This is a genomic window from Pseudomonas brassicacearum, from assembly GCF_003732175.1.
GTDB lineage: Bacteria > Pseudomonadota > Gammaproteobacteria > Pseudomonadales > Pseudomonadaceae > Aquipseudomonas > Aquipseudomonas brassicacearum_G.
In genome coordinates this window covers 171,220-228,890 of the sequence record NZ_MOBI01000017.1, presented here as the reverse complement: position 1 = coordinate 228,890, position 57,671 = coordinate 171,220, and the positions used below count along the sequence as shown (strand labels likewise).

The window sequence follows — 57,671 nt, the reverse complement described above, 5'->3', positions numbered from 1 at the left end:
TTGACCGCGTTATCGTTCATCGCGAGCAGGCTCGCTCCCACATTTAATCTCTGGTGTTCACAAAAAATGTATTCGCAGCAGGCCCAATGTGGGAGCGAGCCTGCTCGCGATGAGGTCAGATCAGGCAACGCAGGTCTTGCGGCTCAACACCGTGGTCCAACGTTCCGAAAGAATCACCCCGCCCAACGTCAGCACTCCACCCACCAGGTGATACAGCGCCAGTTGCTCATGCAGCACCACCGCGGCGATCAATGCGGTAATCAGTGGCAGCAGGTTGAAGAACAGCGTGGTTCGGCTTGGCCCCAGACGCACCACCGCTTGCATCCACGCCAGTGGCGCGAGCATCGAGGCCAGCAGGCAGGCATAAAGCACCAGCGGAATGTTCTGCAAAGTCGGGCCAACTTTGGGTGAGGCCATGAACAGCGGAAACAGCACCACGACCGCCACCAGCACCTGCAAATACAACAGCACCAGCGGCGGCAAACGCAGCTGCCATTTTTTCAGCAAGGTGCTGTAGACCGCATAGGCCAGGGTCGCGATCAGCATCATCGCATCGCCCAGGTTGACCCCGTGTTCCAGTAGCGCACCCAGGCTGCCGGACGAAACCACCACCAGCACGCCGGCAAACGACAGCACCGCACCGGCCAGCGCGCCGGCGGTCAGCCGTTGGCCGAGGCTGATAATGGCCATGGCCAGCGACATCAACGGCATCAGCGACAGGATGATGCCCATGTTGGTGGCCGAGGTCAGTGTTGCGGCGAAGTAGGCCAGGCTTTGATAGACCGCCATGCCAAGCACGCCGAGGACGAAGACCTTGCCCAGGTTCGGGCGAATGACCGCCCAATGGCGTATCACCGGTTTGAGCATGAATGGCGTGAACAGCACTCCGGCGAGCAGCCAGCGATAGAAACCGATCTCGGCGGGGAAGATCGCGCCGACCGCCAGTTTGTTGATTACGGTGTTGCCGGCCCAGATGAAAATGGCCAGCAGGGGATAAGCGTATTGCATGGGAAAAACCAGAACGTTAATGACGGGGTGATTATCGCCTGTCTGGATGCGCGCCTATACTTCAATCCAGACAACCTGCCCCTGATGACAGACAGCATGAACAGTAAACACATCGATCTGCTGGATTTCAGCGAACTGCCGGCCCCTGTGTACTTCCGCTATGCCGACTTTGATGCTCACCGCTATGCCTCGGCTCACCGTCATCCGTGGGGCACACTGGAGTATTCGGCCCTCGGCGTATTGCACATGGAAATCGGCGGCAGCCGCTTCATGTCGCCGCCGCAATACGCGGTGTGGGTGCCGCCGCAGATCGAGCACAGTTTCTACAGCAACCAGCCGATCAATTACCGCGCGGTTTGTCTCGCGCCGCCACTGTGTCGCGATCTGCCGCAACAGGCCTGCACGCTGGCGATCAGTGACATTCTCAAGGCGATCCTCAAGGACTTCGCTGCTCGCGACGTAAAGATCCCCGAGCGCTCGGCAGACAAGCGCCTGGCCGAGGTGTTGGTCGATCAGCTTCAACAAGCGCCGGTGCATAACTGTTATTTGCCTTACGCCAGCAGCGCCGGATTGCTCAGTGTGCTCGAAACCTTGCAGGCATCACCGGGCGACAATCGGCCACTGGCGCAGTGGGCCGAGCAGATCCACGTCAGCGAACGAACTCTGGCCCGGCAGTTTGTTCGGGAACTGGGCATGAGCTTCGGTGAGTGGCGCCAACGCCTGCGTTTCCTCGCTTCGATCGAAGCACTGGACAGCCAGCGCAGCATTCAGGAGATCGCCTTTGATATGGGCTACAGCACGTCGTCGGCGTTTATCGCGATGTTTTAGCGTCAGGCCGGTTGTACGCCCGAGCACTACCGTCGATACAACGTTTTTTGAACGGTTTGATGACACGTTGAACCGGCTGTTGGTTATATCGATTCATGAAACTTCAGCAAGAAATATCTTACGGTCTAATCAGACTTGCACTCCATTAATGGGTCGCCGAGCGTTGTACGCTTTTAACGATGCGGCGCCACTATTTCTTAAGGGGCTGTTCATTCAAATAATTAATTCAGGTAGTGTCAGATGGTTTCGTCGTCAACAAACAGTACGTCGCCTGCTAAAGTTACTCAGGCAAGTATTCACCACGAATTTATAGAACGTGCACTTCCTGCTTGGCTGACCCTTGCGACGCCGCAAAGGCTTCGGACGCTAAAAGTGGGCGGTGCAGGTATTCCTGGGTGGATCAGGAACGCTTCCAAAGCCGAACACCTCAGCATGCTCAACGCCCTGGAAGCAAGCTGGTCGTCGCAGAATGATGTCGACAAAATGCTGATGGATTTGCAAGACGTCTATACATTTGCCGAGCCATTGCTGCGTCAGGCGTTAAAGGAAAAATACGGTGTTGAAGATGACGTCAAGGAAACGTTCCTGAAGTTGTACTCCGAGGTAAAGTTGTCTCCATGGGCCCATAACTTTGATGGCGGTGCGACCAGTCGTACTGTTTCCTTGCTGGATGCGGCGCTGCACAACTTTTCAAGCTCCGAGGTGTTTTTGTCTGGGTCGGAGTTTATCTCCCGGCCAGATGCGCAGGGACATTTTGATATAAAGAAGATACGAAGCACTATGTCCATTGAGCAATTCACGGCACTGTGTCGCGAGTTGGATATTGGCGCCAGGTACAAACACTACTTGGAAAGCTACTTGCGCCCCACCGATGGTCTGGCCCGTGGGGTGTTGCAGCACAAAGTTATAAAAAGCCAGCAAGCCGCGCTGAAAATCGCCCTGCAAATGGCGCTCTTGAGAAAAGACATCGGGGCGCAGGCGTATCTCGTTGTGCAGGGCATGATCAAGGGGCTTAAAGGTCTGACCCTGGACGGTGTTCCTGTTCGTTATTACCACCTGACGATGCTCGACACGCTCCTGAAAGGCATTGTGCTCATCGCCGCTGATCTCGATGCGCCTTATGGCGCAAACAGGCGAATCATTGCCTATGTGCCGCACGATCCCGAGCATCCATTGAAAGAGTACGCGTCGCTCGTCGAATTCAGCCGCGAGCTGACTCGCCAATTACGTGATACCGGCCAGGCGTCGTCCCCTGCACAGCCCTTGTCCAGGCTCAGTTTTCAGCAGTTCTTCAGTCGCTTTGTCGACCATCAGCAGCGAGGGCATTTTTTTGCCGCGCTCAATGGGCAACTGGTGCGGATCACCCAGCACGATAAAGAATGGGGAGTGGACCTGCCCGTATGGCGAGAAACGCCTGAAGAACATCCTCGTCTGCGCTATGGCGTCATGCGGTTCGAGAACGACACCGAGACCCGCTTCAACGGCGACCTGTGGGTTTATCTCTATCAGCAACAGCAAAACAAAATCCTCAACGACGCTCGGGCGTTGGTCATTTCCACTGCCGATGCCGATCGTACGGAACGTTGGGCGTGGGTTGAAAATCTGCAAAAAATGCTCTCGGACATCTTCAATGTCGCGTTATTGGTGGTGACCCCCTTCGTGCCTTTTCTGGGTGAATTGATGCTGGCCTATACGGCTTATCAGTTGGTCAGTGAAGTTGTTGAAGGTGTACTCGATCTGTCTGAGGGATTGTATCTGGCGGCCGCTGAACAACTGATCGGCTTCACCGAGAGCCTGGTTCAACTGGCAGCGTTTGCCGGCGGCATCAAGATTGGCGACCTGGCGTTCTCCAGGCTGTCACCGTTTATCGAAGGGGCAAAACCGGTCACCCTGCCCACTGGCAAACAACGTCTGTGGGGGCAGAATCTTGAGCCTTACCAGCAAAAGGCACTGGTTCTGGCTGCAGATTCAAAGCCCGACGAATTGTGGCTGCATCAGCACGACGGCAAGCCGATCCTGCGCCTCGATACGTCTCACTTCGAACTCAAAAAAGACCCGCAAACCGGCAAGCACCGAGTGCAGCATCCAACCCGGCCGGATGCCTATCAACCTGTGGTCGAGAGTAACGGGGCGGGGGCATTCGTGATCGAAGGCGAACAGCCTCAGTCGTGGGATGAGCAAACGCTGATGGCGCGGATGGGGCAGCCGCTTGACGGTTTGACCGATTCGTTCGACGACATCCGCACGGTCAGCCGCACCCACGTCGACGCGATGCGCCGGATGTACATCGACAATGAGCCTCCATTGCCCTTATTGAGCGATACCGTTACGCGATTCAGGATTGATCGGGATATTCAGACGTTCATCGATCAGATCAGCAGTGAACAACCACAGCATTACTTGAAAGCCGATGTACGCACACAGCTGCAACTGCTGGATGGAGTGTGGCCCCGAGAAAAGCCACTGCAACTTGTCGCGCGCGATGGAGGCGTCATTTGGCAGACAGGTTCCAACGATTCTGCACCTGTGCGGATAAACGAGGACCGCCTGAACGATGGCGACCTGATTGCAACCTTGCTTTCGCACCTTGATGAAGGTGAAACAAAAACACTGATGGAAGTCGGGCTCGGCGCGTCGGTCACGACTGCGGGGGCTCATGCAAAAATCCTGCGGGCGGAACTCGCACGGCGTGCCAACGCCAAGCGAAACTTCATGTTCAATGCTCGTTACAAAGAGCATGAGTTGCGCTGGAGTCCTCAGGTACAAGCCGTTCAATCCGAAATGCCGGGGCTGCCTGGCACTGTTGCGCAAGAGTTGCTGGCGGTCGCCACACCCGAGGAACTGCAAATAGTCGCCCAAGGGCGCTTGCCATCGCGACTCAAGGGGCTGGCGCTCTATGCGCGTGAAGAAGTGAGGGTTGCTCGTGCTTATGAGGGGCTTTACCTGGGGTCGATCGAAAGCTTCGATACCGAAACGCTGGTGCTGCATTCGCTTGAGAACCTGCCGGGCTGGCCCTCGGATGTGTCCATTCAAGTCAGGCTGTTCGAGTACGAAGGCGGGGTGCTGGACAGTATCGGTACAGAGCACGCCAAGCTTAAACGCACGATAGTCTCGCGCGTAGATGGCAGCTTCCAGGCATACGATGATCAAGGTCATGCCTTGCACGCAGAGACTGACCTCTACTCCTCGATCTTGCAGGCACTCCCGGATGCCGAACTGAACGGTTTGAATATTCGCAGGAGTGACGTTCAGACACTGAAGCAGGCCGTACGTGACCACGCAGTAAGGCCTGACAGGTTGTCCACGATACTTGCGCAGTCCCCGGTCCCGATACCTCCGGCTTTCAATCCCACCTTGCTTCGTCTGCGTGGAGGTGCATCCAATGGGGAGGGTGTGGGGTCAGAGTCGCTGAATATCCAGGCGGTTTTTAAAGACCTTGTCGAGCGGGCCTATTCTTCTGAGCCTTTGCCGTCGCTAAAAAACGACTATTTGAATGGGTTGAAATTAATACATGAGAACCTGTCGGTACTGGACCTGAATTATCTCCAGTGGGCGTTTCACGATGCAGTCGACAGCCCTTTGGTGACTGCAACAATGCGTCAGAGTGTCGAACTGTTGCCCGAGCTGAAAAAATTGCTGTCCCCTGAGCAATTCACCGAACTATTGAACAACATGTTCATGGACGGTGAACCAACGCCCTTGTCGGATTCGCAGCGGGAGCTGGGAATGACCGCTCGTTACCTGAAGAGAACAGAACGTACGGATCAATATGAATCGCTGGCTCTCGCAGCGAAAGCAGGCAACGCTCCGTCGGGCACACTGGCTGATTTGCATAGCTACGTGGAGATGCTGGGTGAGCATATGAGCGCAGCCGAGAAGGTCATTGAAGTCTCGTCGCAGACCATGGCCGATTTGAACATGGCGCAGCGTGCGATCACCCGCGCCAAGGAGCTTCTCCCTTTGTCCGGCAACCAACTACCGAGCATCTGGGAAAAGGGCGGATCGGCTATCGCCGCACTGAAAAATCTCCGAAAAATCGACTTGGTTACCGGTTTGCCTACGGCCGAGCTCACCACTGCCGAAGCCGCACAGGCCGCTATCAACATCAAGGGCGGGAACTGTTCAGAGAATTCGAAAGTGACGTTCTCGATCCTCGCGAACCAGCCCCGGACATCTGAAATACATATTGTCAAAGCCACCAACTTTGACCATCAGTATGTTGTCATTGGTGACTTGAGCCACCCGGAGCAACTGGTCGCTGCCGATTCCTGGCCAGAGTTTCCCAGTGCCCATCTGACCAGCGAGGGCTACTTCACGTTCGATCCTGAACCGGTGCTGACCCTGAAGCCTGGCCCTGCCGTCGCCGAGTATGCATTTATCGACGATGCACCTTCCGGTCCTGCCGTTATTCCGCCTCGAGGCTCGGATGATTCCACGCTCAGGGCGATAAAAGTTGCCAAGCTGCATCAGAAAGGCGGTTATGCCCAATGGACTTCATTGAAAGAGCTAGGCGCTACCTATGTATCGCCTGATGAGCGAGCGGTTTCTTTCGAGCGACACAGCGCCTCGGTTATCGAGAATCGCATCGAGACGTTTGAGGGCTACTACAAAGCGATCTCGTCCCGTTAACGGCCATTCTTGAAGTGTTGTTCGAGCCGGGAGCGAGTCACTGATACTCGCTCTCGGCTTTTTTGCAGGTCGTCAAAGTTGAAAGATGAAGGTGTAACGGCATTTGTCTACACTCCGTTCGAGGCCGCGCCCATCGGCGCGGTAACAAGGAGAAAACTCCATGAAGATGCTGCGTATCCCTTTGTTGATGATCGGTCTGCTGCTCTGTTCCCAAGGCTTTGCCGCCACGGCTCAACAGAACAAAATGGCCACCTGCAATGCCGACGCCACCGCGAAAGCCCTCAAGGGTGATGAGCGCAAAGCCTTTATGAGTACCTGCCTGAAAGCCGCGCCGGCAGCAGAAGCAGCCAAACCGATGACCCCTCAACAAGAGAAGATGAAAACCTGCAACGTCACCGCTACCGCGCAGGCGCTTAAAGGTGATGCGCGCAAAACCTTCATGAGCGATTGCCTGAAGAAAAAATAATCCATCCGGGTAAAGCGCGGTCATGTGGGAGCGAGCTTGCTCGCGATACAGGCAACTCGGTATGACTGCTGAACGCGGTGACGCCATCGCGAGCAGGCTCGCTCCCACAGGAGAATTCCTGTTCCATCGGGAGTGTGTTTGCTCGCTTCAATGCCAGAAGGCTGGCAGACTGCCAATCCTTTAACGCCGTTTGTTTTGAGGCTGTATGCCAACGTTTTCTCAGCGTCACGTGTTGCTGTTGGTCAGTTGGGTGATCATTTTTGGTGGGCTACTGCTGGTGATACCGCTGCGACTGTTGCCCAGTCTGCTGGCCGGGTTACTGGTGTTCGAACTGGTCAACATGCTCACCCCGCAGCTGCAACGACTGATCGAAGGGCGGCGTGCACGCTGGCTGGCCGTGGCCTTGCTCGGCACGCTGGTGGTCAGCGTACTGGCGCTGATTTTTGCCGGTGCTATCAGTTTTCTGCTGCACGAAGCAGAAAATCCCGGGGCTTCCCTGGACAAATTCATGCTGGTGGTCGACAAGGCGCGTGGTCAGTTACCGCCGTTCATCGACGCTTATCTGCCCGCCAGTGCCGCTGAATTTCGCGTGGCCATCGGCGAGTGGCTGAGCAAACACCTGAGCGACCTGCAACTGGTCGGCAAAGACGCCGCGCACATGTTCGTCACGTTGCTGATCGGCATGGTGCTGGGGGCGATCATCGCCTTGCAGCGCATCCCTGACCTGACCCAACGCAAACCCCTGGCGGCGGCACTGTTCGACCGTTTGCACCTGCTGGTTCAAGCGTTTCGCAATATCGTCTTTGCGCAGATCAAGATTTCCCTGCTCAACACTTTTTTTACCGGGATCTTCCTCGCGGTGATCCTGCCGCTGTTCGGGATCAAGCTGCCGTTGACCAAAACCCTGATCGTGCTGACCTTCCTGCTGGGCTTGCTGCCGGTGATCGGCAACCTGATGTCCAACACGCTGATCACCATCGTCGGCTTGTCGTTGTCGATCTGGGTTGCGGTGGCGGCGCTGGGTTATCTGATCTTTATCCACAAGCTGGAATACTTCCTCAACGCGCGGATCGTCGGCGGGCAGATCAGTGCCAAGTCTTGGGAGTTGCTGCTGGCAATGCTGGTGTTCGAAGCCGCATTCGGCCTGCCGGGGGTGGTGGCGGGGCCGATTTATTACGCGTACTTGAAGAGCGAGTTGAAGCTGATCGGGATGGTTTGACGATGATCGTTCCCACGCAGAGCATGGGAACGATCATTTACGGGGTCAGGCCAAGGTGCCGTAACGCTTCATCGCCTCGATCGCCAATCCGCTGCCGATGCTGCCAAAGATGTTCCCTTCTACATGCTGCGCGTTAGGCAGCATCGCCGACACGCTGTTACGCAGCGCCGGAATCCCGCTCGAACCACCGGTAAAGAACACCGTATCCACTTGGTCGACGCGCACATTGGCGTCGTTGAGCAATTGGGTCACGCTGTTGCGCACCCGTTCCAGCAGGTTGTCGATGGCCGACTCGAACAGCGCCCGGCTCAGTTCGACGCTCAAACCCGGTTCGATCCGGTCCAGCGGCACGTGGCGACTGTCGGCATGGGTCAGCTGGATCTTGGTTTCTTCCACTTCCATTGCCAGCCAGTGCCCGGCACGCTGGTCGATCAGCTTGAACAGGCGATCGATACCGCCGGTGTCTTCGATGTCGTAACGCATGCTGCCCAAAGCCAGGGTCGACTTCTGCGAGTACACCGAGTTGATGGTGTGCCAGGTCGCCAGGTTCATGTGGTGGCTGGTGGGCATGTAGGCACCGCTCTTCATCCGGCTGCCATAACCGAACAGCGGCATCAGGCCCTGCAGGCTCAGTTGCTTGTCGAAATCGGTCCCGCCGATGTGCACGCCGCCGGTGGCGAGGATGTCGTCGTGACGGTTGTCGTGGCCGCGTCGCTCAGGCGACAGGCGCACCAGGGAGAAGTCCGACGTACCCCCGCCGATGTCGACGATCAGCACCAGCTCTTCCTTTTCGATGGTCGACTCATAGTCGAATGCCGCTGCAATCGGTTCGTACTGGAACGAGACGTCCTTGAAACCGATGGCGCGGGCTACGTCCACCAGGGTGTTTTCGGCTTCCTGGTCAGCCATTTCATCGTCATCGACGAAAAATACCGGACGCCCCAGCACCACTTCTTCGAATTCTCGACCGGCGGCGGTCTCGGCACGCTTCTTCAACTGGCCGATGAACAGCCCGAGCAGGTCCTTGAACGGCATTGCCGTGCCCAGGACGCTGGTGTCATGCTTGATCAGCTTGGAGCCCAGCAGGCTTTTGAGCGAGCGCATCAAGCGACCTTCGTAGCCTTCCAGATACTCGTGCAACGCCAGCCGGCCGTACACGGGGCGCCGTTCTTCCATGTTGAAGAAGACCACCGACGGCAGGGTGATTTTGTCGTCCTCCAGCGCGATCAGCGTTTCCATGCCAGGGCGCAGCCAACCGACAGTGGAGTTGGACGTGCCAAAGTCGATACCGCAGGCACGGGCCGGAGATGCGTTTTTCATGTCTTTACAGGTTCCGGTTAAAAAACGGCCGCGCAGTGTATGCCAGAGCGGCGCAGAATCGAAGGCCGACTATCCGCTAAATTCAAGGTCATCGCTCACTTGAAAGACTATCCTTGTTCCCCAAACATACGGACATGGCGTGGCAGCCACTCTGTGATCAAGTGATCCGCCCCGGCTGCCGATAAACTTCGGATGTGCTGCCCGATCAGATTCTTGAGATCGGTCAAGCCTGCGGCAGCCAATCAGTGCATGCTGTGTCTGGCTGTGCGATATCGATAACGGATGGTGATTCCCTCGATGGACTTCAAAGACTATTACAAGATTCTCGGTGTGGAGCCGACCGCTGACGATAAGGCGATCAAGGCCGCCTATCGCAAGCTGGCGCGCAAATACCACCCCGACGTCAGCAAGGAAAAAGACGCCGAGGCCAAGTTCAAGGACGCCTCGGAAGCCTATGAAGCGCTGAAAAGCGCCGACAAGCGCGCCGAATACGACGACCTGCGCAAATACGGCCAGCATGGCCAACCGTTCCAGGGCCCGCCGGGTTGGCAGGGGCGTGGTGGTGCGGGTGGCTTTGGCGGTGGTCAGGACAGTGGCGACTTTTCGGACTTCTTCAGTTCGATTTTTGGTAACCGTGGCCCGGGTTTCGGGGGTGGACAGTCTGGTCGCAGTGCCGGTCGTCGAGGGCAAGACGTGGAAATGGAATTACCGGTTTTTCTGGAAGAAACCCTGTCGACCGAATCGAAGAAGGTCAGCTTCCAGGTGCCGCAGTACAACGCGGCTGGCCAGCACGTCAGCAATACCAGCAAAAGCCTGAACGTGAAGATTCCGGCGGGTGTCACCGATGGTGAGCGCATTCGACTCAAGGGCCAGGGGGCACCGGGTGTCGGTAGCGGCGCCAATGGCGATCTGTACCTGACCATTCGTTTTGCGCCGCACCCGAAATACGACGTTGAAGGTGAAAACCTGATCATCACCTTGCCACTGGCCCCGTGGGAGCTGGCGCTGGGTGCAGAGGTCGCGGTGCCGACCCTGACCGGCAAGATCAACCTCAAGGTTCCTGCCGGAAGCCAGAACGGCCAGCGCATGCGCGCCAAAGGCCACGGCCTGCTGAACAAGGCTGGGCAGCGTGGTTACCTGTTCGTGCAGCTCAAGGCGGTAATGCCCAAACATACCGACGATGACGTCAAAGCGTTGTGGCATGAGCTGGCGAAGAAAGCCGCTTTTAATCCTCGGGAGCATTTTTGAGTCAAGAGAAGGAGTAGCCAATCATGAGCAACCCCCTGATCGTTCAACTGGACATGGCAGAATTCTGTGAGGCGACCGATTTGTCGGACGTCTACGTGATCGAAATCGTCGAACACGGAATCCTCGAACCTCAGGGCGCGCAGCCCAAGGATTGGCGTTTCAACGACTATGAACTGGCGGTCGCCAAGCGTGCCGCCAAGTTGCACCGAGACCTTGAGCTGGAATGGGAAGGCGTCGCCCTGGCGCTCGACCTGCTCGAAGAAGTGCAGCAGCTGCGCACCGAAAACCGGATGCTCAGGCAGCGGCTGGGGCGGTTGCTAGTCGAATAGCCCCTCTCGTAGCCACCTTGGTCAAGGGATGAACACCGAACCTGTGGCGAGGGGGCTTGCCCCCGCTCGAGCGCGAAGCGGTCGTAAACCCGGCAAACGCGGTGTATCTGACGAAACCCGATTACAGGTTTTAGGGCTACTTCGCAGCCCAGCGGGGGCAAGCCCCCTCGCCACATGCGGTGCTACGGAGCCGCTGACTGCGGCTAAACCACCCGCGACACCCTCGGCAATACCACGCTGAACGTCGTGCCCTCGGCCTCGCTGGAGCTGACTTCGATAGTGCCCTGGTGGGCGTCCACCACTTGTTTGACGATGAACAAACCGAGCCCAAGGCTGGTGGAAGGGCCGGCGAGTTCTTCGCTGGCGCTGCGCACCAGTGGGTCGAATATCGTTGGCAGTGCCTCGGCGGGAATCGGTTCGCCATGGTTGTGCATGGTCAGCGTCACCTGATCTTTTTCTCCCATGATGCTCAGCGTCACGGGGTGTCGATTGGCACCGTGCTGCAAGGCATTACCGACAAGGTTTTGCAGCAGTTGGCCGAGGCGCGTGCGGTCCCAGATGCCATGGGTGTCGCCTTCGACGATCAGTTGTGAGTTGCAGTCCGGCTGCCCGGCGCCGGCTTCGTCCAGCGCAGCTTTTGCGGCGGCGGCCAGGTCCATCGGTGCCGGTTCGATCGGCAGGCCGCTGCCCAAGCGGCTGCGCACCAGTTCCAGTAAATCGTTCACCATCGCCGCCATGTGCCGGGCGCTGCTCCTGATGCTTGCGACATAGGTCTGGGCGTCGCTTTCCAGTTTGGCCTTGCGTAGCAACATCTCAGTGGACATGTTCACGGCTTGCAAAGGCGTGCGCAGGTCATGGCCCAGAATGGCCAGGAAGATGTCCCGTGAACGATTGACCTGCTCGGCGTACGCTGCGGTGGACTCGGCCAGGGCTTCGTCGATGGCTTCGTTGAAACGGATCATGTCCTGCATGTACACCACGTCTGGCGACTCCAGGCTGTTGACCCACAAGCGAATCACGCTGGCCCGCAAGTGGCGGAACTCAGAGGTCATCTGCACCAGATCAAACCCCACGTTATGCCGAAGCTCGCCATGGCTGGCCGCGGCCTTGTCCAGGCTTGGTGTTTTTTCCGGGCCTTCGCCCCTGGCCTTGGCCGCTTGTTCGAGGCCCGTCTGGGCGGTCTTCATGTCGCGGGAAGCGGCCAGCAGGATCAATGTGGCGTGGTCACGCAGGAGCGTCCGGTCCATGGAATCAGGGTCGGGGGCTATGGTTCGGGCGAACAGCTCCCATTCGTCGACGATGCGGTCGACGTGAGTCACGATGAATTCGGATAGACGCATGGTCGAAGGCTCCACGCAGTAAGCGCTTGACGGTCTCGCATTTTAGCGCCTTTAAGACCGGCTCAAAACTACCGTTGACGAGCAGGATCAGTCACTGTGGTTGTCAGGGTGGTATTTAATTGTTTTTCAGGTTCTGAAGTTAAATGTTATTGGGCGTTTATGCTGGTTTTACAGCAGTTATTTAATCTTTTGTTATCTGAGGTATTGAATAAGCTGGTAGTTCTTATAAGCACACAGGGACAGTTGCGAAAATGAATGAATTACCGGAAAAGTCGATCTCGGCAATGTCTTCGGTGGCCGTTGACAATAATGCCGTTATTCATCAGGAATATTTAGCGGGCAGCCTTGCAATGCTATTGAAAGATGCATCGATTTCGACGCTTGCATCGATGACTGATCTGAAACCAGCGGTGCCCGAGTGGTACATCAACGCACGCCGTATCGATCGCCAATACCTGAAAGAACTCATTAATGAACGCTGGCGCTTGCAGGACGCGCTGGACAAGACCCTGGGTGAATTACAAAAGGACATCAATGAGTTTGCCGAGCCGTTGCTGGTCGAGGCGCTGAAACAGCAGTTGAACCTGGAACTGGATGTCAAGGCGACGTCACTGCGGCTTTATGTTCCCGCCAAACTGGGGTTTGGCACCATCGATACGAATGCCAGTCGACTCAGACACTCCACACTGCTGGAAGCCGCCCTGCATAACTTTGAAGAGCCTGAAACCCATGCGGGGGCGTTTCGCGATGGTTCTGGCGTCTTTACTACGGACGCCGAAGGCGCTCCCCAGCGTCATGAACTGACCGTCGAGAAGTTTGCAGCCCTGTGTCGGACCCTGGACATCGGAGCGCAGTATCAACAACACATCACGGCGTTGCTGAGGCCTATAGATGCCAAGGCCAGGGCGATACTTGAGCGACAGTCCATTGCCAGTGAAAGAGCAGCTTTCAACGAGTCGGCGCTCATTGCCTATTTGAAGAAGGACATAACTTTCGATGTGTATGGAAAGTTGCAGCAGGTGCGCGATGACCAGCAAAACATACAGCTGGGCAATCGCCCCTTGCACAGTCATCGACTGTCACTCATGGGGTTCAAGCTGACCGGTATCGTGCTGTTCAGTGCAGTGGCTGATCCGTCGACAATCAAAACGACCTTTGACAGTCTGGTTCCAGAACATCAGCGAACGATGATGGAGTGGTCGCATCGGCTGATGCTTCTAGCGGGGCAGGAGTTTGAGCAATTCAAGTTGCTCAAGGCGTTTTTTGCCAACGGTCCCAGCGGTATGGCCGAAGAAATGTTTCGCCGCGAGGATATTCATGAGCAAAGTCGTCTGGACGGCACGCTGATCGCTTATGTTCCCGGCGACCCCGATCATCCGCTCAAGGAATATGCCTCGTTCACTGACTTCATGAAGGAGCTGACGAGCCAACTGCGCACCTCGGACTATCAACAGTTTTTCAGTCGGTTTGTGGCGAAAAAAGACCAGGGCAGATTCTTCAGTCGGGTCCGGGAGCGGTTCACTACCTTTACATGGAAGCAGCGCGAACCGTTGGACATGGGCCCGTGGTGGCGAGAGACCGCGGTCGAGAACCCCGACGCGGAGCCCATTACCAACGTCATTTCAGGCGATCTCTGGCCGCAGCTTGGTCGGTGGCGGGGGGACAAGGCAATTGCGGATGCGCGACAGATCGCCGTGCCGACCGACGATGAAGACAGGGCCACCCGCTGGAGTCGGCTGACCAGCTACCTGGACATCGGCTGGAACGTGTTCAGCTTTGGTGCCCTGTTGGTCCCTGGTCTTGGGGAGGCGGTGCTGGCCGTCATGGTCGGGCAGATGCTGTTCGAAACCATGGAAGGGATTGAAGAGTGGAGCAAAGGGGACAAGGAAGAAGCCGCTGCCCACCTCACTGGCGTCATGATCAATTTCGCCCAGTTGGCAATCATGGCTGCCGGGCATGTGTTGCCGGGCGGTGCGCCTGCGCCTGTCAAACCATCGTCCTTTATCGACCAGTTGAAACAGGTTGAGCTCCCTGACGGCAAGACCCGCCTCTGGAAGGCGGACCTGACGCCCTACGCGCATGACATTATCTTGCCCAAAGAGGCAAAGCCGAGCGAGCAGGGCCTGTATCGACACAGCGAAAAAGACATCCTGAAGCGCGAGAACAGGTATTTCGTCGTCAGTGAGGATCCACACACTGGCCAGCCACGCCTGCGGCACCCGAATCGGCCGGAGGCTTATCAGCCGAAACTTGCGCACAACGGTGCCGGGGCCTGGAAAACCAAACTGGACCACCCCATTGAGTGGGACAAAACCACACTCATGCGTCGCATGGGCCCGTCGGTCGAGGGTTTCTCCGATGCCACGCTGGAGCAGATTCGTATTGCCAGTGGTGTGGAGGAAGACCTCCTGCGAAGGCTGCACATAATCAGCGAACCGCCACCAGCGCTGATGATCGACACGATCGAGCGCTTCAATGCGTGGGTTGATGTGCAGAAGTTGCCCGAGCAGATTTTGGTCGATGAGGTTCCGCAAGCTTTTGTCGAGCAGGTGCCACGTTTGCTGACGGAGTTGCGGGGATGGCCAACACAAAAAACTATCGAGGTATTTGAAGGGCCCGAACATCGGGGGCATTCGATCAAGTATGGCAACATCGACGCGTCACCGGCCAACACACTGAAGATAACCCACGCAGAGATCCGCGCAGGGAAGCTTCCAGAGCTCGCCGTGAAGTTCGCTGACGAGACAGACATCCGCGAGCTGCTCGGGCAGCGGATCTCCACGGATAAACAACTCCGTATCGAAGCCTTGAAAAGCAGGCTTGCCATGCACGCTGACACGCGTCGCGCAGGTCTGTTCGATACGCTAAACCGTCGGCAGCAGCATACAAGCAATCCTCAAGTGCTGGTGCTTCAAGACGCTTTTAGCGGGCTACCCACCTCAGTTGCCCAGGAGTTGCTGGCCAGTGTCGATGCCGAAGGGCTACTCAAAATAACGGAACCATCGCGCATACCCTTGCAACTCAGAGAGCGTGTGCTCGTGGCCTTGCTCGAGTTGCGTGTAGCACGCGCCTACGAAGGCCTTTTCCTCGACTCTGTGGACAATGTGGATACTGAACGGCTGGCGCTGCATTCATTGCAGGTTTTGCCGAACTGGTCCGAGAACGTTCGGATCGAAATCCGTGATGCTTCATTCGATGGGCCGTTGCGTGACAGTGTCGGTCCGGCAGATGCCTCCGTGCGCAAAGTCCTGGTCAGCGAGGACGGCCAATACCAGGCACGCGATGACGAAGATAATCACCTGCATGGGCCCGATAACCTTTATGCATCCGTGCTGCATGCCTTGCCTGATGTCGAAAGAAACGCGCTGGGGTATGAGATCAATCAAGGTACGCAGTTGAGACATGCGATTCAAAAAGCACCGTTGCCACGGGACAGCCTCAGCTCACTTCTGGCGGATAGCCCGATCCGCAAGCCGGCCTATGACCCCGCCACGATGAAACTGCGTGGTGGCATGCAGGGCATCACTCAAGGTGTCCGCCAGTTACCCGCAAGACTGACACCGCAAGAACGGGTTCGCAGCATTCGCCCCGGCTGGACAGAGGCCGAGGCCCAGGTCTATCTGGAGGGCGGCGGCAGCGAAAGTAGTGTGGAAGAGCGGGCGAGCGCGCTCGAAGCAGAATTCAATCGGCTAAACGCCAATTTTCAACGCTGGTTGAAGTCGCCTACCGAGGCCTTCGGGTTCAGCGCTGCCGGCATCGCCGAATGGCAGTCCAGAAACGCATTGTACAAAGCGATCAGGGAATCCTGGCAGCGAATCGGCCAGCGGGATGTGGATTCATACGGGAATCTGCATGGTGTGGTACTCGACCTTGAACATGTTCCGCTGGGGCGCCATCTGGGGACCATGCCGGCCCTGGAAGGCAACTTCAACCATGTCACCCGACTCAACTTGAACCGAACCGAGTTGATCGATGCACAGGTTTCTTTTCTCGATCACTTCCCGCGGCTTCGATCGTTGAACCTCGATAACAACCCACTTACACGGCTTCCTCACGTCATCGGTCGAATGCGAGGGCTGATGGAGTTGACCCTGCGCGGGAATCGAATCGTGCTGGATGGGCAATCGGTGGCCGACCTCAGAAACCTTACCCGGCTTCAGACCCTGGACTTGCAGGGAAACCCGTTGGGGCGCGTTCCCGACATTGGCCAAATGCGCAATTTACATTCGTTGTACCTGGCTGATACCGGCATTCGCACCTGGCCCGACGGTCTGTTCTCCCAGCCCCGGTTCCGGCATTTTTACCTGGATATGCAGCGCAACGTAATCACCTACATTCCTCTGGTTGCGCCAGGCTCCGTCCAGGCAGAGCTGATGGCTCGCACGCTCTTGAACCGTGAGCCGCAGTGGTTGCCGGAATTCGATCTCCAGACGCTCAGGCAGTACATCCGATCCGTCGGTCTGGACCCTGATCGTCCCTATCCGCCTCGCGGCGTGCGCGACAGTCTTGACTGGGAAGAGGGCATGACGCGACCTGAATGGGTCGCTCGGCAGTCCATCTGGAATAGCGTCGAAGACGAGTTCGACTCGGTGCCGTTTTTCAACCAGATCAGGAAACTCACCGAGTCCGTCCACTTCAAAAACGATCCGGCATTCAGAGTGGACATGACGAGCAAGCTCTGGCGAATGCTGGAGGCCATGTCCAAAGACAGCGAACTGCGGAAAAATCTTTTTGTCCTGGCGAAAGAGACCACCAATTGCGTCGATGCCGGCGCGCAGCTGTTCAATGCAATGGGCGTTGAAGTGCTGATTCATGAAGCCTATGAGCTTGCCAACCCGAGTCTGGTAGAGGCCGAACTGGTGCTGCTGGCCAGAGGCAAATCGCGGCTCGATGAGTTGAGCCGGATCGCCCATAAGAACATTGCCGAGCGACTGGAGAACAATGAGACATTCAGGGTTTTCGATCCGGAAACTGGCCATTACACAGGGTCCATTGATGAGGTCGAGACCCATCTGGCCTACATGACGGACCTGGCCGGTCGACTGGATCTACCCTGGCAGTCACGTGACCTGCAGTTTCGAACGCACTCCGGTGTCACTCCCCAGATGATCGAAAGTGCCTATCGGCGTGTGCTCAGTCTGGAGGAGGGGGATCTACTCTGCGATTCGATCATCGAGCAGCCATTCTGGGAGTCTTATGTCCAGGGTTCCAATCGGAGTACTTTCAAAGCCTTCAGGCGACGAATCGATGCGACCACGGAGTTCTACACGGCGCTGGAACGACGGGAGACTGAACCCACGCTATCAACTGAGGAAAAAGCCCGGTTGAAAGAGGACATTCGGGTGCTCGCCGCAGAGTTGGGCAAACAGGAAAGTGAGTTTGCTCCGGGGCGGATCATGACTGAAGAGGAGTATGCCGCCGAGCTGAGTTTGATAGACGCCGAGATGAAGGCGTTGCTCAAGATATTGACTCAGCAAGCAATGGATCGGGCAAAACTGCAACGGGTTGAAATCCCCTTTACTGTCGAACCCTCCAACTGATCACGCACAGGCTGTCATCCCGGCACGAAGACTGACGACCTTCGTGCCGGTTTTTTATGCGTGTATGAATCTCAAAACAGGAAATACCGCTGCGCCATCGGCAATACATCCGCGGGTTCACACCACAGTAGTACGCCGTCGGCCTTGACCTGATAGGTCTGTGGATCGACATCAATGTTGGGTAGGTAGTCGTTGTGGATCAGGTCGGTTTTCTGCACCTCGCGGCAACCTTTGACCACGGCGATTTTCTTTTTCAGCCCTAGTGCTTCGGGAAGGCCCGCGTCCTGCGCCGCCTGGCTGATGAACGTCAGGCTGGTGGCGTGCAGCGAACCACCGTAACTGGCGAACATCGGACGGTAATGCACCGGTTGCGGCGTCGGGATCGAGGCGTTGGCATCGCCCATGAGGCTCGCCGCAATGGCACCGCCCTTGAGGATCAGTGTCGGTTTGACCCCGAAAAATGCCGGGCGCCAGAGCACCAGGTCAGCCCATTTACCGACTTCGATCGAGCCCACTTCATGGCTGATGCCGTGAGTGATGGCCGGGTTGATGGTGTACTTGGCGATGTAGCGTTTGACGCGGAAGTTGTCATTGCCCTCGCCATCACCTGCCAGTGCGCCACGCTGCTTTTTCATCTTGTCGGCGGTTTGCCAGGTGCGGGTGATGACTTCACCGACGCGGCCCATGGCTTGACTGTCGGAGCTGATCATCGAGAACGCGCCGAGGTCGTGGAGGATGTCTTCGGCCGCAATCGTTTCGCGGCGGATACGGCTTTCGGCGAAGGCCACATCTTCGGCGATGCTCGGGTCCAGGTGGTGGCAGACCATCAGCATGTCGAGGTGTTCGTCGATGGTGTTGCGGGTGAACGGCCGGGTCGGGTTGGTCGAGCTCGGCAGCACGTTGGCGAAACCGCAGGCCTTGATGATGTCGGGCGCGTGGCCGCCGCCGGCACCTTCGGTGTGGTAGGTGTGGATGGTCCGACCCTTGAAAGCGGCGAGGGTGGTTTCGACAAAGCCGGATTCGTTCAGGGTGTCGGTGTGGATCGCCACCTGTACGTCGAACTGGTCGGCGACGTTCAGGCAGTTGTCGATGCTCGCCGGCGTGGTGCCCCAGTCCTCGTGCAGCTTGAGGCCGATAGCACCGGCCTTGACCTGTTCGATCAGCGGCTCCGGCAGGCTGGCGTTACCCTTGCCGGTAAGACCGATGTTCATCGGGAACGCATCCGCCGCTTGGAGCATCCGCGCCAGGTGCCAAGGGCCGGAGGTGCAGGTGGTGGCGTTGGTGCCCGTCGCCGGCCCCGTGCCGCCGCCGATCATGGTCGTGACGCCGCTCATCAATGCTTCTTCGATCTGCTGCGGACAGATGAAGTGGATGTGCGTGTCGACACCGCCCGCCGTGAGGATCATCCCTTCGCCGGCGATCACTTCGGTGCTGGCGCCGACCGCGATGGTCACGTTCGGCTGGACGTCCGGGTTGCCGGCTTTGCCGATGGCTGCAATACGCCCATCCTTGAGGCCGACATCGGCTTTGACGATGCCCCAATGGTCGATGATCAGCGCGTTGGTGATCAGCGTATCGACCACTTCCGCCGCCAGTAACTGGCTCTGACCCTGGCCATCGCGAATCACTTTGCCGCCGCCGAACTTCACTTCTTCACCGTAGGTGGTGAAGTCTTTTTCGACTTCGATCCACAGCTCGGTGTCGGCCAGGCGAACCCTGTCACCGACGGTGGGGCCGAACATGTCGGCGTAGGCTTGTCTTGAGATTTTCATGCGTGTGCCTTCAGATTGATCGTTCCCACGCTCTGCGTGGGAATGCCGCCATGGACGCTCAGCGTCCGCCGTTCAAGCGTGACGCGGAGCGTCACGGGATGCATTCCCACGGGGACCGTGGGAACGATCAGTTAGTCGAGGTCGCCCATGATCCTGCCGGCAAACCCGAACACCCGGCGATGTCCGGCCAGGTCCACCAGCTCGACCTCGCGGCTCTGCCCCGGTTCGAAGCGCACGGCGGTGCCGGCCGGGATGTTCAGGCGCATGCCACGGCTGGCGGTGCGGTCGAACGTCAGGGCGTCGTTGGTTTCGAAAAAGTGGTAGTGCGAGCCGACCTGAATCGGCCGATCGCCGCTGTTGGCCACGGTCAGGCTCAGGGTGCGACGGCCGGCGTTGAGCTCGATGTCGCCGGGATTGATCTGATATTCGCCAGGAATCATTCGGGTTGTCCCAGGGTCTTGTAGTAGATGGCGGTCGGGGTGTAACGACCGTCCGGGCTTTGGCAGTAGTTCGGCAGCTCACCGACACGGGTGTAGCCAAGGGATTGATAGAACGCTTCGGCCGCGGAGCCGGCTTCGGTGTCGAGGTACAGCAGGCCACGTTTGTGCTGGCGCGCGGCAAGCTCCAGTGCATTCATCAGTTGTTGAGCCAGGCCGCGTCGCCGCGTGTCATGGCGCACCTGCAGCTTTTGCACTTCGGCGCGATTGCGGCCATTGGCTTTTTGGCACAGGCCCAGTTGCACGCTGGCCAGGACCTTTTCATCGTGAACCACTACCCACAGCAACAGACTGCCGTCCTCAAGCCCGGCCTGGACACTGTTGATGTAGGCGCGGGCCTGGGCATCATCAAGGTCGGCCATGAAGCCGATCGAGGCACCGTGCTTCACGGCGTCAAACAGCAAATCGATCAAGCCCTGACGGTAGTGCGCAAAGCTTTCGGTATTCACGCGTCGCAATTGGGCAGTGTTCATGAGGTATCACTCCTTGTTGGCGACAGGCGGCTCCGCGCCCGGATTGAGGACCAGCTGCATGAAGGTCAGGTCGAGCCAACGGCCGAACTTGGTACCGACTTGCGGCATGTGCCCGGTGGTGATGAATCCGGTCCGTTCGTGCAGGCGAATCGAGGCGGCGTTAGCGCTTTCGATGGCGGCGACCATCACATGTTTGTTGCAGCCCCTGGCGCGTTCGATCAGCACCTCCATCAGCTGTGGGCCGAGGCCATTGCCGCGCTGACCGCTGCGCACATACACCGAATGTTCGACGGTGTGGCGGAAACCGTCGAACGGCCGCCAGTCGCCGAACGAGGCATAGCCAAGCACGCTGTTGTCGGCGTCGACAATCACCAGAACAGGGTAGCCCTGAGATTGCCGGGCGCTGAACCAGGCCTGGCGGTTAGCGAGGTCGACGGCCTGTTCGTTCCAGATCGCCGTCGTATTGAGGACCGCGTCGTTGTAGATGTCGCGGATCGCCGGCAGGTCGGCGGATACGGCATCACGAATGTGATAAGTCATGGCGCAGTCTCAGACGATGGGTTGGTGGACGGTGACCAGTTTGGTGCCGTCGGGAAAGGTCGCCTCGACCTGGATCTCCGGGATCATTTCCGGGATGCCTTCCATCACTTGCTCGCGGTTCAGCAGGGTGGTGCCGTAGTGCATCAGTTCGGCGACCGTTTGGCCGTCACGCGCGCCTTCGAGCAGCGCCGCAGAGATGTAGGCCATTGCTTCTGGGTAATTGAGTTTCACGCCACGGGCCAAACGCCGCTCGGCGACCAGGCCGGCGGTGAAGATCAGCAGCTTGTCTTTTTCGCGTGGGGTCAGGTCCATCGTTCGAAATCCATCAGGGCAGATAAAAAGGTGTACGGATCTGTAAACACAGACCCTGTGGGAGCGAGCTTGCTCGCAATGAGGCCATCACCTTCAACAAGGATGTTGACTGTACGATCGCTATCGTCGGAACGCCGCCCGGAGCAAGCTCGCTCCCACAGAAAAGCATGATTCAGGTGCTCCATATTCTGGGGGGGACCGCTTCGCGGCCGAACAGCGCCGGGCGCAGCAACTTCCACAAATCAATCAACCAGCCTCGCGCCAGCAACGCTTCACTGGCCAGGCAACGGGCGACTAACAGCCCCGGCAACTGCGTCAGATCCCCGCGCACGTCATTGGGCAACGAGCGGCAGCTCTCAAGTAAATCGCTATCGATTTCACCCGTCACCAGCAACGTCGCAAACACTGGCTGGCCATCCAGTCCTATCGGTGAATCAAGCAAGCCGTCATCCCCGACAATGCGCTGGCGTTCGTGCCAGAGCAACTGGCCGTCGCGGCGGATATCCAGCTGTGACTGAAAGTGCCCGCGCTCGAAGCGTTCGCCGCTGGCCGGGCGACCCAGCGCCACGACGTCCCAATAGAACAGCCGTGCGTCACCTTGCAGTTCAATAGAAGTGTGGAGTTCAGCCTGGGCGGCGCTGAACACGATGGTTTCTTGCGGCAGCCACTCCAGCGTGGCACCGGCCGCGACGTTCAAGTCGAGTTGCTGGTAAGCCGGCCCGGCGGCGCGATACCACTTGGCAGCGCCAGGGCTGGTCAGCTGCGCCCAGGCATTCGCACCGACGCAGGCCGTGATGTCCAGCCGATCACCACCGGCAATGCCGCCGGGCGGGTGGACGATGATGTGCTGGCACACCTCGGGGCCTTCGGCGTACAGGTGTTTTTGCACCCGCAGCGGACCCTTGTGGCGGCGCTGGACCGGGCGCGTACTGTCGCCGAAGCGGGCGTAGCCGAGCTCCAGCTCGGCGTGCCAGCTGGGTGTGAACGGTGTTGCAGTGAGTGAAATGGGAGTAAGGACAGTCATATTTTTTAATTATCGTCAGGACACTACAGACTAGATCGTAACCAGCCCGCGCACACCTTCGGCTTCCATATTTTCTCCGCGGCCTTGCTGGACGATCTCGCCCCGGGACATCACCAGGTATTGATCGGCCAGCTCGGCGGCGAAGTCGTAGAACTGCTCGACCAGCAGGATCGCCATGTCACCTCGTGCGGCGAGCTTTTTGATCACCGTGCCAATCTCCTTGATCACCGACGGCTGAATGCCTTCGGTAGGCTCGTCGAGGATCAGCAAGCGTGGCCGACTGGCCAGTGCGCGACCGATGGCCAATTGTTGTTGCTGGCCGCCCGATAAGTCGCCACCGCGGCGTTGCTTCATTTGCAGCAATACCGGGAACAGCTCGTAGATGAACGCCGGGACTTCCCTGGCCTCGGAGCCCGGGAAGCGCGACAGGCCCATCAGCAGGTTTTCTTCCACCGTCAGCCGCCCGAAAATCTCCCGGCCTTGCGGCACGTATGCGATGCCGGCGTGAACCCGTTGATGCGGTTTGAACGAGGTGATCGGTTTGCCTTCCCAATTCACCGCGCCTTCTTTGGCCGGTAACAGACCCATCAGGCATTTGAGCAGGGTAGTCTTGCCGACACCGTTGCGTCCGAGCAGGCAGGTGACTTCACCGACCTTCACCTCAAAGCTCAGGCCCCGCAGGATGTGGCTACCGCCGTAGTACTGGTGCAGCTTGTCGACTTGCAGCATGTTCAAACTCCTTCTGTATCTGCCTCTGTGGGAGCGAGCCTGCTCGCGATAGCGGTGCATCTGTCGACATTGATGTTGGATATGCACCCGTCATCGCGAGCAGGCTCGCTCCCACAAAAGCGGATCGCTTCAGCGGCCGAGATAGACCTCGATCACCCGCTCGTTGTCCTGCACCTGCGCAAGCGATCCTTCGGCCAGCACGCTGCCCTGGTGCAGCACCGTGACGTGGTCGGCAATCGAGCCGACGAAGCCCATGTCGTGCTCCACCACCATCAGCGAATGCTTGCCGGCCAGGCTTTTGAACAGCTCGGCGGTGAATTCGGTTTCGGCGTCGGTCATGCCCGCCACCGGTTCATCGAGCAGCAGCAGTTGCGGGTCCTGCATCAGCAACATGCCGATTTCCAGAAACTGCTTCTGCCCGTGCGACAGCAGGCCGGCCGGGCGATTGACCGAGGTGGTCAGGCGTATGGTTTCGAGCACCTCGCAGATGCGATCTTTTTGTTCACCACTCAGACGAGCCCGCAGACTGGCCCATACCGACTTGTCGGTTTTCTGCGCCAGTTCAAGGTTTTCAAACACGCTCAAGGCTTCGAACACCGTCGGCTTCTGGAACTTGCGGCCGATCCCGGACTGGGCGATCTGCACTTCGCTCATCCGTGTCAGGTCCAGGGTTTCACCGAACCAGGCCTTGCCGTGACTGGGCCGGGTCTTGCCGGTGATCACGTCCATCAGCGTGGTTTTGCCGGCGCCGTTGGGGCCGATGATGCAGCGCAGTTCGCCGACACCGATGTACAGGTTCAAGGCGTTGAGTGCCTTGAAACCATCGAAGCTGACACTGATGTCTTCAAGTGTGAGGATGGTGCCGTGGAGGGTGTTCAGGCCTGAGCCGACGCGTTGCCCCAAGCCGATGGCCTCGCGGCTGCTGCCGGCGTCCTTGTTGGGCTCCGGTGGAAAAAAGACCGGTTCGAGCATGAACTCAGCCGTCGCAGCTGCTCTCATTTCTATAAGCCTCATTGTTCGCCCCTTTTCTTCAGCAGGCCGATCACGCCTTTGGGCAGGTACAGGGTCACGATGATGAACAGCGCGCCGAGGAAGAACAGCCAGTATTCGGGAAAGGCCACGGTGAACCAGCTCTTCATGCCATTGACCACACCCGCGCCGAGCAGCGGCCCGATCAGCGTTCCGCGCCCGCCGAGCGCGACCCACACGGCGGCTTCGATGGAGTTGGTCGGCGACATTTCGCTGGGGTTGATGATCCCCACTTGCGGCACGTAAAGCGCACCGGCCAGACCGCACAGCACAGCGCTCAAGACCCAGACAAACAGCTTGAAACCGCGTGGGTCGTAGCCGCAGAACATCAGACGGTTTTCCGCGTCGCGCAGGGCGGTCAATACCCGACCGAACTTGCTTTGCGCCAGGCGCCAGCCGATGAACAGGCTGGCGACCAACAGCAGCACCGTGGCGACGAACAACACCGCGCGAGTGCCGGGCTCGGTGATACCAAACCCCAGAATCGTGCGGAAATTGGTGAAGCCGTTGTTGCCGCCAAACCCGGTCTCGTTGCGGAAAAACAGCAGCATCCCGGCGAAGGTCAGGGCCTGGGTCATGATCGAGAAGTACACGCCCTTGATCCGCGAACGGAAGGCGAAGAAGCCGAACACCAGCGCCAGCAAGCCCGGCGCCAGCACCACCAGGCACATGGCCCAGATAAAGCTGCTGGTGCCGGTCCAGTACCACGGCAGTTCGGTCCAGGAGAGGAAGGTCATGAATGCCGGCAGGCCATCGCCCGAAGCCTGGCGCATTAGGTACATGCCCATGGCGTAACCACCAAGGGCGAAGAACAGGCCATGACCCAGGGACAGCAAACCGGCGTAACCCCAGACCAGATCCAGCGCCAGGGCGACGATGGCGTAGCAGAGAATTTTGCCAACCAGCGTCAGTGTGTAGGCCGAGACGTGAAAGGTGCTGTCGGCAGGCAGCAATGACAGCAGCGGCAGCGCCAGCAACAGTGCGAGAATCACCGCGCCCACTGCGATCGTGACTTTGGGGCCGGCCTTTTGCGTGGCCGTGAGCATCAGGGGCTGGTTCATCAGTCGATTACCCGTCCTTTGAGTGCGAAGAGTCCTTGCGGGCGTTTCTGAATGAACAGAATGATCAGCGCGAGGATCAGGATCTTGCCGAGTACGGCGCCTATTTGCGGCTCAAGAATCTTGTTGGCGATCCCCAGGCCGAACGCGGCGAGCACGCTGCCGGCCAGTTGACCAACGCCGCCGAGCACCACTACCAGGAACGAGTCGATGATGTAGCTCTGGCCGAGGTCCGGGCCGACGTTGCCGACCTGACTCAGGGCCACGCCGCCAAGCCCGGCGATGCCCGAGCCGAGACCGAAGGCGAGCATATCGACGCGTCCGGTGGGCACGCCACAGCAGGCGGCCATGTTGCGGTTCTGGGTGACTGCGCGCACGTTCAGACCGAGGCGGGTCTTGTTCAGCAGCAGCCACGTCAGCACCACCACACTCAGCGCGAACGCGATAATCACGATGCGGTTGTACGGCAGCACCAGATTGGGCAGTACCTGAATCCCGCCCGAGAGCCAAGCCGGGTTCGCCACTTCGACGTTCTGCGCACCGAACAACAAACGCACCAGTTGTATCAGCATCAGGCTGATGCCCCAGGTGGCGAGCAGGGTTTCCAGCGGCCGGCCGTAAAGGTGGCGAATCACCGTGCGCTCCAGCGCCATACCGATGCCGGCGGTGACAAAAAATGCCACCGGTAAAGCGATCAGCGGATAGAACTCGATCGCTTGCGGGGCGAAGCGCTGAAACAGCAACTGCACCACGTAAGTGGAGTAAGCCCCGAGCATCAGCATCTCGCCGTGAGCCATGTTGATCACCCCCAGCAGGCCGAAAGTGATCGCCAAACCGAGGGCCGCCAGCAGCAGGATCGAACCCAGAGACATGCCGCTGAAGGCCTGGCCGAGGAGCTCGCCGATCAGCAGTTTGCGTTTGACTTGCGCCAGGCTGGTTTCGGCAGCCGTGTGTACCGTGGCGTCGGCTTCGACGCCGGGTTGGAGCAAACCTTCGAGGCGGGTACGGGCCAGCGGATCACCGGTTTCCCCCAGAAGGCGCACTGCGGCGAGGCGCACGGCCGGGTCGGTGTCTACCAGTTGCAGATTGGCCAACGCCAGGCTTAGGGCCGCGTGAACGCTTGGGTCTTTTTCGCCAGCCAGTTGCTGGTCAAGGAACTTCAACTGCGCCGGTTTGGCGCTTTTTTGCAGTTGTTGCGCGGCGCTCAAACGCGCTTTGGTGTCAGCGGCGAGCAGTTGATGACTGGCCAGCGCCGTGTCGATCAAACCCCGCAGGCGATTGTTCAGGCGCAGGGTCTTGGCTTCGCCGTCGACGGTCAGTTGTCCTTGTTGCAGGGCGTTGATCAGTTCTATGCGGGCCGGGTCGGGTTGCGCGGCCCAGGTTTCCAACAGCTTGGCTTGCTGCACCGGATTGGCCGCAACAAAGTCTTCGGCGTCCCCGGCATGGGCAGCCATCGGCAACAGCAGTGCGATGGCGAGGATGAAGCGGTAAAGGGCAGTGGGCATAACGGGTGTCCTGTTGATCGTGCGAATGATCGTTCCCACGCTTCGCGTGGGAATGCATCCCGTGACGCTCTGCGTCACCGCACCAGAGCGGACGCGGAGCGTCCATGGCGGCATTCCCACGCGGGAGCGTGGGAACGATCATGTCCCGCTTAGTTGCTCTTCACCGCATACTCCGGCTTCTTGTCGTTACCCGGTATGAACGGGCTCCATGGTTGGGCGCGGATCGGCCCTTCGGTCTGCCAGACCACGTTGAACTGACCGTCGGCCTGGATCTCGCCGATCATCACCGGCTTGTGCAGGTGGTGGTTGGTCTTGTCCATGGTCAGGGTGTAGCCCGATGGCGCGGCGAAGGTCTGGCCAGCCAGCGCTTCACGGACCTTGTCGACATCGGTGGACTTGGCTTTTTCTGCGGCCTGCGCCCACATGTGGATGCCGACGTAAGTGGCTTCCATAGGGTCGTTGGTCACCGCTTTGTCGGCGCCCGGCAGGTTGTGTTTTTTGGCATAGGCTTTCCAGTCGGCGACGAACTTCTGGTTCACCGGGTTCTCCACCGATTCGAAGTAGTTCCACGCGGCGAGGTTGCCCACCAGCGGTTTGGTGTCGATGCCGCGCAGTTCCTCTTCGCCCACCGAGAAGGCCACGACCGGAACGTCGGTGGCTTTCAGGCCCTGGTTGGCCAGCTCTTTATAGAACGGCACGTTGGAGTCGCCGTTGACCGTGGAGATGACCGCTGTCTTGCCGCCGGCCGAGAATTTTTTGATGTTGGCGACGATGGTTTGATAGTCGCTGTGGCCGAATGGCGTGTAGACCTCTTCGATGTCTTTGTCAGCCACGCCTTTGGAGTGCAGGAACGAGCGCAGGATCTTGTTGGTAGTGCGCGGGTAGACATAGTCGGTGCCGAGCAGGAAGTAGCGCTTGGCGCTGCCGCCTTCTTCGCTCATCAGGTATTCCACCGCCGGGATCGCCTGTTGGTTTGGCGCGGCACCGGTGTAGAAAACGTTCGGCGACATCTCTTCGCCTTCGTACTGCACCGGGTAGAACAGCAGGCCGTTGAGTTCTTCGAACACCGGCAATACCGATTTACGCGACACCGAGGTCCAGCAGCCGAACACCACCGCGACCTTGTCCTGGGTCAGCAACTGCCGACCCTTTTCCGCGAACAACGGCCAGTTCGACGCCGGATCGACCACCACCGGTTCGAGCATCTTGCCGTTGACCCCGCCCTTGGCGTTGATCTCGTCGATGGTCATCAGCGCCATGTCTTTGAGCGAGGTTTCGGAGATCGCCATGGTCCCGGACAACGAATGCAGAATCCCGACCTTGATGGTCTCGGCGGCCTGGACAGTCCAGGTCATGCCCATCGCGGCAATGCTTGCCGAGAGTGTGAAAGCCTTGATCAAGCTGCGACGCTTCATTGTGCGATCTCCATGAACTTATGAGTTTTCTTGGTTGGCAGATGCGAACTACTGAAGGGGCTTTAGCAAGGGCTGTGCCTGGTCGGAAAAAGGCAGGGAAATGTCGTGTTAGAGCGGTTGCGCGGTTTGCTGGTGCACCATGAAGTGACAGGCTCGATGTGCTGGTGCGTCGCCATGCGCCACCTTGGAGCAGCAGGTCGTGTGCTGAACCTGTGGCGAGGGGGCTTGCCCCCGTTCGACTGCGGAGCAGTCGTAAACCGGTCAATGCGGTGAGCCTGACGAACCGGGATCGCAAGTTTCAGGGCCGCTTCGCGTCCCAACGGGGGCAAACCCCCTCGCCACATTGAATTGCAGTGGTTTTAGCGGCGGCGCATCAGGCCGATGAAGAACAGTCCGCCGATGGCTGCCGTGGCTACGCCAATCGGCAAATCTTCCGGGGCGATCAATGTGCGTGCCGCGACATCCACCCACACCAGAAACACACTGCCGAGCAACACGCACACCGGCAGCAATCTGCGGTGTTCCGCCCCGACGAGGCGTCGGGCAATGTGCGGCACCATCAGCCCGACAAAACCGATCGAACCGCTGATCGAGACCAATACTCCGGTCATCAACGAGGCAATCAAAAACACCCGCAAACGCACGGTGCGTGCATTCAGGCCGAGGGTTACGGCGGTCTGCTCGCCGGTCATCAAGGCATTCAGCGGTCGTGCCATACCCAGTAGCAAAATCAACCCGAGCAGCACACTGGCGGCCGGCACTGCCAGCAACTCCCAGCGCGCCAGCCCGAGGCCGCCGAGCATCCAGAACATCACCGCAGAACTGGCGCGATGATCACCGAGAAACAGCAGCAGGTTGGCGACCGCCATCATCACGAACGACACTGCTACCCCGCACAGCAGCAGCCGATCGCTGTCCAGCCGGCCGTTACGGTTGGCGATCATCAGCACGATCAGCATGCTCAGCAATGCGCCGATGAACGCGGCAATCGGCAAGGTCAGCAGGCCGACGATCTCGCCCACATGCAGCACCACGATCACCGCACCAAGGGTTGCGCCAGACGTCACGCCCAACAGATGGGGATCGGCCAGCGGATTGCGCGTGACCGCTTGCAGCACTGCGCCGATCAGCGCCAGCCCGGCGCCCACCAGCGCGCCGAGGAGCATGCGCGGTACGCGGATCAGCCAGACGATATGTTCCTGTCCGGCGCTCCAGTTCATTTCGCCAATTCCAAATGCCTTGTGCAGCAGAATCCGCCAGACCACGTCCACCGGCACCCGTGCCGAGCCAAAACCCAGCGATACCACGCAAGATGCGAGCAACAGCGCACCTAGGGCAATCAGCAACAAGGCATAACGATGATTGATCATTCGCCGTGGAAACCCTTGGCCAGGGTTTCAACCGCCAGTACGTTGTCGATCCCCGGTGTGGCTTGCACGTAAGGGATGACGATGAAGCGCTGGTGCTTGATCGCGTCCACTGATTGCAGGGCCTTGTTGTTCAGCAGAAATTGTTCTTTTTGCTCGGCGCTGACTTCACCGTAGTCGACGATCACGATCACCTGCGGGTTGCGCTCAACCACGTTTTCCCAGTTGACCCGCGTCCAGCTCGCGTCGACATCGTCGAGAATATTGCGCCCGCCAGCGGCGTCGATCAGTGCTTGTGGCATGCCCAGGCGACCCGAGGTCATGGCCCGGTCTTCACCACTGTCGTAGAGGAACACGCGTGGTTTTTCCGTTGGCAGGTCTTTGCGAACCTCGGCCACTTGCGCCTGCATGTCGCTGATCAAGCGGTTGGCGCGATCCTGCACGTCAAAGATCTTGCCGAGGTTGCGCAGGTCGTTGTAGGTGTCATCGAGGCTGGCCGCCGGGCGCTTCATCACGAAGGCGCACGATTCGCTCAGTTCATAGACGTTGATCCCCAGCGGCCCGAGGGTTTGCGGGGTCAGGTCGCCGCCAATGCGCATGCCGTAATCCCAGCCGGCGAAGAAGAAATCGACGTTGGCGTTGAGCAGGGTTTCCACCGACGGGTACTTGGCCGCGAGCTCCGGCAGGCCGTCGAGAATGCTCCGCATCTCGGGTGTCACGGCTTTCCAGCCACTGATCCCGCTGTAGCCGACCATCCGGGGTTTGAGGCCGAGGGCGAGCATCATCTGGGTCATGTTGATGTCATGACTGAGGGCGTGTTTCGGTGCCTCCTTGAAGGTCACTTCACGGTTGCAACTCTGAATCGTCAACGGGTAACGGGTCGCTTCGGCGAACGCCTGGGCGCTGCCCAGCAGCAGGGCGAGGGACAGGCTGGAGCGGAGCAGGGTGCGCAAAGTCATGTTGGGTTATCCAGGTAATTCGGGGGTAGCCGGACAGCGGGTGTTCATCGATCAGCGCTTCGACGCCAAACACCTCACGCAGCAGCGTGGTGGTCAGCACTGCTTTTGGCGTGCCGCTGGCGACGATGCGTCCATGGTTGATCACGTACAGCCGATCGCAGAACGCGGCGGCCAGGTTGAGGTCGTGGATGCTCGCCAGGGTGCCGATCTGCAAGCGTTTGACCAGCTGCAGCAGCTCGAGCTGATAGCGTGGGTCGAGGTGGTTGGTCGGCTCATCGAGAATCAGCAGTTGCGGTTGCTGAGTCAGGGCGCGGGCGAGAATGACGCGTTGTTTTTCGCCGCCCGACAGCGTGGCAAAGGCGTGATCTTCAAAGCCTTTGAGGCCTACCGATTCCAGTGCCTGTTCAGCGATTCGGCGGTCTTCCAGCGTATCGCCATCAAACAGGCCTTTGTGCGGTGTGCGGCCCATGGCGACCACTTCCTCGACGGTCAGGCCGAAGGCATCGGGAAACTCCTGCAACACCACAGCAATGCGTTGTGCGCACCAGCGCGACGACTGCTTCCAGACGTTGTGATGGGCCAGGTGCACCTCACCGGATTCCGGTTTGCTGAACCGGTAGGCACAGCGCAGCAGGCTGGTCTTGCCGCTGCCGTTGGGCCCGATCAAACCGACGAACTCACCGGCCGCCACGTGCAGGCTGGCCTCACGCAGCTGAAACTGGTGATGACAGTGGCCATGGCCCAGCGGTGTCCAGGCGAGATGGGTGAGGTTCAGCGAGGTCATGCCATTCCTTATGACGGTCAACCTGTGGCGAGGGGGCTTGTCGGAACGCCGCACCGCCCCGTTCGGCTGCGGAGCAGTCGTAAAACCATCGCTCGCGGTCTGTCTGACAGAACCGGTTCGCTGATTTCAGGGCCGCTTCGCTGCCCAACGGGGGCAAGCCCCCTCACCACAAAAAATCTGCGGGCGCGATTGTAGTGTCTGGCGCACCCTTTGATGTAGTTCGCTGTATTCAGGATGAAGATGAGGCCGATTCAGGCTGGCGGTTCAAGCGCGACAGCAGCACCCGGTCCAGCAGCCACACCACGATCAGCGAGGCGCCCACCAACGGGAATACCACCGACAATGCGAGGATGATGAACACCCCGGTTTTCCAGGTCGGCAGGTCATGACGCAACGGTGGAACACCGAACTTGCCCTGCGGGCGGCGCTTCCACCAGATCACCACACCGCTGACGGCACTGAGCAGGATCATCAGGCAGATCAGCAACACGGCAATCTGGTTGAACGGCCCGAACAGCTTGCCTTCGTGCAGCATCACGCCCATTTCCGTGGCGCGGGCGACATTGCCATATTGCTGCCAGCGCACGTCGGCCAGTACTTCGCCGCTGTACTGGTCAACATGCAGGGTGGCGTCGTTACGCGGGTCGTCGGCGAATACGGCGATGGTGAACGCGCCGCTGGCGGTGGTCGGAAAGGTGATGCTGTAACCGGGCTCGACCTGGCGTTGAGCGGCGATGTCCTGCACGTCTTGCAGGCTGATGGCCGGCGCCGCCGGGGCGCTGCTGCCACCGTTGTGGGCCATGTGTTCGGCGTGGTCGCCGGACATCGGCATCGGCGTGTTTTCCATGGCCCAGGGCACGGTCTGGCGGGTCGCGGTGTTGAGGCTGCGGGCCTCTTGGTCGGATTTCGGCACGTTGTTCCACATGGCCGCCGGGAAGCGGTTCCAGACGTCGGCGTATTGCTTGCCCCAGAATCCGGTCCAGGTCATGCCGCTGAGCAGCATCGCGAGTAGAAACGCCGCGCCCCAGAATCCGCTCACGGCATGCAGATCACGCCAGAGCACACGTCCGCGGCTGCTGAACCGTGGCCAGACGATCCCCGCGCCGGTTTTACCGCGTGGCCACCACAGGAACATCCCGGAAACCACCAGCACGACGCCCCACCCAGCCGCGAGTTCGACCAGCCGATCACCGACGGTACCGATCATCAACTCACTGTGAATCGCCCGGGCGATGGCTTGCAGGTTTTTCTTCGCGTCCTGCTCGCCGAGGATGTCGGCGTGATACGGATCGATGAAGACATTGAGCTCGCTGCCGGCATTTTTAACGACAAACTGCGCACTGCGCTCGGCATTGACCGGTGGCAGGTACTGCTTGATCTGGCCCTGTGGATAAGCCTCTTTGACTCGGCGCAGTAACTCGTCGGCACTGATGCTCTGATGGCCTGCGGGCACATTGAGCAGGCTGCCGTACATCAGTGGGTCGAGTTGCGGTTTGAACAGGTAAACGATGCCGGTCAAGGCCAGCATCACCATGAATGGCGCAACGAACAGCCCGGCATAAAAATGCCAGCGCCAGGCCAGGTTGTAGAAATTCGGTTTGGGTTGTTTCATCGGGAGCGCTCTGCTTGGCTTGGATTTTTGTTGTTTGATGATCGTTCCCGCGCTCTGCGGGGGAATGCCTCAAGGGACGCTCCGCGTCCAGTGACGCAGAGCGTCACGGGCTGCATTCCCACGCAGGAGCGTGGGAACGATCCTTAAATGCAGTCTTGCCTGCGATGTGTTTTAGAAGCTCATATCGACCTTGGTCCAGAACGTGCGCCCTGGTTCGTTGATCGCCTGCGGGTCATTGGCCGGGTAGCCGAACCCGGCGTTGCCGGCCAGGTTCAAGTGCTCGGCGTACGCCTTGCCAAACAGGTTGTCGACGCCGGTACTGACCTTCCAGTGCTTGTCGATCCGGTAGGCGCCGTTGAGCGAGAACACGCCGAAGCCCGGGCTTTTGTCGTAGTCCTTGCCGACCACGTTGCCCTTGTTCTGCTCGATGCGGTTTTGCGCTGCAACCACTCGCCACAAGGCGCCGGCGCTCCAGTCGTCTTCGCTGTAGGTCAGGCCGAAACGCGCATCCAGCGGCGGCATTTGCGGCAGTGCCGTGTCGTGGGTGGTGTCTTTGCCCCAGGCGTAGGCCAGGGTCGCGTCGGCTTTCCAGTGGGAGGTGAGGTTGTAGGCTGCGCCGAGTTCGCCGCCCATGATGCGCGCGTTGATGTTTTCGGCCCGTGAGGTCATGCCCATCATGCCGGGGGTGTAATCGAACAGGATGTAGTCGTGCACCTCACCGACATAACCCGAGACCCAGGCTTCGAGGTCCCGGGTTTTGTATTGCAGGCCGACATCAAGCTGGGTGGTTTTCTCAGGCTTGATCGAATCGAAGGCGTTGAGCGAACCGGCCGGGCCGGATTTTGGCGAGAACAGCTCCCAGTAATCCGGGAACCGTTCAGCGTGGCCGAGACCGGCGTAGAGCGTGGTCGGGCTGTCCGCCAGGTCATGTTCATAGCGCACGAAACCGCTCGGCAGAGTGTCGGCGCGGGTCGTGTCGGCAGTCGGGTTCGGTTGGCTCATCATCCCGGAGCCGATGGTCTGGCGAAAATCCCTCGCCGAGGCACGGTCCAGTCGCGCTCCGCTGATCAGGCGATCACGGTCGGCGGCGTACCAGGTCAGCTCACCGAAAACTCCGTAATTGTGGAAGTCCGCATCCTTTTCGCGTGGCACGTCCTTGTAAGTATCGATACCCATGGCGGCACGCTTACGGTGTTCGTTGGTTTGCGCATCGATACCGCTGATCAACTGCACATCGGCCCAGCGCCAGGTGGCCTTGATCCGCGCACCGAGGGTGCGGCGGTCGACGTTGGAGGCCATCGGTCCGGCCATCATCCCGGTACCGGACGGCGTGCGCAGGGTGTAGTTGTCCATCACGTGGTCGGCGTAGTTGTAGTAGACCTGTGCTTCGAGCTTATCCAGCACCTCGCCGAGGTTCGACTTCTCGAAACGCAGGCCCAGGCTTTCGCGCTTGAACTGCGAACCGTCCATGCCGCGCCCGGCGGAACGTGCCTCGCCGTCACCCTTGCCGGCAGTCAGTTCCAGCAGCGTGTCGGCATCCGGTGTCCAGCCGAGGGCGACATCGCCGTTCCACTTGTCGTAGCGCGACGGCACGGTGTCGTTGTTGCCATCACGGTAATCGTCGGCGTGAGCGGTGTTGCCGATCACCCGAATGTAGCCCAATGGACCACCGGCAGCGGCATCGACGAGTTTGTCGAAACGCCCGTTGGAGCCGGCCAGCAGGCTGGCGTTCACCCGGGTGCCCAGTTCGCCGAAGCTTTCCGGCTCGCGGTCGAACAGGATGGTGCCGGCAGAAGCTCCAGGTCCCCAGAGTACGGTTTGCGGGCCTTTGATCACGGTCAGCTTGTCGTAGGTTTCCGGTGAGATGTAGGAGGTCGGGGCGTCCATGCGGCCTGGGCAGGCACCGAGGATCATGCCGCCGTTGGTGAGAATGTTCAGCCTTGAGCCGAACATGCCGCGCAGCACCGGATCACCGTTGGTGCCGCCATTGCGAACCAGCGCGAAGCCGGGAATGGTCTTCAGGTAATCACCGCCATCGCTGGCCGGCACCGATTGGCGCGGGTCTTTGGGGTTGGTGACGATGGTCAGCGGCGAACTTGGGGCGATCGCGGTGATGACCGTCGGGCTCAGCTCTTCAGTGTGTTGGCTGTGGTCAGCCGGTTGCTCGGCCGCGCTGGCCAACGGGGAAAGCAGGGCACCGCACAGAATGGCAGTGGCCTGTTTGAAATGGGCGCGTGGCGCGTTCAAGGCGAAAAATGCCTGAGCAGCGCTCAAGCGTGTGTCAGCAGAAAACCTGGACATAAAGGTTCCATCAATCAGTCGTCAACAACACGGCCAGCAGCCTGCGGCTGTCGTTCTCTACAGTCGGCCGTATGAGTAGTGGTGGGTTTACGCGACGATGGGCGGGGCGCGGGTGCGGGCGCCGGGGAAGACGGTTTGCCGGGCATGGCCCAGGCGGGGGGAGGGGCTGATGTAGTGATGGGCGGGTGGTGTGTCGAAGACAGCGAACGACACACCGCCGGGCAGCGCGGGGCAGTTGAAGAGCAGGCTGCAATAGCCGCACTTTTCCCAGAGCGCATGATGATCGGGTTTGGGTGCGCAGTGTTCGGCAGTCGCTTGCGCGTTTTGCCCGGCATGGGCGTTCGCCGACATGTCCATGCTCATGTCCATCGACATGTTCATAGGCATCGGCATGCGTTGATCCATCGGCATCGACTGAGAAATCAGCGGGCCGATAAAGATCATCAACATGGCGAACAGGCTGATCCAGCTACCGTGCGCAACCTTCAACGAGGTGTTGCGCGGCACTGACCGCCTGACGCCGAGCGAGCGCCGTACGTTCACAGGTTTTTCAGGCTGTGATTACTGGGCGTGCATGTGCGCTTCGGTGCTGGCGGGCGGTTGTTTCTGTACTGTGACCTCAACGGTCACGTCGCCGGACTTTTCGAAATGCAGGGTCAGCGGGAAGCGTTTGCCGTCGCGAAGCAGGCTGCGGTCTTTGAGCTCCAGCAGCATCACGTGATAAGCCATCGGTGCGAACGTGATGTTGCCGCTGGCCGGAATCTCGACGCTCGGCACTTGCTGCATTTTCATCAGATCGTTTTGCATCACATGCTCGTGTAACTCGGCTTTCCCCGCGATCGGCGAAGCAACGCTGAGCAGGCGATCGGCGGTTTTGCCGTTGTTGTGAATCACGAAATAGGCTGCAACCGTTGGCGCGTTGGGCGGTAGCTCTTGCGACCAAGGGTGTGCGATTTCCAGTTCGCCGGCGTTGTATTCGTGGGCATTGGCAAAGCACGCGGGCAGCAGCAAGGCGGCCAGAACGATGAGTTTCTTCAACATGGCAGTTCTCCAGAACGATTAGACACGCAGATCAATTGCGACGGTAATCAGACTAGAGGAGACGCTCGGGGATTGAGGCTGGGCCATTGCTGGCGTGGCGTGGGCAGGTCAAGGGTCGGCGCAGGTCGGCTTCGATTGGCCTCGAAACGCGCAAAATACAGCTGTGGAACATGGCCTGGCAACGCCACCAAAGGCGCCGAGCCAGAGCAGCACCAGCAATGCTGCATATTCGAGTGGTCGTCGTTTGAAGGGGCTTTTTGTTCAAGCTTGCCCAGAGAAATCGCCACCATCTTCGTCCCACTGGACGAGCAAAAACTGCCCCACAACAACTGCTCGGCCGGCGACTGACTGGCACCTTGCGCCATCGCACCGGACATCGGCATGGCAAGCATGTTGAACAGCACTGCGAAGCAGGCGATCCAGGCAAATGCTAGCCGTTGTCGGGACATGGGTCATATCCGGTTGGGTGGGTGATCAAGCCGGGTATTTAGCCTGATCGGGGGCGATAAGTAAAAAACCGCCGTGCGGTGTGGTGTCGCAGCGTATTCAGGCGGCTGTCGCGTGGAGCTTGAGACCCAAGGCCTTCATCACCTTCATGATAGTCGTGAATTCTGGATTACCCGTGCTACCCAATGCCTTGTACAAACTTTCACGACCTAAACCTGCATCACGGGCAACCTGCGTCATGCCTTGTGCCCGAGCGATGTCGTTGAGCGCAGCACGTATCAACGCGCCGTCACCTGCATCTTCTTCAAAGCAGGCATCCAGGTAAGCGGCCATTTCCTCAGGGGTTTTGAGAAAGTCGGCGGCGTCGAAACGGGTGAATTGTTCGGCCATGATTTACTCCTCATTACCGATGTTTTGCGCCATCTGTTGAGCGCGTTTGATGTCTCGTTTTTGAGTCGACTTGTCGCCTCCTGCCAACAGCAGATAAACCACTTCACCTTTACGAGTGAAGTACATCCTGTAGCCGGGACCGTAATGCACACGCATTTCATATACAGCCTCACCAACTGCTTCACAATCACCGAAGTTCCCATGCTCGGCAGCTCGAAGCCTGGCGACAAGGCGAGCCTTGCCGATGGTGTCCCTGAGTGAGTGAAGCCAATCGGCAAATGGTCGAGACTGTTCGAAGTCGATCATGCTGGATCGTATTCCTTGGGATACAGGTTGGCAAGCAGCACTTTCCTCGGGGCGACCGTCGTCAGCCTGTGAGGGCAGGTTCGCTCTTTTGGGGGAAGTGAGGGTTCTGAGAGAACTCAGGAAATGTAGAGCAGAGCCGTTGAATCTGGCCAGACGGCTCTTTCGGAGAATGTTGCCTGTCGATTCGCTCTTATGGTGAGGTGTCAGGAATGGTCTGACAGTGACAGTGCATTTAATACGGCAGCCACACTCCCAAACTCCCGCTCAACCCCCGGCAACTCTGGCCGCTTGAGGATCAACACCGGCACCCCGCGTTCGCGGGCTACTTCAAGCTTGGGTTCGGTGGCGCTGCTGCCGCTGTTTTTGCTGATCAGCACATCGATCTGCCGACGTTCGAACAGCGCGCGTTCGTCTTCGATGAAAAACGGTCCGCGTGCGCCGATCACTTCGCAGCGTTCGTTGCCCGGATAAACCTCCAGCGCGCGCAAGATCCAGAACTGCTCGGGCGGGATTTCATCCAGGTGCTGCAACGGTTCGCGGCCCAAGGTAAACAGTGGACGCTTGAACGGTTTCAACGCTTCGATCAGCTCGGCCCAGTCGCTGACCTCGCGCCAGTCATCCCCGACCTGCGCTTGCCACTCCGGGCGGCGCAGCGCCCAGCACGGGATGCCGCTCTGTTGCGCGGCGGTGGCGGCGTTCCGGCTGATTTGCGCGGCATAGGGGTGGGTGGCGTCGAGCAACAGATCGATGCCTTGAGCCTTGATGAACTGCGTCAGGCCTTCAGCGCCGCCATAGCCACCGACCCGCACCTGACAGTTCAGGTCGGTCGGCACCCGACCCACGCCCGCCAGGCTGTAGATATGTTGCGGGCCGAGGGTTCGGGCAATCGCCAGGGCTTCAGTGACGCCGCCAAGCAGCAACAGACGTTTCATTGAAAAGCTCCGGCATGACCGACGATGCCACCTTGGCGATCGATGGCAAACACTTCGACCTGAACCTGCCTGGGCACTATGCTGCGGGCGAAATCCAGCGCGTGCCGGCACACCGCATCGCCGAGGGCGATACCGGCGGCGCTGGCCATCGCCAGGGCTTGCTGGCTGGTGTTGGCCTCGCGTATGCCTTGCTGCAATGCTGCGTCAGCGCCAACGTCCGCGGCCCATTCAGCCAGTTGCGGCAGGTCGATGCTGGAGTGGCGACTGTGCAGATCCATATGTCCGGCGGCGAGTTTGCTGATTTTGCCGAAGCCGCCGCACAGGCTGAGTTTATCCACAGGCACTTTGCGCAGATGTTTGAGCACTGCGCCGACGAAGTCGCCCATTTCGATCAGGGCGATTTCCGGTAGGTCGTAGACCCGGCGCATGGTGTCTTCGCTGGCGTTGCCGGTGCAGGCGGCGATGTGCAGGTAACCGTTGGTTTTGGCGACATCGATGCCCTGGTGGATCGAGGCAATGTACGCCGCGCAGGAAAACGGCCGAACGATGCCGCTGGTGCCGAGGATCGACAGCCCGCCAAGAATGCCCAATCGCGGGTTCATGGTTTTCAGCGCCAGGGCCTCGCCATTCTCGACGTTGACCGTCACCTCAAAACCGCCGCCATAGCTGAACTCTTGCGCGAGCAGTTGCAGATGGTCGGAGATCATCTTGCGCGGCACCGGATTGATCGCCGGCTCACCGACACTCAGTACCAGCCCCGGGCGCGTGACGGTGCCGACGCCTTTGCCGGCGCGGAAACGAACACCGGGTACGGCAATCAAGCGCACCTGACTGTAAAGCAATGCACCGTGGGTCACGTCCGGGTCGTCGCCGGCATCCTTGATGGTTCCGGCTTCGGCACCGTCGGCAGTCAGTCGACAAAACTCCAGGCGCATCTGTACCTGTTTGCCTTTGGGCAGCACGATCTCCACCGCGTCGCTAGTTACCGCGCCAAGCAGCAGGCGCGCGGCGGCGAGGCTGGTGGCGGTGGCGCAACTGCCGGTGGTCAGGCCGCTGCGCAGGGGCGCGGGTTGTTCGGCGGTTTCGTCACGCATCGAAGGGTTTAACCACGTCCAGCAAGGTAATCGGCAACGCCTGGCGCCAGGTGTCGAACTCTCCCAGTGGCTGCGCCTGAGCGACATGAATTCGCGTCAGCTCTCCACCGTGTTGTTCGCGCCAGGCCATCAAGGTCATTTCGCTTTGCAGGGTGACCGCGTTGGCGACCAGCCGACCACCGGGTTTGAGCTGGGCCCAACAGGTGTCGAGCACGCCGTCGCGGGTGACGCCGCCGCCGATAAAAATAGCGTCGGGTCGTTCAAGACCGGCCAGCGCCTGCGGCGCGCTGCCACAAATCAATTGCAGGCTGGGCACGCCGAGGGCGTCGCGGTTGTGTTCGATCAGTTGCTGGCGGCCAGCATCGGCCTCGATGGCCAATGTGCGGCAACTCGGGTGTGCACGCATCCACTCGATGCCGATCGAGCCGCTGCCGGCGCCTACATCCCACAACAGTTCACCAGGCACTGGCGCCAGACGGGCGAGGGTGATGGCGCGGACATCGCGTTTGGTCAGTTGGCCGTCGTGCTTGAAGGCCGAGTCCGGCAAGCCAGCCAGGCGCGACAGGCGCGGCGTGTTCGGTTCGGCGATACATTCGATGGCGACCAGGTTCAAGTCAGCGATCACCGGGTCGGTCCAGTCGCTGGCGATGCCATCGACGCGTCGTTCGCTCTCGCCGCCCAAGTGTTCCAGCACGCTCATCCGGCTCGGCCCGAAACCGTGTTCACGCAGCAGCGCGGCAATCGCGGCAGGGCTGTGTCGGTCATTGCTCAACACCAGTAAACGAACGCCGCTGAACAATTGAGCGTTCAGCGCTGCGATTGGCCGGGCAACCACCGACAGCGCGACGACTTCTTGCAACGGCCAGCCCATCCGGGCCGCAGCGAGAGAGTAGGAGGATGGCGCGGGCAGGATCAGCATTTCATCGCTCGGCACTTGCCGTGCCAGGCTGGCGCCCACGCCGAACAGCATTGGATCGCCGCTGGCCAGCACACAGACTGGCTCACCAGGTTGCGCCAGCACCGGCTCAAGGGAAAATGGAGTTGGCCAAAGCAGGCGTTCGCCACGGATGCACACGGGCAGTAGATCCAGTTGCCGTTGGCCACCGAAAATCCGCGAAGCACCGAGCAACGAACGCCGAGCGTTCTTGCCCAGCCCCTTGAAGCCGTCTTCACCGATTCCCACTACTGTCAGCCAAGGGGCCATTTATATTCCTCAAACCGGGTGTTCCGACGGGCAGGCTTTTCATGCCGTCAGACAAAGCAGGCATAATACCGCGCCTTCGCCCGCGAAGTGCTTCTACCTCTTAGCCGGTCGCCCCCTTGAACGAACGTCAGATGCACACCGCCTTACGCCCCTCGGCCTGTCCGGGGTTGCTGCGTATCGTCCCGGCATCGGACGGTGGCATCTGCCGGATCAAGTTGAATGGCGGGTCGATCAGTGCTGCCCAGGCGGTGGCCGTAGCCGAGGCTGCCGAGCGTTATGCCGGTGGAGTGATTGAGGCGACCAACCGCGCCAATCTGCAAATTCGCGGAATTGGTAGCGAGCAGCGGCCATTGATCGAGAGTCTGTTGGCCGCCGGGTTGGGCCCAAAGACGGCTGCTGGCGATGATGTACGCAACCTGATGCTCAGCCCCGGTGCCGGCATCGATCAGCACATGCTGTTCGATACTCGTCCGCTGGCCGAGCAGATCCTCGCCACCTTGCAAAGCCATGAACGTTTCCACCAGCTGTCGGCCAAGTTTGCCGTGCAACTGGATGGCGGCGAGGCGCTGGCGATGCTCGAACATCCTCATGACCTCTGGTTGAGCGCGGTTGAACGCAATGGCGAGCAATGGCTGGCGTTCGGTCTGGCGGGGTGCCCCACGGATACACCGGCAGGGGCGGTGTTGCGCAATGACGGTCACACCTTGGTCGTGGCGGTGCTGGAGCTGTTTCTCGATCTGGCGCGGCCGGATCAGACCCGCATGCGGCATGTGCTGGCCGAGCGTTCGCGGGCGTCGGTAGTGCAGGCCTTGGCCGAGCGTGTGTCGTTGACCCCGATCAGTGACTGGAAGCGTCCCGAGTCGCGCCCAGGGTTGCACATCGGTACTTATCCACAGCGCCAGGAAGACTTGGTCTATGTCGGTGCTGTCCCGCCTTTGGGGCGGCTGGATGCTTCGATGCTCAAAGGCGCGGCGTGTCTGGCTGAGGCGTTCGGTGATGGCAGCCTGCGGTTGACACCTTGGCAAAGCCTGCTGCTGCCGAACATCCGCCAGCAGGATGCCCCAGCGCTCAGTGAGCGATTGCAGGCCCTGGGCTTTCTGGTGAGTGCCGATCAAGCGTTGGCCCATCTAGTGGCCTGTACCGGATCCGCCGGGTGCGGCAAAGGTCTGGCAGATACAAAGAGTGATGCCCTGCAATTGTCCTCACAGCTGCAAAGTCGTGGCGAGCGAGTTCAAGTTCATCTGTCTGGCTGCCCACGTTCCTGCGCCGCCGCGCACATCGCGCCGGTCACCTTGCTGGCAGTCAGCCCCGGTCATTACGACCTCTATTTTCGCGATGCAGGGCAGCCGGGTTTCGGCGCCCTGCAAGCACGCAACCTCACTATTGAAGCGGCCGGCGCAGTGCTTGATGCCCGCCCACGGAGCCCCCTTGATGCTTGATTACATCCGCGACGGTCAGGAGATCTATCGCAACTCCTTCGCGATCATTCGCGCCGAGGCCAACCTCGACCGGATTCCGGCCGATCTGGAAAAACTCGCGGTGCGGGTGATTCACGCCTGCGGCATGGTCGAGGCGATCGACGGTCTGCAATTCTCCGAAGGCGCGGGCAAGGCCGGGCGCGATGCGCTGGCCGCCGGTGCAGCGATCCTGTGTGATGCGCGAATGGTCTCCGAAGGCGTGACCCGCGCGCGGTTGCCGGCGAACAATCCGGTGATTTGCACCTTGCGTGACGAGAGCGTTCCGGACCTGGCCCGCGAGCTCGGCAACACCCGTTCGGCGGCGGCGCTGGAGTTGTGGCGTCCGCATCTGGAAGGCAGTGTGGTGGTAATTGGCAACGCCCCGACCGCGTTGTTCTACTTGCTGGAAATGCTCGATGCCGGCGCGCCGAAACCGGCGTTGATTCTCGGCTTCCCGGTGGGCTTCGTCGGCGCCGCCGAGTCCAAGGCAATGCTTGCGGCTGACAGCCGTGGCGTGCCGTTTGTGATCATGCAAGGTCGGTTGGGCGGCAGCGCTATGGCCGCCGCAGCGGTGAATGCCCTCGCCACGGAGATTGAATGATGCAGCAACCTGGACGTTTGATCGGCCTTGGCGTGGGGCCTGGTGATCCGGAACTGATTACGGTCAAGGCCTTGCGCCTGTTGCGCGAGTCGCCGGTAGTGGCGTACTTCGTCGCCAAGGGTAAAAAAGGCAATGCGTTCGGCATCATCGAAGCGCATTTACAGGACGCACAGACGCTGCTGCCGCTGGTTTACCCGGTGACCACCGAGACCTTGGCGCCGCCGCTGTCCTACGAGCAAGTGATCAGCGATTTCTACGATGCGGCCGGCGAACAGCTCGCCGCGCATCTGGATGCCGGGCGTGACGTGGCGGTGATTTGCGAGGGTGATCCGTTCTTCTACGGCTCCTACATGTATTTGCATGATCGTCTGGCCGAACGTTACGAGGCTGAAGTGGTGCCGGGCGTCTGCTCGATGCTTGGCGGCGCCTCGGTGCTCGGCGCGCCACTGGTGTATCGCAACCAGAGCCTGTCGGTGTTGTCCGGGGTGCTACCGCACGAAGAACTCAAGCGTCGATTGGCCGATGCCGACGCAGCGGTGGTGATGAAACTGGGGCGCAACTTTGTGAAGGTGCGTCAGGTGCTGGAAGAACTTGGTCTGGCAGAGCGTGCGTTGTACGTCGAGCGCGCCACCATGGCCAATCAGAAGATCGTGCCGCTGGATCAGGTCGAGCCGATGTCCTCGCCGTATTTTTCGTTGATCATCGTTCCCGGTGAAAGGTGGCAAGGCTGATGACTCGTCCAGTTCCGGCGATTGTCATTCTTGGCAATGGCAGCCTCGCGACCGCGCGCAAGATCCAACAGCTGTACCCCGGCGCCTTGATCCACGGCCTGGCCGAACGGGTTGACGGCGCGGACCGCGTTTATCACGAGTTCGGCGCGACGCTGCGCCAGCTCTATCAACAGGACACGCCAATCATTGCGTTGTGTGCCGCCGGTATCGTCATTCGCACGCTGGCGCCATTGCTCCTGGAAAAAGGCGTTGAGCCACCGGTGCTGGCCGTCGCCGAGGATGGCAGCGCGGTCGTGCCGCTGTTGGGCGGTCTGGGCGGGGTGAACGTGCTGGCCCGCGAGATAGCTGACGGTTTGGGCGTGGCTGCGGCCATCACCACCAGCGGTGAATTGCGCTTCGGCACTTGCCTGCTCAATCCGCCAAGTGGCTATGCGTTGGGCGATCTGGAACTGGGCAAGCGCTTCGTTTCGGATTTGCTGGCCGGTGAGAGCGTACGTATCGAAGGCGCTGCCCCGTGGCTGGATCAAGCGCAGTTGCCGCAGGATCCGCAAGCGCATCTGGCGATTCATATTGGTAGCGCCGAACGCGCACCTGCGGCCAATGAATTACGGATTTACCCGCAAAACGTTCTGGTCGCGGTGAGCGCCGACGTTGCAGATCTGCCGAACGCGATACGCGATGCCTTGCATCAGGCGAAAATTGCTGTGCAATCGCTGGCATGCCTGTTGGCCAGCGATCAGCAAATGGCCAGCCCGGCACTGCGCGACGCGGCGCTGGAATTGGGTGTGCCTCTGCGTTTTGCGATGGCGGGTTCTGTGGCTGAATTGGCAGAAAATGCCGCCGGACAATCCGTGTTTATCAATACAAGCAACGGGATCGCCATCGCTGTTGCCGACCGACCGTTGGACCCGTCACTGATCGGTCGTCCTCGCGGCCGCTTGGCCGTGATCGGTCTGGGCCCTGGTGCTGCGGAACTGATGGTACCGGCAGTCAAGACAGAGCTGGCTCGTGCCAATGACGTGCTCGGCTACGAAACCTATGTGCGCATGGCCGGGCCATTCCGCACCGATCAGGTGCTGCATTGCACCGACAATCGCGAAGAAATGCAGCGTGCTCGCCACGCCTTTGAACTCGCGGCTCAAGGGCGCTCGGTGGTGGTGGTGTCGTCCGGCGATCCGGGCGTATTCGCCATGGCCGCTGCGGTACTGGAGGCCTTGCACGAATCGAGCGATGTGAACTGGCACAACGTCGATCTGGAAATCCTTCCCGGCGTGTCTGCATCGCTGGCAACCGCCGCGCAGGCCGGTGCGCCGCTGGGCCACGACTTCTGCGTGATGTCTTTATCGGACAACCTGAAACCCTGGACGATCATCGAGAAGCGTCTGGAGCTGGCGGCAGAGGCTGACCTGGCCCTGGCCTTCTACAACCCGATCTCGCGTTCGCGGCCGTGGCAATTGGGCCGTGCGCTGGAAATCGTCGCCCAGCATCGCACTCCGGAAACACCCGTGGTGTTGGGGCGGGATATCGGCCGTCCGGGGCAGACACTGCGTGTCACAACCCTTGGGCAGTTGACCCCTGATCAGGTGGATATGCGCACCATGGTGCTGATCGGTTCATCCACCACCTGCGTGTTCCCGCGCGCTGAAGGTGGTGAGTGGGTTTATACGCCACGCTGGTATTCAACCAGGCCGGTCTCCTGAATAACGGCGACCTCACGCCGAGGTCGCTTGCGCTTTAACAGCGATTTTCACAATTAACGCCGCCAATAAATAGCGCACTTTTGTGTGCTCTGGCTATGGCGTGCTGTTAGAGTTGTATGGGGGTGGTAACTATTGGAATAAGTTACTTCTGTGAATGCGTTTGACGATTGAAGTCGAGTGCCTTAGTTTTGTTTCTGTCGCATGGAGCGGCGAATATTTACTAAGGATGTTTATATGGGTAGCGAAATAATTAATGTTGCGAATCTCCCTTTCGCTGAGGCTGTGCAGGATAAATACTTTGAGCGCATCGAGGCTCAGTTATCTGAAGTTTCCGCGCGCCCCCGACTCAGGATGCTTGCCAAGAGCGGCAGTATTTCCCTGAATGGTGCTGCGCAGGGAATTGATGCGTCGGTCGTCGGTCCGTCCCTTGTGGTATTTGAGGAGCGGCTTAGCGAAGATGATAAGCAGGATGCTCTGGATAGCCAGGCTTTTGCCGAAGCCGTTGTCAGGAAACTGCCTGTCGAAACCTCGCAAGAACAGCGATACATGGCTTATAGCGAAGCCTTGTCGGCGATTGGCTGGGTCACAGAAAGCTACACGTATAAGAAGTATGACTCCAAAAAGCTGACGCTGACCATGAACGATGCATTGCTGCAAGTGCTTGAGACCGTCATCAGTGCGGGCTCTGGAAATGTATTGAGCCTGGTAGCGGCGGGCTTTGACAAGCTCAAGGGCGATAAGGCAGCGCTGAAAATCGTGGACGCCGGAAGCAAGGAAAGTTCGGTTGTCAGCTTCAAGGCAGTTCCTTGTATCGTTGCCCCTGGTGGTGGTATGGCAATGGTCATGGGCGGCCTGGATGTGTTCAGTAAAGACTACGATGGCGAATTTCTGTTTTTTACTTTCAAAACAGAGGGGGTTCATCTTTTTCAAGCGGCAGGTATTCGAAAGTTTAATAAACGTGCGTTTGATCGAAAACGTCAGCAGGTTTATAACTACATTGGCCAGTTCGGTGATGATCTGTTTAAAAAGATTACAGGCTAGTAAAGCCGAAATAGGCGTTCAACAGGGGGTTGGTTTATTTAGTGTAGATGAACAAGGCGTTCAATATGTCAGTGCTTGCTGATGCTGTAGTAGTGGGTGGCTGCTTATTATCCTTTGCGTCCGAAGTTTGCCCGCAGGACCGACAGGATATACAGGACTGTTTGCTGTATGCGGAACTGGCAGCGAATGATAAATACCCAGGGCAAGTATCAAAAAAAGTCTGGTTCGATTATTACCAGGGCCGGTTGTTGAAGGCTGGTTTCACACTCAAAGCTATCGTCCCCTCTGAGCCGTTGAGGGTGTCGAATGTCAATCAACTGCTGAACGTCAGCCATACCATCATCGGTCACTTGGGGGCGGAACGTTTAGGTCAGCTTGTTGAGGAAACTTACGCGGCGTTGAAGCTGGACGAGTTTGCCTGGAACTTCTTTCGCGGCAACGTCGCGAACAGTGGCTCGGGTATCCTCAAATGTGCACCTTGCGAACGTCTTGATTCCGGCGACGTGGTCGTCTGCCTGTACGGATTGCGCTATAGCACCACGGTGATTGAGGATGACTTCTTTTTCTGGAGTGAATTCGACAAAGAAGTGGTCATCATCCCGGATGGCGGCGTTTTTGCTTTCAATCGGGAGGTGTTTGAAAACTACCGTGGACGGGTCCACGAGAAAATCGACGCTTACTCAGACAAGATCCTGGTGAGGAAACTGAAGCTCTGAGTCGTTGGGTTTGATCAACATTGGCAAGGCCTTGTGCTTTAACGACAAGGCCTTGTTTTTCGGTGGGCAATCTCGTGATGGACGACGAACTAAGGCACCAGATACCCCTTCACCCCGGTAAAGATAATCTGCGCCGCCAGTGCACACACAAACAACCCCATCAACCGGCTGACAATCTGCAAACCCTGGTCACCGAGAATCCGCTCGATGCGGTTGGACAGGTACAGCACTACGCCGACGGTCAGGCTGGCCATGGCGATACTGAGGATGGCGGTGAGTTTGTCGTCCCAGTGCGGCTGGCTGACGCCCATCACCAGCAATGCGCCGATGGTGCCAGGGCCGACAGTGAGGGGAATGGTCAGCGGGACGATGGTCACGTCTTGCTGCACGTTGTCGGTCTGGATCGCTGACTTGCCCTGAGCCATGCCCAGTGCCGAAATGAACAGCACGCTGCCGGCGCCAATGCGGAAGGCGTCTACGGTGATGCCGAACACGCTGAAAATCACCCGCCCGAACAAATACAACAGCACGCTGGAAACCAGGGTCGCGAGGGCGACATTCCAGGCCAGTCGACGTTGTTCCTTGCGCGAATAACCGCGGGTCAGGCTGATGAAGCAGGACAACACGAAGAAGGGGCTGTAGAGCACCAGCATCTTCAGGTAAACGCTGAACAACACGTGGAGCATGGGGCAAGCTCACTGGCGAGGGAAGTCGAGGAGGAGTCTATCAGGCGCTGCGGGGTCTGTCGGCTCAGGACGTTTGAGCCGTTGCCTGATTCTGCTGATCGCGCTGTGCGACCCAATGCTCGATCAGTTCGCGCAGTTGTGAAAGCTCGACGGGCTTGGCCATATGGCCATCCATGCCGGCCTGGCGTGCGCGTTCTTTGTGTTCGGCCAGGATGTGAGCGGTAAGTGCTACTACCGGTGTGCGAGTTCGCTGGTTGCCGACCTCCCAGGCACGCAATTGCTGGGTGGCGGAGAAGCCATCGAGGATTGGCATTTCGCAGTCCATCAACACCAGGTCGTAGCGCTGGGCCTTCATCGCTTTCAAGGCTTCTTCACCATTGCAGGCGGTGTCCGGCTGAAGATTGAGCTTGCCGAGCATGCCGCGAATCACTTTGGTTGAAATGCTGTTGTCTTCGGCCACCAGAATGCGGAAATCGCTCGGCACCTTGACCGCCGCAGACGCGCCGGTCGGCAGTTGCTGTGAGACCGCCAGGCCTTTGCTGCGTTGGCTCAGTTCGTCCGCCAGCGTGGTCTTGAGGGTGTAGCCGGCCACGGGTTTGGCGAGGATGCGTTTGATTCCGGCATTGCGCGCGATGACCTTGCTCGGCGCGTTGCTGATGCCGGTGAGCATGATCAGCAGAATGTCGTGATTCAGGCTCGGGTCTTCCTTGATCTTCGCCGCCAGTTGCATGCCGGTCATGCCGGGCATGTTCTGGTCGAGCAGGACCACGTCGAAGTAGTCACGCAGGTGCGCCTTGGTGCGCAGCAGGGCGAGGGCTTCCTTGCCGGAAGGTACGGCGCTGACGTTCAGCCCCCAGGCGCTGCATTGCTGCACCAGGACTTTGCGGCAGGTGTCATTGTCGTCCACCACCAGCACCCGGGCGCCCTGCAGCGGGCCATCGAGATCGGAGGTCGGGTGTTCGAGGCGCTCGGGGTCCAGCGGCAAGGTCAGCCACAGTGTGCTGCCCTGATTGCTGCCGCTCTTGATGCCGAACTCGCCGTGCATCAGCAGAATCAATTGGCGGGCGATTACCAGCCCCAGGTTACCGCCCAGGCGGGTGGCGGAAAGGAAGTTCTTGCTGTGCAGTTCGGCATGCAGGAGGGCTTCTCGTTCTTCGGCATCCATGGGTTGCCCGCTGTCTTGCACGGCAATGCGCAGGCGCGGTTTGAGGCTGCGTTCGTCGAGGGCAACGACGATCAGGATTTCGCCTTCGTCGGTTTTCTTCAGGGCGTTTTCCAGCAGGCTCAGCAGCGTCTGGCGCAGACGCGTCGGGTCACCGCTGATCACGCGAGGGACCTGTGGCTGGATGAAGCTGATCAGCTCGACGTTCTGTTGTTCGGCCTTGGCGCGGAAGATGCTCAGGCAGTCTTCGATCAGTGCGTTGAGGTCGAACTGCACATCGTCGAGTTCGATTTGTCCGGACTCGAGCTTGGAGATGTCGAGGATTTCGTTGATCAACGTCAGCAGTTCATTGCCGGCGCTGTGGATGGTTTGCACGTAGTCGCGCTGTTTGACCGACAGCGGGGTGCCCAGCAGCAGCTCGGTCATGCCCAGCACGCCATTCATCGGGGTACGGATTTCGTGGCTGATTTTTGCCAGGAATTCGGCTTTGGCATTGATCTCGGCATTACTCGCTGCCAGGTCGCGGCTAACGCTGAAGCGGTCTTCGGTGATGCTGCGCTGGCGTTCGCTCAGGGCGATGCTCATCAGCACGCCGCAGATGCAGATGAAGGCCATCAAGGTCATGATCAGGCCTTGCGGTGCAACCAGGGTCAGCCCCAGCAACGCCGGCAGGATGATCAGCGTGCCGACGTTGAACACGACCATTGCGGCCACGAACAGGCGTGCCGGTCGGTAACCCTTTTGCCAGTGATAGGCGCTGACAAAGAGCATGCTCAGGCCCGCCAGGGCCACCAGTGCATAGGTGATGATGTTCAGCGGCAGGGTATCGACGAACAGCAACAGCAGGCTGCACAGGACAATGAACAGGATGTCCCCCAGCAGCAATTTGTTTAGAGGATGTGGGCCCAGCGGGGCAAAGAAGCGGTAGGCGAACATCAGGCCGCAAGGGGCTGTCAGCAGTAGCGCCAGGTAGGCGCCGGGTGTTTGCACGGCATGCCAGTCGGGAAGCCATGGGCCAGCCAGGTTCAACAACAGCACCAGGCTGAGCAGTAACAGTCCCTCGCATACCGCCAGCCAGACGCTGCTGCGCGAGCGGCTATAGCCGTAGCGCGTGAGGTTGTACAGGATCAGCATCGCGATGCAGCCAAAAAACAGGCCATAGATCAGCGTCTGGTTCTGGTTCGCCGCCACCATCACTGCTGATTGCAGGGTGATATAGGGGCGCAACTCGTGTTCGGAAACCAGTCGCAGATAGACGTCGAGGGTTTTGTCGCTTTGTGGAAGCGGCAACATGAAGTCGCTGCTGGGGAGTGGTCGCTCGCTTTGCGGTTGCTCGTTACCGCTGGTCAATTGCTCGATCAGCGTATCGCCATCCAGAACGTAGAGGTTCAGGCGCGACAAATCGGGGGCGAAGATGCGCAGCAGTTGTTCGTGTTTACCCGGGCTGAGCTTGAAACGCAGCCACAACGCGCCACTGGGTTCGGCGGCGGTGATCTGGTCGAGTTCAATCGGGCTGAATTGGTTGGTGTAGCGAGCCGAGCGGATATCGCTCAGTTGCAGGTCTGCCTGTTCGTCGAGCAATACCACCCAGCCACTGCCTTGCGCGGCCTGGGCCGGGAGCATGCAGAGCAGGGTCAGCAGAGTGACGGTAAAGCCTATGGCAATCCTGAGCCAGCGCACGGCGAAATCCCTTCGTAGGTTGATGCCAGATTATAACTATGCGCGGCGCCGGAATAGTACGGCAAGGGCCATAGGCCCCTGCCTAGCCGAATGGATAGCTTATTCCTGATTTTCGCCACGCTCACGGGCAATGGCGCGATAGCCAATGTCCTTGCGGTAGAAACAGCCTTCCCAGTTGATTTTGGCGGCCAGTTTGTAGGCCTGCTGCTGGGCGGCATCGACACTTGCGCCCATGGCGGTGGCGCAAAGTACCCGACCACCGGCGGTCACAACCTTGCCGTCCTTGAGCGCGGTACCGGCGTGGAAGACTTTGCCTTCCAGCGCGGCGGCGGCATCCAGGCCTTCGATGACCGTGCCCTTGGCGTAATCGCCCGGGTAGCCGCCAGCAGCCAGTACGATACCGACGCTTGGACGTGGATCCCACTGAGCTTCGACCTTGTCCAGTGCCTGTGCCAGCGCCGCTTCGACCAGCAATACCAGGCTCGACTGCAGGCGCAGCATTACCGGTTGGGTCTCGGGGTCGCCGAAACGGCAGTTGAACTCGATGACTTTCGGGTTACCGGCTTTATCGATCATCAGACCAGCATAGAGGAAGCCGGTGTAGACGTTGCCTTCTTCGGCCATGCCACGCACGGTTGGCCAGATCACCAGGTCCATGACGCGCTGGTGAACTTCGCTGGTGACCACCGGGGCAGGGGAGTAGGCACCCATGCCGCCCGTGTTCGGGCCGGTGTCGGCGTCGCCAACACGTTTGTGGTCCTGGCTGGTGGCCATCGGCAGCACGTTCTTGCCGTCGACCATGACGATGAAGCTGGCTTCTTCGCCATCGAGGAACTCTTCGATGACCACGCGCGAACCGGCGTCGCCAAAAGCGTTGCCGGCGAGCATGTCGCGTACGGCGTCTTCGGCTTCGGTCAGGGTCATGGCGACGATCACGCCTTTACCGGCAGCCAGGCCGTCGGCCTTGATCACGATCGGCGCACCTTTTTCACGCAGATAAGCCAGGGCTGGCTCGATCTCGGTGAAGTTCTGGTAGTCGGCCGTCGGGATCTTGTGGCGAGCCAGGAAGTCCTTGGTGAATGCCTTGGAACCTTCCAGCTGGGCGGCGCCAGCGGTTGGGCCGAAGCAGTCCAGGCCGCGTTTGCGGAACAGATCGACTACGCCTGCGACCAGCGGGACTTCCGGACCGACGATGGTCAGGGAGACGTTTTTCTCGGCAAAGTCGGCCAACTGCTCAAGGGCCAGCACGTCGATAGCGACGTTCTCGCACTTGGCTTCAATGGCAGTGCCGGCGTTGCCCGGGGCAACGAAGACTTTCTGTACGCGCGGATCCTGAGCGACTTTCCAGGCCAGGGCGTGTTCACGGCCACCGCTGCCAATGATCAAAACATTCATTTCAAAAACCTCGGATGACGCTAATTCTGTGGGGGACTGATCGTTCCCACGCTCTGCGTGGGAATGCCTCTACGGACGCTCTGCGTCCGAGGGACGCGGAGCGTCCCGGGCTGCGTACCCACGCAGAGCGTGGGTACGATCAAGCAAAGTAATCAGTGACGGAAGTGGCGCATGCCGGTGAATACCATGGCGATACCAGCCTCGTCAGCGGCGGCAATCACTTCGTTGTCACGCATCGAGCCACCCGGTTGAATCACGGCAGTGATGCCAACCTTGGCTGCGTTGTCGATGCCGTCGCGGAACGGGAAGAACGCGTCCGAGGCCATGACCGCGCCCTGCACTTGCAGGCCAGCGTGTTCAGCTTTGATGGCGGCGATGCGCGCAGAGTTCACGCGGCTCATCTGGCCAGCGCCGACACCGATGGTCTGACGGTTCTTGGCGTAGACGATGGCATTGGATTTGACGTACTTGGCGACTTTCCAGGCGAAGATCAGATCGTTGATCTCTTGCTCGGTCGGTGCGCGCTTGGTCACAACCTTCAGGTCTTCGCTGCCGATCATGCCGATGTCGCGGCTCTGTACCAGCAAGCCGCCATTGACGCGCTTGTAGTCCCAGGCCGGGGCACGATCAGCCGACCATTGGCCGCACGCCAGCAGGCGAACGTTGGCCTTGGCGGCAACGATGGCGCGGGCCTCGTTGCTGACCGATGGGGCGATGATCACTTCGACGAACTGACGCTCGACGATGGCTTTGGCAGTTTCAGCGTCCAGTTCGCGGTTGAACGCGATGATGCCGCCGAAAGCCGACTCGGTGTCGGTGGCGTAAGCCAGTTCGTACGCCTGGCGGATACCGCCTTCAGCGTCCGGGCTCACGGCAACGCCGCACGGGTTGGCGTGCTTGACGATCACGCAGGCCGGTTTGACGAAACTCTTCACGCATTCCAGCGCAGCGTCGGTGTCGGCCACGTTGTTGTACGACAGTTCTTTGCCTTGCAGTTGGGTCGCGGTAGCGATGCCGACTTCGGCGGGCTTGGCTTCAACGTAGAACGCCGCGCTCTGGTGCGGGTTCTCGCCGTAGCGCATTTCCTGAGCCTTGATGAACTGGCTGTTGAAGGTGCGCGGGAACTCGCTGCGGCCTTCGGTGCTAAGGGTTTCAGCAGCCTGGTTCACGGTGCCCATGTAGTTGGCGATCATACCGTCGTAGGCGGCAGTGTGTTCGAAGGCCTTGAGCATCAGGTCGAAACGCTGAGCGTAGGTCAGGCCACCGGCCTTGAGGTTTTCCAGCACGCTGGCGTAATCGCTGGCGTTTACCACGATGGCCACGTCTTTGTGGTTCTTGGCGGCCGAGCGGACCATGGTCGGGCCACCGATATCGATGTTCTCGATGGCGGTCGGCAAGTCGCAGCCTGGCTTGTTGATGGTCGCTTCGAACGGGTAGAGGTTAACGGCGACCAGATCGATCGGCTTGATGCCGTGCTCGTTCATGATCGCGTCGTCGATACCGCGACGACCGAGGATCCCACCGTGGATTTTCGGGTGCAGGGTTTTCACCCGACCGTCCATCATTTCTGCGAAACCGGTGTAATCCGCGACTTCCACAGCGGCTACGCCATTGTCCTGCAGCAGCTTGAACGTCCCGCCGGTGGAGAGGATCTCGACGCCGAGCGCTTCGAGCTCCTTGGCGAATTCGAGGATCCCGGTCTTGTCGGAAACGCTGATCAAGGCGCGGCGGATCGGCAGGCGGGTGGTCTGGTCGGTCATCTCAATTTCCATCAAAAGCAAAGGAAGTCAGCAAAAAAGGCGACCGGTTTTACGCGGGCGCCTTTCTGGTTTGATTGAATGCTTACAGCAAATCGTACTGCTTGAGTTTTTTGCGCAAGGTACCGCGGTTCAGTCCCAGCAGCTCACTGGCCTTGGTCTGATTGCCCTTGACGTAGTTCATCACGCTTTCGAGCAGGGGAGCCTCGACTTCGGAGAGCACCAGGTTGTACACATCCGTGACGGCAGCGCCTTCAAGGTGGGCGAAATAATTGTGCAGCGCCTTCTCGACACTCCCGCGAAGGGTCTGGCCTTCTTCGCTCGGCGTATTGAGGTGCTGTTTCAAATTTACGTTGTCGCTCACGGGTGCTGTTCCACTCACTAAAGTCTCGGTCATCATCGTCATGCGGCCACCCCTTCTCCGTCCCCTGTCAGGCTCTTGTAGCGCTCGGCGAAGAACTCCCGAACGTTGGCGCATTGTGTTTCCGTACCATCCAAACGATTGAAGTGGGCGCGAAACTCCCTGGCGCCCGGCAGGGTTGCGAGATACCAGCCGACATGCTTGCGGGCGATGCGTACGCCCATGACATCTCCATAGAAAGCATGGAGCGCGGCCAGATGCTCAAGCAGAATACGTTCCACCTCGATCAACTCTGGTGCCGGGAGTTTTTCGCCGGTACGCAGAAAATGCTCGATCTCACGAAAAATCCATGGCCGCCCCTGGGCAGCCCGGCCTATCAGCAGGCCATCGGCGCCGGTCGCGTCAAGCACGTGCCGGGCCTTCTCGGGCGAGTCGATATCGCCATTGGCGAAGACCGGAATCGACACTGCCTGCTTGATCGCGGCAATGGTGTCGTACTCGGCTTCACCGGTGTACAGATCGGCACGGGTCCGGCCATGCACCGCCAGCGCCGTAATGCCTGCCTGTTCGGCGATCTTCGCCACCGTCAGGCCATTCTTGTTCGCACGGTCCCAGCCCGTGCGGATCTTCAGCGTGACCGGCACATCAACCGCCGCCACGACGGCGTGCAGGATCTCGGTCACCAACTCTTCATCTTTCAGTAACGCGGAGCCGGCGGCCTTGTTGCAGACCTTCTTGGCCGGACACCCCATGTTGATATCAATAATCTGAGCGCCCAGCTCGACATTGGCGCGTGCTGCCTCCGCCAGCATCTGTGCATCGCCACCGGCGATCTGTACCGAGCGTGGCTCGGGATCACCTTCGTGGACCATGCGCAGACGCGATTTGCGGGTGTTCCACAAACTCATGTCGCTGGTGACCATTTCCGAGACTACAAGCCCTGCGCCCAGTCGTTTGCACAGCTGACGAAAGGGCTGGTCGGTGACCCCCGCCATAGGGGCGAGAATCAAGCCGTTTTGCAGTGTATATGGGCCGATGCGTACCGCCGACATAGGACTTCCCTGTTGTGGGGTCGGATCATGAGAGTTCGAAAAAGGGTTGGCATGATACCCGCTCTCGATGACTGGATAAAGGCTGAATTGGATAAAATCTGAACAGTTATTCCGTTATTGCCATCAGTTTGGTTCGAGGCACCGGGAGTCGGAAAATTGCCGTCAGCGGCGCGAGACTCGGCGCCGAGTGAAGCGATTCACTCGGGCGAGTGGAAGCTCAGGCTGTAGTTCACGGCTTTTGGGCCGGGATCGAGGATGTCCAGGGCAATATGGATCGGTGTTTGCGGTGGCATTTCTGCGAGGTCCGCGAGGTCGCCATTGAGGTATTCACCCGGTTTGAAGCGGCGGCTGGCGATCAGATGGCCATTGAGGTCGGCAAAGCGCAGTTCCAGCAATGGGAATGGCTGCGAGAACGACGCGCGGTTGTAGATGATCGCGTCGACCACCAGTGCGCCGCTGAAGTCCGGGTGGCTACGCACCACCAGATTGCTGCTTTTGATTTTCGCGATATCAACCTTGGACGGCACGCTGCAACCAATCTGCGGGCACACTTGCTGGAACCAGGGGCGGTATTGATCCTGGCGGGCCAGTTCGTCGAAGTGATAGGCAATGTACTGGCCGGCAAGGGCTGCTGCGCCCAGCAGGACCATCAGGCTCCAAAAGAGCCGGCGACCCCAGGGTGAGCGGCGTTTTTGCCAGTCGAGTTGCAGCGGGTCGTCGACCAGGTCCTGCAGCACCTCGTCATGCATGGCCGATTCGTTACGCGTGCGCTTCTTGCGTGCGGGCTCGATCTCGTGGGCTTCGTCGTCGAGGTCGTCATCGGTCGCGGACAGGCGTTCGTGTTTCGCAGGAGGTTCTGGCGTTTCGAATGGCTGGTCCAGGCGCAGATGCGGTGCCTCTGGCTCATCGTCCAGGTCGACCAGTTCGAGCGACAGCGAGGGTTCGGTGCGCGAGGGTTTTTCCGGCTCGTCGGCGATGTCTGCCGATCGATGACTCTCGGCCGGTGCGTGTGTGTTTTCGCTGGCCAGCGCGCGTTCGGCGGCTGAATCGCTGAACAGGCTGTCGGACCACGGTTCTTCGCCTTCGGGTGTATCCCGACGGGCGCTCAGCGAGTCTTCCTTGTGCTTGCGCTCCAGGCCGAACTCTTTGGTGGGCTGGATTTCCCGTTGTTCGAGCTTGGCGAGTTCTTCGTCAAGGTCGAGGCTGTCCAGATCCAGTTCGGCGGCTGTCCACTGCTTCTGGCTGATGGCCCGTTGCGTGGGAGGCTCAACCGGTGGTGGGGTCGTAAGGGCGATAGCTTCCTTGCCCATGCGCTGCTCGAGCAACTGCCGTGCAGCATTGAACACTTGCAGGCAAGAGCCGCAGCGAACCACTCCGCGGGCGACGCTCAATTGGGCGTGGCTGACGCGGAAACTGGTCTGGCAATGCGGGCACTGGGTGACGAAGCTATCGGTCATGCGGCCATCCGGAGTATGCAGGCGCTCATTTTAGCGCCGACGGCCGGTAATGCGCACCCAGCCATCGCGATTGGCAATCGGGTCCAGCTCAAAGTCCTTGGCATAAGCCTCTGCGACTTCTGCACCTTGCTCGGCGAGGATGCCCGACAGTGCCAGGCGACCGCCGGGCTTGACCAGGCTGGAGAGTTGCGGGGCCAGGGAAACCAGTGGTCCGGCGAGAATGTTGGCTACCAGTACGTCGGCCTGCACTTGCGGCAAATCTTGAGGCAGGTACAGCGGGAACAGCGCTTCGGCAATGTTGTTGCGCCCGGCATTGTCGCGGGAGGCTTCCAGCGCCTGTACGTCGATGTCGGTACCGACCGCTTCCTTGGCGCCCAGTAGCAGGGCGGCAATCGCGAGGATCCCCGAGCCGCAGCCGAAGTCCAGTACGTGGCAATCCTTCAGGTCCTGGCCGTCGAGCCATTCCAGGCATAAGGCGGTGGTCGGGTGGGTGCCGGTGCCGAATGCCAGGCCCGGATCGAGCAGCAGGTTGACTGCATCAGGCTCGGGTGCAGCGTGCCAGCTCGGGACGATCCACAGGCGCTGGCCGAAGCGCATTGGCTGGAAGTTGTCCATCCAGCTGCGCTCCCAGTCCTGGTCTTCGATGACTTCGCTGTGATGCTCGGGCAGCGGGCTGCCGGTCAGCAACTCAAGGTGAGCCAGCACGCTGGCGGCTTCGGTGCCACCTTCGAACAGGGCCAGCAGGTGCGTGTGCGACCACAGCGGGGTGGTGTTCAGTTCCGGCTCGAAGATCGGCTGATCTTCGGCGTCCATGAAGGTTACCGATACGGCGCCCACTTCAAGGAAAGCGTCTTCGTAGGTTTCGGCTTGTTCTGGGCTGATGGCGAGACGGACTTGCAGCCAAGGCATGGCGGGCACCTTTGAAAAATGTAATGTGCAGCCTAGCGGGCTGCGAGAAGCGCGCAAGTTTACGCGAGAGCGGCGCAGAAGACGACCGGCTTGCCAGGGATTGGGAGTGAACCGATACCTGTGGCGAGGGGGCTTGCCCCCGTCGGAGCGCAGAGCGGTCCCAAAATGGTTGTCCCGGATTTGTCTGGGGCAATGCGGTTGAATGGTTTTGTGGCTGCTGCGCAGCCGAACGGGGGCAAGCCCCCTCG

Annotated in this window: 47 protein-coding genes and 1 pseudogene; 13 read left to right on the top strand and 35 right to left on the bottom strand. The window is 59.6% G+C overall.

Going from position 1 to position 57,671, the window contains the following annotated elements; translation table 11 throughout:
* Window positions 1–120 precede the first annotated feature (120 nt).
* Window positions 121–1,008, bottom strand: a complete 888-nt coding sequence (locus BK658_RS16965) for a DMT family transporter (RefSeq protein ID WP_123583266.1) — start codon at window positions 1,006–1,008, stop codon at window positions 121–123.
* A gap of 96 nt (window positions 1,009–1,104) precedes the next feature.
* Between BK658_RS16965 and BK658_RS16960 the strand changes: the two genes are divergently transcribed.
* The 4 genes from BK658_RS16960 (at window position 1,105) to BK658_RS16945 (ending at window position 8,150) form a co-directional block, all read left to right on the top strand.
* Entirely contained in the window at window positions 1,105–1,836 is a 732-nt protein-coding gene (locus BK658_RS16960; RefSeq protein ID WP_123583297.1) for an AraC family transcriptional regulator, read from the top strand.
* 432 nt (window positions 1,837–2,268) lie between these two features.
* Window positions 2,269–6,465 (top strand): dermonecrotic toxin domain-containing protein, encoded by a 4,197-nt coding sequence (locus BK658_RS16955; RefSeq protein WP_259740094.1) that lies wholly within the window; start codon window positions 2,269–2,271, stop codon window positions 6,463–6,465.
* Between the two features lie 160 nt (window positions 6,466–6,625).
* Window positions 6,626–6,931, top strand: a complete 306-nt coding sequence (locus BK658_RS16950; RefSeq protein WP_123583265.1) for a PsiF family protein — start codon at window positions 6,626–6,628, stop codon at window positions 6,929–6,931.
* Between the two features lie 205 nt (window positions 6,932–7,136).
* Entirely contained in the window at window positions 7,137–8,150 is a 1,014-nt protein-coding gene (locus tag BK658_RS16945) for an AI-2E family transporter (protein ID WP_054595406.1), read from the top strand.
* A gap of 45 nt (window positions 8,151–8,195) precedes the next feature.
* Here the strand turns inward: BK658_RS16945 and BK658_RS16940 are convergent, their stop codons facing one another.
* Window positions 8,196–9,470, bottom strand: coding sequence for an Hsp70 family protein (locus BK658_RS16940; protein ID WP_123583264.1), 1,275 nt, complete (start codon window positions 9,468–9,470; stop codon window positions 8,196–8,198).
* A 297-nt stretch (window positions 9,471–9,767) separates the two neighbouring features.
* Between BK658_RS16940 and BK658_RS16935 the strand changes: the two genes are divergently transcribed.
* On the top strand, window positions 9,768–10,718 hold the full coding sequence (locus BK658_RS16935) for a DnaJ C-terminal domain-containing protein (RefSeq protein ID WP_123583295.1): 951 nt from the start codon (window positions 9,768–9,770) through the stop codon (window positions 10,716–10,718).
* Between the two features lie 23 nt (window positions 10,719–10,741).
* Window positions 10,742–11,047: a chaperone modulator CbpM gene (locus BK658_RS16930; RefSeq protein WP_123583263.1), complete on the top strand. Its 306-nt coding sequence runs from the start codon at window positions 10,742–10,744 to the stop codon at window positions 11,045–11,047.
* A gap of 203 nt (window positions 11,048–11,250) precedes the next feature.
* Here the strand turns inward: BK658_RS16930 and BK658_RS16925 are convergent, their stop codons facing one another.
* Entirely contained in the window at window positions 11,251–12,387 is a 1,137-nt protein-coding gene (locus BK658_RS16925) for a sensor histidine kinase (protein WP_123583262.1), read from the bottom strand.
* Between the two features lie 251 nt (window positions 12,388–12,638).
* On the opposite strand from BK658_RS16925, the gene BK658_RS16920 reads away from it, so the two are divergent.
* Window positions 12,639–17,927: a dermonecrotic toxin domain-containing protein gene (locus tag BK658_RS16920; protein ID WP_123583261.1), complete on the top strand. Its 5,289-nt coding sequence runs from the start codon at window positions 12,639–12,641 to the stop codon at window positions 17,925–17,927.
* A 71-nt stretch (window positions 17,928–17,998) separates the two neighbouring features.
* On the opposite strand, the gene ureC is transcribed toward BK658_RS16920, so the two are convergent.
* The 24 genes and pseudogenes from ureC to cbiE all read right to left on the bottom strand — a co-directional run bounded on the left by ureC (window position 17,999) and on the right by cbiE (window position 40,718).
* Window positions 17,999–19,699, bottom strand: a complete 1,701-nt coding sequence (gene ureC / locus BK658_RS16915) for an urease subunit alpha (protein ID WP_123583260.1) — start codon at window positions 19,697–19,699, stop codon at window positions 17,999–18,001.
* Between the two features lie 131 nt (window positions 19,700–19,830).
* Window positions 19,831–20,139 carry an urease subunit beta gene (locus BK658_RS16910; protein ID WP_123583259.1) on the bottom strand — a complete coding sequence of 103 codons (309 nt, stop codon included), beginning with the start codon at window positions 20,137–20,139 and terminating at the stop codon, window positions 19,831–19,833.
* Window positions 20,136–20,669 carry a GNAT family N-acetyltransferase gene (locus tag BK658_RS16905; protein ID WP_123583258.1) on the bottom strand — a complete coding sequence of 178 codons (534 nt, stop codon included), beginning with the start codon at window positions 20,667–20,669 and terminating at the stop codon, window positions 20,136–20,138. The genes BK658_RS16910 and BK658_RS16905 overlap by 4 nt, the downstream gene beginning before the upstream one ends.
* Before the next feature lie 6 nt (window positions 20,670–20,675).
* Complete coding sequence (locus BK658_RS16900) at window positions 20,676–21,209, bottom strand: GNAT family N-acetyltransferase (RefSeq protein WP_123583257.1); 534 nt, start codon at window positions 21,207–21,209, stop codon at window positions 20,676–20,678.
* Window positions 21,210–21,218: 9 nt separating this feature from the next.
* The gene (gene ureA / locus BK658_RS16895; RefSeq protein WP_019693787.1) at window positions 21,219–21,521 is read right to left on the bottom strand and encodes an urease subunit gamma; all 303 of its coding nucleotides are present in this window, start codon (window positions 21,519–21,521) and stop codon (window positions 21,219–21,221) included.
* Between the two features lie 172 nt (window positions 21,522–21,693).
* Window positions 21,694–22,545 carry an urease accessory protein UreD gene (locus BK658_RS16890; RefSeq protein WP_123583256.1) on the bottom strand — a complete coding sequence of 284 codons (852 nt, stop codon included), beginning with the start codon at window positions 22,543–22,545 and terminating at the stop codon, window positions 21,694–21,696.
* Between the two features lie 30 nt (window positions 22,546–22,575).
* On the bottom strand, window positions 22,576–23,274 hold the full coding sequence (gene urtE / locus BK658_RS16885; RefSeq protein ID WP_123583255.1) for an urea ABC transporter ATP-binding subunit UrtE: 699 nt from the start codon (window positions 23,272–23,274) through the stop codon (window positions 22,576–22,578).
* 129 nt (window positions 23,275–23,403) lie between these two features.
* Window positions 23,404–24,273 (bottom strand): urea ABC transporter ATP-binding protein UrtD, encoded by an 870-nt coding sequence (gene urtD / locus BK658_RS16880; RefSeq protein WP_123583254.1) that lies wholly within the window; start codon window positions 24,271–24,273, stop codon window positions 23,404–23,406.
* Window positions 24,274–24,284: 11 nt separating this feature from the next.
* The gene (urtC, locus tag BK658_RS16875; protein WP_123583253.1) at window positions 24,285–25,364 is read right to left on the bottom strand and encodes an urea ABC transporter permease subunit UrtC; all 1,080 of its coding nucleotides are present in this window, start codon (window positions 25,362–25,364) and stop codon (window positions 24,285–24,287) included.
* Window positions 25,364–26,866: an urea ABC transporter permease subunit UrtB gene (gene urtB / locus BK658_RS16870; RefSeq protein WP_123583252.1), complete on the bottom strand. Its 1,503-nt coding sequence runs from the start codon at window positions 26,864–26,866 to the stop codon at window positions 25,364–25,366. The genes urtC and urtB overlap by 1 nt, the downstream gene beginning before the upstream one ends.
* A gap of 149 nt (window positions 26,867–27,015) precedes the next feature.
* Window positions 27,016–28,281 (bottom strand): urea ABC transporter substrate-binding protein, encoded by a 1,266-nt coding sequence (gene urtA, locus BK658_RS16865; RefSeq protein WP_123583251.1) that lies wholly within the window; start codon window positions 28,279–28,281, stop codon window positions 27,016–27,018.
* Window positions 28,282–28,640: 359 nt separating this feature from the next.
* Entirely contained in the window at window positions 28,641–29,651 is a 1,011-nt protein-coding gene (locus BK658_RS16855) for a FecCD family ABC transporter permease (protein WP_123583250.1), read from the bottom strand.
* Window positions 29,648–30,607: an ABC transporter substrate-binding protein gene (locus BK658_RS16850; protein ID WP_123583249.1), complete on the bottom strand. Its 960-nt coding sequence runs from the start codon at window positions 30,605–30,607 to the stop codon at window positions 29,648–29,650. The genes BK658_RS16855 and BK658_RS16850 overlap by 4 nt, the downstream gene beginning before the upstream one ends.
* A gap of 1 nt (window position 30,608) precedes the next feature.
* Window positions 30,609–31,391 (bottom strand): annotated as a pseudogene (locus tag BK658_RS16845) (ABC transporter ATP-binding protein); the annotation flags it as partial.
* Window positions 31,392–31,620: 229 nt separating this feature from the next.
* Window positions 31,621–33,003, bottom strand: coding sequence for a PepSY-associated TM helix domain-containing protein (locus BK658_RS16840; protein WP_123583248.1), 1,383 nt, complete (start codon window positions 33,001–33,003; stop codon window positions 31,621–31,623).
* Between the two features lie 171 nt (window positions 33,004–33,174).
* Window positions 33,175–35,304, bottom strand: coding sequence for a TonB-dependent copper receptor (locus BK658_RS16835; RefSeq protein ID WP_123583247.1), 2,130 nt, complete (start codon window positions 35,302–35,304; stop codon window positions 33,175–33,177).
* A gap of 87 nt (window positions 35,305–35,391) precedes the next feature.
* A complete protein-coding gene (locus BK658_RS16830; protein ID WP_123583246.1) occupies window positions 35,392–35,811 on the bottom strand; it encodes a DUF2946 domain-containing protein in 420 nt (139 codons plus the stop codon).
* Between the two features lie 54 nt (window positions 35,812–35,865).
* Window positions 35,866–36,345, bottom strand: a complete 480-nt coding sequence (locus BK658_RS16825) for a copper chaperone PCu(A)C (protein WP_123583245.1) — start codon at window positions 36,343–36,345, stop codon at window positions 35,866–35,868.
* A gap of 47 nt (window positions 36,346–36,392) precedes the next feature.
* Window positions 36,393–36,794, bottom strand: coding sequence for a DUF2946 domain-containing protein (locus BK658_RS16820; RefSeq protein ID WP_123583244.1), 402 nt, complete (start codon window positions 36,792–36,794; stop codon window positions 36,393–36,395).
* Window positions 36,795–36,891: 97 nt separating this feature from the next.
* A complete protein-coding gene (locus BK658_RS16815; protein ID WP_103316984.1) occupies window positions 36,892–37,182 on the bottom strand; it encodes an addiction module antidote protein in 291 nt (96 codons plus the stop codon).
* 3 nt (window positions 37,183–37,185) lie between these two features.
* Entirely contained in the window at window positions 37,186–37,488 is a 303-nt protein-coding gene (locus BK658_RS16810) for a type II toxin-antitoxin system RelE/ParE family toxin (protein WP_103316981.1), read from the bottom strand.
* A gap of 203 nt (window positions 37,489–37,691) precedes the next feature.
* Window positions 37,692–38,420, bottom strand: a complete 729-nt coding sequence (locus tag BK658_RS16805) for a cobalt-precorrin-6A reductase (RefSeq protein WP_123583243.1) — start codon at window positions 38,418–38,420, stop codon at window positions 37,692–37,694.
* Window positions 38,417–39,514, bottom strand: a complete 1,098-nt coding sequence (locus BK658_RS16800) for a cobalt-precorrin-5B (C(1))-methyltransferase (protein WP_123583242.1) — start codon at window positions 39,512–39,514, stop codon at window positions 38,417–38,419. The genes BK658_RS16805 and BK658_RS16800 overlap by 4 nt, the downstream gene beginning before the upstream one ends.
* Window positions 39,507–40,718, bottom strand: coding sequence for a precorrin-6y C5,15-methyltransferase (decarboxylating) subunit CbiE (cbiE, locus tag BK658_RS16795; protein WP_123583241.1), 1,212 nt, complete (start codon window positions 40,716–40,718; stop codon window positions 39,507–39,509). The genes BK658_RS16800 and cbiE overlap by 8 nt, the downstream gene beginning before the upstream one ends.
* A 131-nt stretch (window positions 40,719–40,849) precedes the next feature.
* Between cbiE and cobG the strand changes: the two genes are divergently transcribed.
* The 6 genes from cobG to BK658_RS16765 all read left to right on the top strand — a co-directional run bounded on the left by cobG (window position 40,850) and on the right by BK658_RS16765 (window position 46,964).
* Window positions 40,850–42,157: a precorrin-3B synthase gene (gene cobG, locus BK658_RS16790; RefSeq protein WP_123583240.1), complete on the top strand. Its 1,308-nt coding sequence runs from the start codon at window positions 40,850–40,852 to the stop codon at window positions 42,155–42,157.
* Window positions 42,150–42,776, top strand: a complete 627-nt coding sequence (locus BK658_RS16785; protein ID WP_123583239.1) for a precorrin-8X methylmutase — start codon at window positions 42,150–42,152, stop codon at window positions 42,774–42,776. The genes cobG and BK658_RS16785 overlap by 8 nt, the downstream gene beginning before the upstream one ends.
* Complete coding sequence (locus tag BK658_RS16780) at window positions 42,776–43,507, top strand: precorrin-2 C(20)-methyltransferase (protein ID WP_123583294.1); 732 nt, start codon at window positions 42,776–42,778, stop codon at window positions 43,505–43,507. Before BK658_RS16785 ends, BK658_RS16780 begins: the two co-directional genes overlap by 1 nt.
* Complete coding sequence (gene cobJ, locus BK658_RS16775; protein WP_123583238.1) at window positions 43,507–45,207, top strand: precorrin-3B C(17)-methyltransferase; 1,701 nt, start codon at window positions 43,507–43,509, stop codon at window positions 45,205–45,207. The genes BK658_RS16780 and cobJ overlap by 1 nt, the downstream gene beginning before the upstream one ends.
* Window positions 45,208–45,441: 234 nt before the next feature.
* The gene (locus tag BK658_RS16770) at window positions 45,442–46,248 is read left to right on the top strand and encodes a hypothetical protein (protein ID WP_123583237.1); all 807 of its coding nucleotides are present in this window, start codon (window positions 45,442–45,444) and stop codon (window positions 46,246–46,248) included.
* A gap of 47 nt (window positions 46,249–46,295) precedes the next feature.
* The gene (locus tag BK658_RS16765; RefSeq protein ID WP_259740093.1) at window positions 46,296–46,964 is read left to right on the top strand and encodes a hypothetical protein; all 669 of its coding nucleotides are present in this window, start codon (window positions 46,296–46,298) and stop codon (window positions 46,962–46,964) included.
* A gap of 89 nt (window positions 46,965–47,053) precedes the next feature.
* On the opposite strand, the gene BK658_RS16760 is transcribed toward BK658_RS16765, so the two are convergent.
* From BK658_RS16760 to prmA, 8 genes are all read right to left on the bottom strand, one after another.
* A complete protein-coding gene (locus tag BK658_RS16760) occupies window positions 47,054–47,650 on the bottom strand; it encodes a MarC family protein (RefSeq protein ID WP_123583235.1) in 597 nt (198 codons plus the stop codon).
* A gap of 64 nt (window positions 47,651–47,714) precedes the next feature.
* The gene (locus tag BK658_RS16755; protein WP_123583234.1) at window positions 47,715–50,492 is read right to left on the bottom strand and encodes a hybrid sensor histidine kinase/response regulator; all 2,778 of its coding nucleotides are present in this window, start codon (window positions 50,490–50,492) and stop codon (window positions 47,715–47,717) included.
* A 99-nt stretch (window positions 50,493–50,591) separates the two neighbouring features.
* Window positions 50,592–51,887, bottom strand: coding sequence for a phosphoribosylamine--glycine ligase (gene purD, locus BK658_RS16750; RefSeq protein ID WP_123583233.1), 1,296 nt, complete (start codon window positions 51,885–51,887; stop codon window positions 50,592–50,594).
* 152 nt (window positions 51,888–52,039) lie between these two features.
* Window positions 52,040–53,647 (bottom strand): bifunctional phosphoribosylaminoimidazolecarboxamide formyltransferase/IMP cyclohydrolase, encoded by a 1,608-nt coding sequence (purH, locus tag BK658_RS16745; protein ID WP_123583232.1) that lies wholly within the window; start codon window positions 53,645–53,647, stop codon window positions 52,040–52,042.
* Window positions 53,648–53,729: 82 nt separating this feature from the next.
* Window positions 53,730–54,050, bottom strand: coding sequence for a DNA-binding transcriptional regulator Fis (gene fis / locus BK658_RS16740; RefSeq protein WP_007921650.1), 321 nt, complete (start codon window positions 54,048–54,050; stop codon window positions 53,730–53,732).
* A complete protein-coding gene (dusB, locus tag BK658_RS16735; RefSeq protein ID WP_123583231.1) occupies window positions 54,047–55,057 on the bottom strand; it encodes a tRNA dihydrouridine synthase DusB in 1,011 nt (336 codons plus the stop codon). The genes fis and dusB overlap by 4 nt, the downstream gene beginning before the upstream one ends.
* 197 nt (window positions 55,058–55,254) lie before the next feature.
* Window positions 55,255–56,514: a DUF3426 domain-containing protein gene (locus BK658_RS16730; RefSeq protein WP_123583230.1), complete on the bottom strand. Its 1,260-nt coding sequence runs from the start codon at window positions 56,512–56,514 to the stop codon at window positions 55,255–55,257.
* Between the two features lie 30 nt (window positions 56,515–56,544).
* Window positions 56,545–57,423, bottom strand: coding sequence for a 50S ribosomal protein L11 methyltransferase (prmA, locus tag BK658_RS16725; protein WP_123583229.1), 879 nt, complete (start codon window positions 57,421–57,423; stop codon window positions 56,545–56,547).
* Window positions 57,424–57,671 lie beyond the last annotated feature (248 nt).

Coding starts and splice junctions, on each gene's coding strand:
- cbiE (WP_123583241.1), bottom strand. CDS start 40,718: ATGGCCCCTTGGCTGACAGTAGTGGGAATCGGTGAAGACGGCTTCAAG.
- BK658_RS16760 (WP_123583235.1), bottom strand. CDS start 47,650: ATGCTCCACGTGTTGTTCAGCGTTTACCTGAAGATGCTGGTGCTCTAC.
- BK658_RS16780 (WP_123583294.1), top strand. CDS start 42,776: ATGCAGCAACCTGGACGTTTGATCGGCCTTGGCGTGGGGCCTGGTGAT.
- BK658_RS16840 (WP_123583248.1), bottom strand. CDS start 33,003: ATGAAACAACCCAAACCGAATTTCTACAACCTGGCCTGGCGCTGGCAT.
- BK658_RS16820 (WP_123583244.1), bottom strand. CDS start 36,794: ATGTCCCGACAACGGCTAGCATTTGCCTGGATCGCCTGCTTCGCAGTG.
- BK658_RS16800 (WP_123583242.1), bottom strand. CDS start 39,514: ATGCGTGACGAAACCGCCGAACAACCCGCGCCCCTGCGCAGCGGCCTG.
- BK658_RS16805 (WP_123583243.1), bottom strand. CDS start 38,420: ATGAAACGTCTGTTGCTGCTTGGCGGCGTCACTGAAGCCCTGGCGATT.
- urtA (WP_123583251.1), bottom strand. CDS start 28,281: ATGAAGCGTCGCAGCTTGATCAAGGCTTTCACACTCTCGGCAAGCATT.
- BK658_RS16960 (WP_123583297.1), top strand. CDS start 1,105: ATGAACAGTAAACACATCGATCTGCTGGATTTCAGCGAACTGCCGGCC.
- urtB (WP_123583252.1), bottom strand. CDS start 26,866: ATGCCCACTGCCCTTTACCGCTTCATCCTCGCCATCGCACTGCTGTTG.
- cobJ (WP_123583238.1), top strand. CDS start 43,507: ATGACTCGTCCAGTTCCGGCGATTGTCATTCTTGGCAATGGCAGCCTC.
- BK658_RS16815 (WP_103316984.1), bottom strand. CDS start 37,182: ATGGCCGAACAATTCACCCGTTTCGACGCCGCCGACTTTCTCAAAACC.
- dusB (WP_123583231.1), bottom strand. CDS start 55,057: ATGTCGGCGGTACGCATCGGCCCATATACACTGCAAAACGGCTTGATT.
- BK658_RS16765 (WP_259740093.1), top strand. CDS start 46,296: ATGAACAAGGCGTTCAATATGTCAGTGCTTGCTGATGCTGTAGTAGTG.
- fis (WP_007921650.1), bottom strand. CDS start 54,050: ATGACGATGATGACCGAGACTTTAGTGAGTGGAACAGCACCCGTGAGC.
- cobG (WP_123583240.1), top strand. CDS start 40,850: ATGCACACCGCCTTACGCCCCTCGGCCTGTCCGGGGTTGCTGCGTATC.
- urtE (WP_123583255.1), bottom strand. CDS start 23,274: ATGCTGCAAGTCGACAAGCTGCACCAGTACTACGGCGGTAGCCACATC.
- BK658_RS16925 (WP_123583262.1), bottom strand. CDS start 12,387: ATGCGTCTATCCGAATTCATCGTGACTCACGTCGACCGCATCGTCGAC.
- urtD (WP_123583254.1), bottom strand. CDS start 24,273: ATGAGAGCAGCTGCGACGGCTGAGTTCATGCTCGAACCGGTCTTTTTT.
- BK658_RS16730 (WP_123583230.1), bottom strand. CDS start 56,514: ATGACCGATAGCTTCGTCACCCAGTGCCCGCATTGCCAGACCAGTTTC.
- BK658_RS16770 (WP_123583237.1), top strand. CDS start 45,442: ATGGGTAGCGAAATAATTAATGTTGCGAATCTCCCTTTCGCTGAGGCT.
- BK658_RS16950 (WP_123583265.1), top strand. CDS start 6,626: ATGAAGATGCTGCGTATCCCTTTGTTGATGATCGGTCTGCTGCTCTGT.
- BK658_RS16940 (WP_123583264.1), bottom strand. CDS start 9,470: ATGAAAAACGCATCTCCGGCCCGTGCCTGCGGTATCGACTTTGGCACG.
- purD (WP_123583233.1), bottom strand. CDS start 51,887: ATGAATGTTTTGATCATTGGCAGCGGTGGCCGTGAACACGCCCTGGCC.
- urtC (WP_123583253.1), bottom strand. CDS start 25,364: ATGAACCAGCCCCTGATGCTCACGGCCACGCAAAAGGCCGGCCCCAAA.
- purH (WP_123583232.1), bottom strand. CDS start 53,647: ATGACCGACCAGACCACCCGCCTGCCGATCCGCCGCGCCTTGATCAGC.
- prmA (WP_123583229.1), bottom strand. CDS start 57,423: ATGCCTTGGCTGCAAGTCCGTCTCGCCATCAGCCCAGAACAAGCCGAA.
- BK658_RS16890 (WP_123583256.1), bottom strand. CDS start 22,545: ATGACTGTCCTTACTCCCATTTCACTCACTGCAACACCGTTCACACCC.
- BK658_RS16930 (WP_123583263.1), top strand. CDS start 10,742: ATGAGCAACCCCCTGATCGTTCAACTGGACATGGCAGAATTCTGTGAG.
- BK658_RS16900 (WP_123583257.1), bottom strand. CDS start 21,209: ATGACTTATCACATTCGTGATGCCGTATCCGCCGACCTGCCGGCGATC.
- ureC (WP_123583260.1), bottom strand. CDS start 19,699: ATGAAAATCTCAAGACAAGCCTACGCCGACATGTTCGGCCCCACCGTC.
- BK658_RS16910 (WP_123583259.1), bottom strand. CDS start 20,139: ATGATTCCTGGCGAATATCAGATCAATCCCGGCGACATCGAGCTCAAC.
- BK658_RS16920 (WP_123583261.1), top strand. CDS start 12,639: ATGAATGAATTACCGGAAAAGTCGATCTCGGCAATGTCTTCGGTGGCC.
- BK658_RS16850 (WP_123583249.1), bottom strand. CDS start 30,607: ATGACTTTGCGCACCCTGCTCCGCTCCAGCCTGTCCCTCGCCCTGCTG.
- BK658_RS16835 (WP_123583247.1), bottom strand. CDS start 35,304: ATGTCCAGGTTTTCTGCTGACACACGCTTGAGCGCTGCTCAGGCATTT.
- BK658_RS16955 (WP_259740094.1), top strand. CDS start 2,269: ATGCTCAACGCCCTGGAAGCAAGCTGGTCGTCGCAGAATGATGTCGAC.
- BK658_RS16855 (WP_123583250.1), bottom strand. CDS start 29,651: ATGATCAATCATCGTTATGCCTTGTTGCTGATTGCCCTAGGTGCGCTG.
- BK658_RS16945 (WP_054595406.1), top strand. CDS start 7,137: ATGCCAACGTTTTCTCAGCGTCACGTGTTGCTGTTGGTCAGTTGGGTG.
- BK658_RS16965 (WP_123583266.1), bottom strand. CDS start 1,008: ATGCAATACGCTTATCCCCTGCTGGCCATTTTCATCTGGGCCGGCAAC.
- BK658_RS16810 (WP_103316981.1), bottom strand. CDS start 37,488: ATGATCGACTTCGAACAGTCTCGACCATTTGCCGATTGGCTTCACTCA.
- BK658_RS16785 (WP_123583239.1), top strand. CDS start 42,150: ATGCTTGATTACATCCGCGACGGTCAGGAGATCTATCGCAACTCCTTC.
- ureA (WP_019693787.1), bottom strand. CDS start 21,521: ATGGACCTGACCCCACGCGAAAAAGACAAGCTGCTGATCTTCACCGCC.
- BK658_RS16935 (WP_123583295.1), top strand. CDS start 9,768: ATGGACTTCAAAGACTATTACAAGATTCTCGGTGTGGAGCCGACCGCT.
- BK658_RS16905 (WP_123583258.1), bottom strand. CDS start 20,669: ATGAACACTGCCCAATTGCGACGCGTGAATACCGAAAGCTTTGCGCAC.
- BK658_RS16825 (WP_123583245.1), bottom strand. CDS start 36,345: ATGTTGAAGAAACTCATCGTTCTGGCCGCCTTGCTGCTGCCCGCGTGC.